The 56,697-nt window shown below is 70.4% G+C and carries 55 protein-coding genes, 1 pseudogene and 1 riboswitch (1 of these 57 only partly in view); of the genes and pseudogenes, 20 read left to right on the forward strand and 36 right to left on the reverse strand.

Translation table 11 applies throughout. The features are described from left to right. Positions 1-191 precede the first annotated feature (191 nt). The gene (locus AMK22_RS26840) at positions 192-764 is read left to right on the forward strand and encodes a cob(I)yrinic acid a,c-diamide adenosyltransferase (RefSeq protein ID WP_073789158.1); all 573 of its coding nucleotides are present in this window, start codon (positions 192-194) and stop codon (positions 762-764) included. A 111-nt stretch (positions 765-875) separates the two neighbouring features. Here AMK22_RS26840 and AMK22_RS26845 read toward each other — a convergent pair whose 3' ends face one another. Beyond that, positions 876-1,457, reverse strand: coding sequence for a hypothetical protein (locus tag AMK22_RS26845; protein ID WP_073789328.1), 582 nt, complete (start codon positions 1,455-1,457; stop codon positions 876-878). Positions 1,458-1,608: 151 nt separating this feature from the next. Here AMK22_RS26845 and AMK22_RS26850 point away from each other — a divergent pair, with 151 nt between their 5' ends. The 3 genes from AMK22_RS26850 (at position 1,609) to AMK22_RS26860 (ending at position 5,500) form a co-directional block, all read left to right on the forward strand. Then, a complete protein-coding gene (locus AMK22_RS26850; protein ID WP_073789329.1) occupies positions 1,609-2,805 on the forward strand; it encodes a sensor histidine kinase in 1,197 nt (398 codons plus the stop codon). Further along, positions 2,802-3,452 carry a response regulator gene (locus AMK22_RS26855; RefSeq protein ID WP_073789159.1) on the forward strand — a complete coding sequence of 217 codons (651 nt, stop codon included), beginning with the start codon at positions 2,802-2,804 and terminating at the stop codon, positions 3,450-3,452. The genes AMK22_RS26850 and AMK22_RS26855 overlap by 4 nt, the downstream gene beginning before the upstream one ends. A 173-nt stretch (positions 3,453-3,625) precedes the next feature. Further along, positions 3,626-5,500 (forward strand): glycoside hydrolase family 18 chitinase, encoded by a 1,875-nt coding sequence (locus AMK22_RS26860; protein WP_073789161.1) that lies wholly within the window; start codon positions 3,626-3,628, stop codon positions 5,498-5,500. Positions 5,501-5,768: 268 nt separating this feature from the next. Here AMK22_RS26860 and AMK22_RS26865 read toward each other — a convergent pair whose 3' ends face one another. The 20 genes from AMK22_RS26865 to thrB form a co-directional block, all read right to left on the reverse strand. Then, on the reverse strand, positions 5,769-6,215 hold the full coding sequence (locus AMK22_RS26865) for a DUF2550 domain-containing protein (RefSeq protein WP_073789331.1): 447 nt from the start codon (positions 6,213-6,215) through the stop codon (positions 5,769-5,771). Positions 6,216-6,355: 140 nt separating this feature from the next. Beyond that, the gene (locus AMK22_RS26870; protein WP_073789163.1) at positions 6,356-6,730 is read right to left on the reverse strand and encodes a F0F1 ATP synthase subunit epsilon; all 375 of its coding nucleotides are present in this window, start codon (positions 6,728-6,730) and stop codon (positions 6,356-6,358) included. Between the two features lie 110 nt (positions 6,731-6,840). Further along, positions 6,841-8,283, reverse strand: coding sequence for a F0F1 ATP synthase subunit beta (gene atpD / locus AMK22_RS26875; RefSeq protein WP_073789164.1), 1,443 nt, complete (start codon positions 8,281-8,283; stop codon positions 6,841-6,843). Next, positions 8,283-9,197 carry a F0F1 ATP synthase subunit gamma gene (locus AMK22_RS26880; RefSeq protein ID WP_073789166.1) on the reverse strand — a complete coding sequence of 305 codons (915 nt, stop codon included), beginning with the start codon at positions 9,195-9,197 and terminating at the stop codon, positions 8,283-8,285. The genes atpD and AMK22_RS26880 overlap by 1 nt, the downstream gene beginning before the upstream one ends. Positions 9,198-9,200: 3 nt before the next feature. Next, the gene (atpA, locus tag AMK22_RS26885; RefSeq protein WP_073789169.1) at positions 9,201-10,772 is read right to left on the reverse strand and encodes a F0F1 ATP synthase subunit alpha; all 1,572 of its coding nucleotides are present in this window, start codon (positions 10,770-10,772) and stop codon (positions 9,201-9,203) included. 138 nt (positions 10,773-10,910) lie between these two features. Then, entirely contained in the window at positions 10,911-11,726 is an 816-nt protein-coding gene (locus AMK22_RS26890) for a F0F1 ATP synthase subunit delta (protein ID WP_073789171.1), read from the reverse strand. Beyond that, the gene (locus AMK22_RS26895) at positions 11,723-12,280 is read right to left on the reverse strand and encodes a F0F1 ATP synthase subunit B (RefSeq protein WP_073789173.1); all 558 of its coding nucleotides are present in this window, start codon (positions 12,278-12,280) and stop codon (positions 11,723-11,725) included. Before AMK22_RS26895 ends, AMK22_RS26890 begins: the two co-directional genes overlap by 4 nt. A 38-nt stretch (positions 12,281-12,318) precedes the next feature. Then, the gene (locus AMK22_RS26900; protein ID WP_073789175.1) at positions 12,319-12,570 is read right to left on the reverse strand and encodes a F0F1 ATP synthase subunit C; all 252 of its coding nucleotides are present in this window, start codon (positions 12,568-12,570) and stop codon (positions 12,319-12,321) included. An 80-nt stretch (positions 12,571-12,650) separates the two neighbouring features. Next, positions 12,651-13,472: a F0F1 ATP synthase subunit A gene (gene atpB / locus AMK22_RS26905; protein ID WP_107430643.1), complete on the reverse strand. Its 822-nt coding sequence runs from the start codon at positions 13,470-13,472 to the stop codon at positions 12,651-12,653. A gap of 225 nt (positions 13,473-13,697) precedes the next feature. Continuing rightward, positions 13,698-14,135, reverse strand: a complete 438-nt coding sequence (locus tag AMK22_RS26910) for a hypothetical protein (RefSeq protein WP_073789177.1) — start codon at positions 14,133-14,135, stop codon at positions 13,698-13,700. Positions 14,136-14,395: 260 nt separating this feature from the next. Further along, positions 14,396-15,787, reverse strand: coding sequence for an MraY family glycosyltransferase (locus AMK22_RS26915; RefSeq protein ID WP_073789179.1), 1,392 nt, complete (start codon positions 15,785-15,787; stop codon positions 14,396-14,398). A gap of 165 nt (positions 15,788-15,952) precedes the next feature. Then, on the reverse strand, positions 15,953-17,281 hold the full coding sequence (glyA, locus tag AMK22_RS26920; RefSeq protein WP_073789181.1) for a serine hydroxymethyltransferase: 1,329 nt from the start codon (positions 17,279-17,281) through the stop codon (positions 15,953-15,955). 216 nt (positions 17,282-17,497) lie between these two features. Next, a complete protein-coding gene (locus AMK22_RS26925; protein WP_073789183.1) occupies positions 17,498-18,139 on the reverse strand; it encodes an arsenate reductase/protein-tyrosine-phosphatase family protein in 642 nt (213 codons plus the stop codon). Continuing rightward, a complete protein-coding gene (locus AMK22_RS26930; RefSeq protein ID WP_073789185.1) occupies positions 18,136-18,783 on the reverse strand; it encodes an L-threonylcarbamoyladenylate synthase in 648 nt (215 codons plus the stop codon). Before AMK22_RS26930 ends, AMK22_RS26925 begins: the two co-directional genes overlap by 4 nt. 130 nt (positions 18,784-18,913) lie before the next feature. Next, the gene (gene prmC / locus AMK22_RS26935) at positions 18,914-19,759 is read right to left on the reverse strand and encodes a peptide chain release factor N(5)-glutamine methyltransferase (RefSeq protein ID WP_073789187.1); all 846 of its coding nucleotides are present in this window, start codon (positions 19,757-19,759) and stop codon (positions 18,914-18,916) included. A gap of 85 nt (positions 19,760-19,844) precedes the next feature. After that, the gene (gene prfA / locus AMK22_RS26940) at positions 19,845-20,921 is read right to left on the reverse strand and encodes a peptide chain release factor 1 (protein ID WP_073789189.1); all 1,077 of its coding nucleotides are present in this window, start codon (positions 20,919-20,921) and stop codon (positions 19,845-19,847) included. Positions 20,922-21,073: 152 nt separating this feature from the next. Further along, positions 21,074-21,298: a 50S ribosomal protein L31 gene (rpmE, locus tag AMK22_RS26945; RefSeq protein WP_073789191.1), complete on the reverse strand. Its 225-nt coding sequence runs from the start codon at positions 21,296-21,298 to the stop codon at positions 21,074-21,076. A 226-nt stretch (positions 21,299-21,524) separates the two neighbouring features. Further along, a complete protein-coding gene (locus tag AMK22_RS26950) occupies positions 21,525-22,628 on the reverse strand; it encodes an LCP family protein (protein ID WP_073789194.1) in 1,104 nt (367 codons plus the stop codon). A gap of 450 nt (positions 22,629-23,078) precedes the next feature. Continuing rightward, complete coding sequence (gene rho, locus AMK22_RS26955) at positions 23,079-25,085, reverse strand: transcription termination factor Rho (protein ID WP_073789196.1); 2,007 nt, start codon at positions 25,083-25,085, stop codon at positions 23,079-23,081. A 412-nt stretch (positions 25,086-25,497) separates the two neighbouring features. After that, complete coding sequence (gene thrB, locus AMK22_RS26960; protein ID WP_073789198.1) at positions 25,498-26,415, reverse strand: homoserine kinase; 918 nt, start codon at positions 26,413-26,415, stop codon at positions 25,498-25,500. 661 nt (positions 26,416-27,076) lie between these two features. Here thrB and AMK22_RS26965 point away from each other — a divergent pair. Both AMK22_RS26965 and AMK22_RS26970 read left to right on the forward strand, forming a co-directional pair. Further along, positions 27,077-27,760 carry an HD domain-containing protein gene (locus AMK22_RS26965; protein WP_073789200.1) on the forward strand — a complete coding sequence of 228 codons (684 nt, stop codon included), beginning with the start codon at positions 27,077-27,079 and terminating at the stop codon, positions 27,758-27,760. 173 nt (positions 27,761-27,933) lie between these two features. Continuing rightward, positions 27,934-29,148, forward strand: a complete 1,215-nt coding sequence (locus AMK22_RS26970; protein WP_073789201.1) for a Cmx/CmrA family chloramphenicol efflux MFS transporter — start codon at positions 27,934-27,936, stop codon at positions 29,146-29,148. A gap of 192 nt (positions 29,149-29,340) precedes the next feature. Here AMK22_RS26970 and AMK22_RS26975 read toward each other — a convergent pair whose 3' ends face one another. Further along, complete coding sequence (locus AMK22_RS26975; RefSeq protein WP_079186418.1) at positions 29,341-29,691, reverse strand: DUF4031 domain-containing protein; 351 nt, start codon at positions 29,689-29,691, stop codon at positions 29,341-29,343. Next, entirely contained in the window at positions 29,688-30,056 is a 369-nt protein-coding gene (locus AMK22_RS26980) for a hypothetical protein (protein ID WP_073789203.1), read from the reverse strand. Before AMK22_RS26980 ends, AMK22_RS26975 begins: the two co-directional genes overlap by 4 nt. 171 nt (positions 30,057-30,227) lie before the next feature. On the opposite strand from AMK22_RS26980, the gene AMK22_RS26985 reads away from it, so the two are divergent. From AMK22_RS26985 to AMK22_RS26995, 3 genes are all read left to right on the forward strand, one after another. After that, positions 30,228-31,145 (forward strand): MurR/RpiR family transcriptional regulator, encoded by a 918-nt coding sequence (locus AMK22_RS26985; RefSeq protein WP_073789205.1) that lies wholly within the window; start codon positions 30,228-30,230, stop codon positions 31,143-31,145. A 149-nt stretch (positions 31,146-31,294) separates the two neighbouring features. Beyond that, the gene (gene murQ, locus AMK22_RS26990; RefSeq protein ID WP_242434147.1) at positions 31,295-32,347 is read left to right on the forward strand and encodes an N-acetylmuramic acid 6-phosphate etherase; all 1,053 of its coding nucleotides are present in this window, start codon (positions 31,295-31,297) and stop codon (positions 32,345-32,347) included. Positions 32,348-32,397: 50 nt separating this feature from the next. Further along, entirely contained in the window at positions 32,398-33,987 is a 1,590-nt protein-coding gene (locus AMK22_RS26995; protein ID WP_073789207.1) for a PTS transporter subunit EIIC, read from the forward strand. A gap of 608 nt (positions 33,988-34,595) precedes the next feature. On the opposite strand, the gene AMK22_RS27005 is transcribed toward AMK22_RS26995, so the two are convergent. The 4 genes from AMK22_RS27005 to AMK22_RS27020 form a co-directional block, all read right to left on the reverse strand. After that, positions 34,596-34,895, reverse strand: a complete 300-nt coding sequence (locus AMK22_RS27005) for a hypothetical protein (RefSeq protein WP_242434156.1) — start codon at positions 34,893-34,895, stop codon at positions 34,596-34,598. Next, on the reverse strand, positions 34,885-35,130 hold the full coding sequence (locus tag AMK22_RS27010; protein ID WP_073789211.1) for a hypothetical protein: 246 nt from the start codon (positions 35,128-35,130) through the stop codon (positions 34,885-34,887). The genes AMK22_RS27005 and AMK22_RS27010 overlap by 11 nt, the downstream gene beginning before the upstream one ends. Before the next feature lie 517 nt (positions 35,131-35,647). Next, complete coding sequence (locus AMK22_RS27015) at positions 35,648-36,478, reverse strand: DNA polymerase subunit beta (RefSeq protein WP_073789214.1); 831 nt, start codon at positions 36,476-36,478, stop codon at positions 35,648-35,650. 416 nt (positions 36,479-36,894) lie between these two features. Further along, positions 36,895-37,545: a TetR/AcrR family transcriptional regulator gene (locus AMK22_RS27020; RefSeq protein ID WP_073789216.1), complete on the reverse strand. Its 651-nt coding sequence runs from the start codon at positions 37,543-37,545 to the stop codon at positions 36,895-36,897. A gap of 138 nt (positions 37,546-37,683) precedes the next feature. On the opposite strand from AMK22_RS27020, the gene AMK22_RS27025 reads away from it, so the two are divergent. The 4 genes and pseudogenes from AMK22_RS27025 to AMK22_RS27040 all read left to right on the forward strand — a co-directional run bounded on the left by AMK22_RS27025 (position 37,684) and on the right by AMK22_RS27040 (position 40,148). Further along, positions 37,684-38,874 (forward strand): cytochrome P450, encoded by a 1,191-nt coding sequence (locus tag AMK22_RS27025; RefSeq protein WP_073789218.1) that lies wholly within the window; start codon positions 37,684-37,686, stop codon positions 38,872-38,874. Positions 38,875-38,939: 65 nt separating this feature from the next. Next, positions 38,940-39,026, forward strand: a pseudogene (locus tag AMK22_RS42420) (hypothetical protein); the annotation flags it as partial. Beyond that, entirely contained in the window at positions 38,986-39,675 is a 690-nt protein-coding gene (locus AMK22_RS27035; RefSeq protein WP_443333318.1) for an XRE family transcriptional regulator, read from the forward strand. The pseudogene AMK22_RS42420 and the gene AMK22_RS27035, both read left to right, overlap by 41 nt. Positions 39,676-39,677: 2 nt before the next feature. Continuing rightward, complete coding sequence (locus AMK22_RS27040) at positions 39,678-40,148, forward strand: NUDIX domain-containing protein (protein ID WP_073789220.1); 471 nt, start codon at positions 39,678-39,680, stop codon at positions 40,146-40,148. Positions 40,149-40,314: 166 nt separating this feature from the next. Here AMK22_RS27040 and AMK22_RS39630 read toward each other — a convergent pair whose 3' ends face one another. Then, positions 40,315-40,452: a hypothetical protein gene (locus AMK22_RS39630; protein ID WP_158072081.1), complete on the reverse strand. Its 138-nt coding sequence runs from the start codon at positions 40,450-40,452 to the stop codon at positions 40,315-40,317. A gap of 382 nt (positions 40,453-40,834) precedes the next feature. Between AMK22_RS39630 and AMK22_RS27045 the strand changes: the two genes are divergently transcribed. The 3 genes from AMK22_RS27045 to AMK22_RS27055 all read left to right on the forward strand — a co-directional run bounded on the left by AMK22_RS27045 (position 40,835) and on the right by AMK22_RS27055 (position 43,731). Continuing rightward, positions 40,835-41,686: a hypothetical protein gene (locus tag AMK22_RS27045; RefSeq protein WP_073789222.1), complete on the forward strand. Its 852-nt coding sequence runs from the start codon at positions 40,835-40,837 to the stop codon at positions 41,684-41,686. 70 nt (positions 41,687-41,756) lie between these two features. Further along, on the forward strand, positions 41,757-42,209 hold the full coding sequence (locus tag AMK22_RS27050; protein WP_073789224.1) for a hypothetical protein: 453 nt from the start codon (positions 41,757-41,759) through the stop codon (positions 42,207-42,209). 280 nt (positions 42,210-42,489) lie between these two features. Beyond that, positions 42,490-43,731 (forward strand): esterase/lipase family protein, encoded by a 1,242-nt coding sequence (locus AMK22_RS27055; protein ID WP_073789225.1) that lies wholly within the window; start codon positions 42,490-42,492, stop codon positions 43,729-43,731. A gap of 149 nt (positions 43,732-43,880) precedes the next feature. On the opposite strand, the gene groL is transcribed toward AMK22_RS27055, so the two are convergent. The 4 genes from groL to thrC all read right to left on the reverse strand — a co-directional run bounded on the left by groL (position 43,881) and on the right by thrC (position 48,276). Then, complete coding sequence (gene groL / locus AMK22_RS27060) at positions 43,881-45,503, reverse strand: chaperonin GroEL (protein ID WP_073789226.1); 1,623 nt, start codon at positions 45,501-45,503, stop codon at positions 43,881-43,883. 429 nt (positions 45,504-45,932) lie between these two features. Then, a complete protein-coding gene (locus tag AMK22_RS27065; protein WP_003967346.1) occupies positions 45,933-46,139 on the reverse strand; it encodes a cold-shock protein in 207 nt (68 codons plus the stop codon). Positions 46,140-46,629: 490 nt separating this feature from the next. Next, positions 46,630-46,908 (reverse strand): MoaD/ThiS family protein, encoded by a 279-nt coding sequence (locus AMK22_RS27070; RefSeq protein ID WP_073789227.1) that lies wholly within the window; start codon positions 46,906-46,908, stop codon positions 46,630-46,632. A gap of 33 nt (positions 46,909-46,941) precedes the next feature. Further along, complete coding sequence (gene thrC, locus AMK22_RS27075) at positions 46,942-48,276, reverse strand: threonine synthase (RefSeq protein WP_073789228.1); 1,335 nt, start codon at positions 48,274-48,276, stop codon at positions 46,942-46,944. 18 nt (positions 48,277-48,294) lie between these two features. Further along, positions 48,295-48,422: riboswitch (SAM riboswitch) on the reverse strand. A gap of 153 nt (positions 48,423-48,575) precedes the next feature. On the opposite strand from thrC, the gene AMK22_RS27080 reads away from it, so the two are divergent. Next, positions 48,576-49,571, forward strand: coding sequence for a glucosyl-3-phosphoglycerate synthase (locus tag AMK22_RS27080; protein WP_073789229.1), 996 nt, complete (start codon positions 48,576-48,578; stop codon positions 49,569-49,571). A gap of 177 nt (positions 49,572-49,748) precedes the next feature. After that, the gene (locus AMK22_RS27085) at positions 49,749-51,140 is read left to right on the forward strand and encodes an alpha,alpha-trehalose-phosphate synthase (UDP-forming) (RefSeq protein WP_073789230.1); all 1,392 of its coding nucleotides are present in this window, start codon (positions 49,749-49,751) and stop codon (positions 51,138-51,140) included. Between the two features lie 174 nt (positions 51,141-51,314). Here AMK22_RS27085 and AMK22_RS27090 read toward each other — a convergent pair whose 3' ends face one another. The 4 genes from AMK22_RS27090 to AMK22_RS27105 all read right to left on the reverse strand — a co-directional run bounded on the left by AMK22_RS27090 (position 51,315) and on the right by AMK22_RS27105 (position 55,201). Continuing rightward, entirely contained in the window at positions 51,315-52,292 is a 978-nt protein-coding gene (locus tag AMK22_RS27090) for a hypothetical protein (RefSeq protein WP_143203601.1), read from the reverse strand. Between the two features lie 211 nt (positions 52,293-52,503). Further along, the gene (gene otsB, locus AMK22_RS27095; RefSeq protein WP_073789232.1) at positions 52,504-53,418 is read right to left on the reverse strand and encodes a trehalose-phosphatase; all 915 of its coding nucleotides are present in this window, start codon (positions 53,416-53,418) and stop codon (positions 52,504-52,506) included. A gap of 46 nt (positions 53,419-53,464) precedes the next feature. After that, positions 53,465-53,884, reverse strand: a complete 420-nt coding sequence (locus AMK22_RS41860; protein ID WP_073789233.1) for a DUF3263 domain-containing protein — start codon at positions 53,882-53,884, stop codon at positions 53,465-53,467. 57 nt (positions 53,885-53,941) lie between these two features. After that, entirely contained in the window at positions 53,942-55,201 is a 1,260-nt protein-coding gene (locus AMK22_RS27105; RefSeq protein WP_079186419.1) for an extracellular solute-binding protein, read from the reverse strand. A 411-nt stretch (positions 55,202-55,612) separates the two neighbouring features. Between AMK22_RS27105 and AMK22_RS27110 the strand changes: the two genes are divergently transcribed. Continuing rightward, entirely contained in the window at positions 55,613-56,545 is a 933-nt protein-coding gene (locus tag AMK22_RS27110; protein ID WP_073789235.1) for an ROK family protein, read from the forward strand. After that, positions 56,545-56,697: the start of an N-acetylglucosamine-6-phosphate deacetylase gene (gene nagA / locus AMK22_RS27115; protein ID WP_073789236.1), read on the forward strand. It continues 1,002 nt past the right edge of the window; only the first 153 of its 1,155 coding nucleotides appear in the window; the start codon lies at positions 56,545-56,547; the stop codon falls past the right edge of the window. Before AMK22_RS27110 ends, nagA begins: the two co-directional genes overlap by 1 nt.

Here is a 56,697-nt window from a genome sequence, read left to right on the forward strand (position 1 = left end):
CTAACAAAGCCCTACTAGTGCCGTGACCGGCAAGGTTCACCGGCTCGCGACGCCCGGCACGGCACCTCGCCGCGTTGTCGCATCACCCGAGTACGTCCGGTACGAGGGCGATCCTCCGCCTTGCGATGCACCGCACCGGACGCCGCGAGCTTCCCGGCAAACCTTCCCGGTCACAGCACTAGGCTGGCCGTATGGTCAATCTGACACGTATCTACACCCGTACCGGCGACCAGGGCACCACCAACCTCGGTGACATGTCCCGGACCGCCAAGACCGATCTCCGGATCGCCGCGTACGCCGACACGAACGAGGCCAACGCCGTCATCGGCACGGCCGTCGCGCTCGGCGAGCTGTCCGAGGACGTCGTGAAGGTCCTCGCCCGCGTGCAGAACGACCTGTTCGACGTGGGCGCGGACCTGTCGACCCCGGTCGTCGAGAACCCGAAGTACCCGCCGCTGAGGGTGGAGCAGAGCTACGTCGACAAGCTGGAGGCGGACTGCGACCGCTTCCTGGAACCGCTGGAGAAGCTGCGCAGCTTCATCCTGCCCGGCGGTACGCCGGGGGCGGCGCTCCTGCATCAGGCGTGCACAGTGGTGCGGCGCGCGGAGCGGTCCACCTGGGCGGCGCTGGAGGTGCACGGCGAGACGATGAACGCGCTGACGGCGACGTATCTCAACCGGCTCTCGGACCTGCTGTTCATCCTCGCGCGGACGGCGAACAAGGAGGTCGGCGACGTGCTGTGGGTGCCGGGCGGGGAGCGGTAGCCGCTCCGCCGCGCGGCTGCCCGACTGCGGTGCGGTGGCCGGCGCCCTGCGTGGTCCGGTCATGGGTCCTTGCGCGCCGTACGGGCACGGTCGTCGCGCCCGTACGCCGGTTCACTGCTTCTCGGCCGGCTCGCGCTCCGCCGCCGGTCCCCGTGTCCCGGCCGGCTCCCGCTTCGGGAAGAGCGTGTAGCTCCCCGCGATGACGACGTTGATCCCGATCACGAACAGCATCTTCTGCTGCCACTGCTGGAGCGTCGACGCGTCGCCGTCCCCGCCCACGTACCAGATCGCCGCCTGGAGCAGCGCCAGCGCCGTCACCGCGGCGACCGTCCAGCGCGCGGCGACCTTCCACTCGTGCACCGCGCGCGCCATGCCGTACTTCGGCGGCTTGACCGGCGGCGGGCCGCCCGCGAAACGGTGGGCGACCCGGGCGTCCACCCAGCGGATCGTGGAGTGCCCGAGGCCCACGGTGAAGCCGATGTAGACGGCGGCCAGGCCGTGCCTCATGTCCGGCTCGGCCCCGTTCTTCAGGTCGATCGCCGTCACCACCAGCAGCACGACCTCCAGCAGCGGCTCGCACAGCAGCACGGCCGCTCCCAGGCGCGGCTTCTTCGCCAGATAGCGCAGCGCCAGCCCCGCGGCCAGCAGCACCCAGAAGCCGACCTCGCAGAGCACGATCAACGTGACGATCACGCCCGTCTCCTTCCCGTTGCCCCCCAGCATCCCGTCCGCGCCGCCCGGACACGTCGTCGCCGGTGACGAACCTCGACTGCATCCTTCGATGTACGCGCACATCGCCCGCGGCACCGAGGCCTCCACCCGGGCGGCCGTGTTGGATGGGAGGGTGTTCTCCTTCCTCCGTCCGCACCGCCACGACGTACTCATCGCGGTCATCGGCCTCCTCAGCGGCCTGCTGCTGTGGGCACTGGGGCTGCACACGCAGGGCAGCCGTCCCTTCTCCGCCCCCTGGGTCTCCCTGCTGCCGCTCGCCGTCGTCTCGGTGTTCGCACTCGTCCGCAGAACGGCTCCGCAGGTGGGGCTGATCTTCGGCACGCTCGCGGTGGTCGCGGACCAGTTCACGGTCGGGAACATGGTGACCGTCGTGCTGTTCACCGACCTGATGTACGCGGCGGTGCTGTACGGGACACCGGCCGCCGCCCGCCGCATCCCGGTGACCACGTTCCTGATCACGGTCGCGGTCACGATCGGTTTCCTGGCGTGGTTCCGCAATCCGCAGGCCCTGCTCGTCGGGATCCTCACCGGTGTGGTCTCGTTCGCTCCCGCGATCACCGGCGTCAGCGTCCGCAACCACCGCGACGCCGCCGAGGCGGCCCGGCTGCGGGCCGAACAGACCGCACTGCTCGCCGAGATGGACCGCACCCAGGCGGTGACCGCGGAACGCTCCCGGATGGCGCGGGAGTTGCACGACCTGGTGGCCAACCATCTCTCCGCGATCGCGATCCACTCCACCGCCGCCCTCTCCATCGACGACCCGGCCACCTCGCGCGAGGTGCTGGGGGTGATCCGCGAGAACAGCGTCGAGGGGCTCGCCGAGATGCGCCGGCTGATCGGGCTGCTGCGCACCGGTGACGCGGACGCCGAGCCGAGCGCCTCGCCGACCCTGGACACGCTGGACGCACTGATCGAACAGGCCGGTACGAACGCCGGGACAACTGGGCTGACCTGTACTTTCGAGGACGCGCGCGAGGAGCGTGGTCCGGTGCCCGCGCCCGTCGAACTGACCTCCTACCGAATAGTCCAGGAGTCCCTGACGAACGCGCTCAAGCACGCCGCGCCCGGCCCGGTCGCGGTGCGGCTCGGACGCGCCGGGCCCTCGCTCACGGTGGAGGTCAGCAGTGTGTTCGGGGACCGTTCCGGGCCGCGCGCGCCGGGATCGGGGGCCGGTCTCGTGGGCATGCGGGAACGGGTGGCGCTGCTGGGCGGAACGATCGAGGCGGGGCCGGTGGACGACGGCTCCGGAACGAGGATCTGGCGGGTGCGGGCCGAACTGCCCGTGGACGAAGGGAATGTGGGGGAATGACGATCCGGGTCCTGGTCGCCGAGGACCAGTCGGCCGTCCGTGCGGGGCTGGTGCTCATCCTGCGCAGCGCGCCGGACATCGAGGTGGTCGGCGAGGCGGCGGACGGCGAGGCGGCGGTACGGCTGACCCGCGAACTCCGGCCGGACGTGGTGCTGATGGATGTCCAGATGCCGCGTCTGGACGGGGTTTCGGCGACGCGTCAGGTGACCGGCGAAGGGCTGGCGGACGTGCTGGTACTGACGACGTTCGACCTCGACGAGTACGTCTTCGGCGCACTGCGGGCGGGGGCGGCGGGCTTCCTGCTGAAGAACGCCGAGGCCCGCGATCTGCTGGAAGCGGTGCGCACGGTGGCACGCGGCGAGGGGTTGATCGCTCCGGCGGTGACCCGTCGGCTGATCGCGGAGTTCGCCGGTACGCGGCCCGCGCGGACGGCCCACGCGCCCGATCCGAAGGTGCTCGACGCGCTGACCAGGCGGGAGCGGGAGGTGCTCGGCTGCCTCGGCGAGGGACTGTCGAACGCGGAGATCGCGGTCCGGCTCTCGATGGCCGAGGCGACCGTGAAGACGCACGTCAGCAGGGTACTGGGCAAGCTCAATCTGCGCAGCCGGCTCCAGGCGTCGGTGCTGGCACAGGAGTTGGGCATGTGAGGCCGGAAGAACGATCTTTGGTCTGGACCTCTTGACGATTGGTCCAGACCTTCCTAATCTCGCCGCACAACACACTGCGGTGAGTGCGCCATGACAAGGCGCACTCTGGGCGGCGCAGGGTTTGCAGTCCACGGACCACCCCCGATTGTCCGGACCTCACCCGAGGAGCACCGTTGAGCACTGAAACCCCCCTACGCCGGACCCGATTCAGATTCGGGACCGGGAGAGCCACCAGATCCAGAGCGGTCGCGGGCGTCACCGCGCTGCTCCTTCCGCTCGCCGCCATGGTGGGCCTGGCCTCCCCCGCCGAGGCCGCCGACTCGGCGACCGCCACGTACCTCAAGAAGTCCGACTGGGGCGGCGGCTTCGAGGGCCAGTGGACGGTGAAGAACACCAGCACCACCGCCCTGTCCTCCTGGACCATCGAGTGGGACTTCCCCTCGGGCACCTCGGTCGGCTCCGCCTGGGACGCCACCGTCACCGGGTCCAACAACCACTGGACCGCCAAGAACCTCGGCTGGAACGGCACCATCGCTCCCGGTGCCAGCGTCTCCTTCGGCTTCAACGGCACCGGCTCCGGCGCCCCCGCCGGCTGCAAGCTGAACGGCAACCCCTGCGACGGCGGCAGCGTCCCCGGCGACAACGCCCCCTCCGCTCCTGGCACCCCCACCGCGAGCAACATCACCGACACCTCGGTCAAGCTGAGCTGGTCCGCCGCGACCGACGACAAGGGCATCAAGAACTACGACGTGCTGCGCGACGGCGCGGTCGTCGCCACGGTCACCGGCACCACCCACACCGACACCGGCCTGACCGCGGGCTCCGACTACTCGTACACCGTGCGGGCCCGTGACACCGCCGACCAGACCGGCCCGGTCAGCGGCTCGGTCAAGGTCCGCACCACCGGCGGTGGCGGCGAGACCCCCGGCCCCGGTGGCAAGATCAACCTCGGCTACTTCACCGAGTGGGGCGTCTACGGGCGGAACTACCACGTCAAGAACCTCGACACCTCCGGCTCCGCCGCGAAGATCACGCACATCAACTACGCCTTCGGCAACGTGACCGGCGGCAAGTGCGCGATCGGTGACTCGTACGCCGACTACGAGAAGGCGTACACCGCCGACCAGTCGGTCGACGGCGTCGCGGACACCTGGGACCAGCCGCTGCGCGGCAGCTTCAACCAGCTGCGCAAGCTCAAGGCGAAGTACCCCCACATCAAGGTGCTGTGGTCGTTCGGCGGCTGGACCTGGTCCGGCGGCTTCGGTGACGCCGCGAAGAACCCGGCCGCGTTCGCCGAGTCCTGCTACAACCTGGTCGAGGACCCGCGCTGGGCCGATGTCTTCGACGGCATCGACGTGGACTGGGAGTACCCCAACGCCTGTGGCCTGACCTGCGACACCAGCGGCCCGAACGCGCTGAAGGCCATCACCTCCGCGCTCCGTGCCAAGTTCGGCAGCAAGAACCTGGTGACGGCCGCCATCACCGCCGACGCCTCCGCCGGCGGCAAGATCGACGCCACCGACTACGCGGGCGCCGCTCAGTCCCTGGACTGGTACAACGTGATGACGTACGACTTCTTCGGCGCCTGGGACGCGAAGGGCCCGACCGCCCCGCACTCCCCGCTGACCTCGTACGACGGCATCCCGAAGGCCGGCTTCACCTCCGCCGAGGCCATCGCCAAGCTGAAGGCCCAGGGAGTCCCCGCCTCCAAGCTGCTGCTCGGCATCGGCTTCTACGGCCGCGGCTGGACCGGCGTCACCCAGGACGCGCCCGGCGGCACCGCCACCGGCGCCGCCCCCGGCACCTACGAGACCGGCATCGAGGACTACAAGGTCCTCAAGAACAGCTGCCCGGCGACCGGCACGGTGGCCGGCACGGCGTACGCCCACTGCGGCAACAACTGGTGGAGCTACGACACCCCGGCCACCATCGCGTCCAAGATGACGTGGGCGAAGGGCCAGGGCCTGGGAGGCGCGTTCTTCTGGGAGTTCAGCGGTGACACGACCAACGGTGAGCTGGTCGGTGCGATCAGCAACGGCCTGAAGTAACCCGTCGCGGGGCACCGACCGGGTGCCGCGCACACTCCGGAAAGCCACCGGGGAGACAGGTCCGCCCCCTGTCTCCCCGGTTCTCGCGTCTTGGCCGCCGGATTCCCTGCCGACACGGGACGTCCCGGCCGATACGGTCCGGCCCGCACGGGCCGGACCGGGTCCGGCCGGACCCGCCCACACCGGCCGCGCGCACCGCGTACCGGTCGCATGTGAAGGGGCGCCCCCTGCGAGAGGGGGCGCCCCTACACGTCCGACAGATCCGAAGCTATGCCACGTTGACCCGCTGGCCGGGCGGAGCCGCCTCCAGCCAGGCGAGAAACCCGGTCAGCGCGTCCTCGCTCATGGCCAGCTCCAGGCGGGTCCCACGATGGAGACAGCCGAGCACCACGGCATCGGACAGGAGCGCCAGCTCCTCCTCGCCCTCGGGCATCCGGCGGGCGATCACCTCGATCGCGGAACGCTCCAGGATCCGGCGCGGACGGGGCGCGTACGAGAAGACCCGGAACCAGTCGACCTGGTCACCGCTGTACCGGGCGACCCCGTACACCCAGCCCTTGCCCGAGAGATCGGGCTCCTCCGGCACGTTCCACCGCAGGCTGCAGTCGAAGGTCCCGCCGGAGCGCTGGATCAGCCTCCGGCGCAGACCGAAGACGAAGAGTCCCAACAGGACCAGGGCGACGACCACTCCGCCCACCCACAACGCGAGGAACATCTCCACCGACCTCCTCGCGTCGTCGAGTAACGGATACACCAGAATTTCACGGGCATCTGCATCGCCTCAGCCGCGGCACGGTCCGGAGGGGTCTCCAGGCCGTGCCGCGGCTGAGGGTAAAGCTACGTCGTCGCGGTGCGCTAGCGCACCGCCACCGCGCGCAGTCGCACTTCGGCGCGCCGCTCGGCAGCGGCGTCCGTCGCCTCCTTCGCGCGCTCCAGCGCACGCTCGGCGCGCTGGACATCGATCTCGTCCGCCAGCTCCGCGATCTCCGCGAGCAGCGACAGCTTGTCATCCGCGAACGAGAGGAAACCGCCGTGCACCGCGGCGATCACGGTTCCGCCGTCGCTCGTGCGGATCGTCACCGGGCCCGATTCCAGCACACCCAGAAGCGGCTGGTGACCGGGCATGACGCCGATGTCGCCGGACGTGGTGCGCGCGACGACCAGGGTGGCCTCGCCGGACCAGACACTGCGGTCCGCCGCGACCAGCTCGACGTGCAGCTCAGCAGCCAAGGGTGGCTCCTCGGGTCACCACCCGGCCGCGCCGGCCGGGTGTTGGGTCAATTCTAAGGGGCGTGGTGAGGGGGACGGGACGTGCCCGTCCCCCTCGGTGAGCCGTAGGCTCAGGAAACGCCGAGCTCCTTGGCGTTGGCCTTGAGGTCCTCCAGGCCACCGCACATGAAGAACGCCTGCTCCGGGAAGTGGTCGTACTCGCCGTCGCAGATCGCGTTGAACGCGGCGATCGACTCGTCGAGCGGAACGTCCGAACCGTCCACGCCGGTGAACTGCTTGGCGACGTGGGTGTTCTGCGACAGGAAGCGCTCGACACGACGGGCACGGTGGACGACCAGCTTGTCCTCCTCGCCCAGCTCGTCGATACCGAGGATCGCGATGATGTCCTGGAGGTCCTTGTACTTCTGGAGGATCCCCTTGACGCGCATGGCGGCGTTGTAGTGGTCCTCGGCGATGTAACGCGGGTCCAGGATCCGGGACGTGGAGTCCAGCGGGTCCACGGCCGGGTAGATGCCCTTCTCGGAGATCGGACGGGAGAGAACCGTCGTCGCGTCGAGGTGGGCGAAGGTGGTGGCCGGGGCCGGGTCGGTCAGGTCGTCCGCAGGGACGTAGATCGCCTGCATCGAGGTGATCGAGTGACCACGCGTCGAGGTGATGCGCTCCTGCAGCAGACCCATCTCGTCGGCCAGGTTCGGCTGGTAACCCACCGCGGACGGCATACGGCCGAGCAGGGTGGACACCTCGGAGCCGGCCTGGGTGTACCGGAAGATGTTGTCGATGAAGAAGAGCACGTCCTGCTTCTGCACATCGCGGAAGTACTCCGCCATGGTCAGACCGGCCAGCGCCACACGAAGACGGGTGCCCGGCGGCTCGTCCATCTGACCGAAGACGAGCGCCGTCTTGTCGATGACGCCGGAGTCGGTCATCTCCTCGATGAGGTCGTTGCCCTCACGGGTACGCTCACCGACGCCCGCGAACACCGACACACCATCGTGGTTGTTGGCGACGCGGTAGATCATCTCCTGGATCAGAACGGTCTTGCCGACACCGGCACCACCGAACAGACCGATCTTTCCACCCTTGACGTACGGGGTGAGGAGGTCGATGACCTTGACACCGGTCTCGAACATCTCGGTCTTGGACTCGAGCTGGTCGAAGTTGGGCGCCTTGCGGTGGATCGCCCAGCGCTCGGACACCTCGGCCTCGGCCTCGGGCTTGTTCAGGATCTCACCGAGGGTGTTGAAGACCTTGCCCTTGGTGATGTCGCCGACCGGGACGGTGATGCCGTCGCCGGTGTCCGTCACCGGGGCCTGGCGGACCAGGCCGTCGGTGGGCTGCATGGAGATGGCACGGACCATGCCGTCACCGAGGTGCTGCGCGACCTCGAGGGTCAGCGTCTTGAGCTTGCCCTCCTCGGCCGGGTCGGCGACCTGGACGGTCAGCGCGTTGTAGATGTCCGGCATCGCGTCGACGGGGAACTCCACGTCGACGACCGGGCCGATGACCCGGGCGACGCGGCCCGTGGCAACGGCCGTCTCAACTGTCGTCGTCATTACTTGTCACTCCCCGCGGTCGCGTCGGCCAGCGCACTGGCACCACCGACGATCTCGCTGATTTCCTGGGTGATTTCGGCCTGGCGGGCCGCGTTGGCGAGCCGGGAGAGCGTCTTGATGAGCTCTCCGGCGTTGTCGGTCGCCGACTTCATCGCGCGGCGGCGGGCGGCGTGCTCGGAAGCAGCGGCCTGGAGCAGCGCGTTGTAGATGCGGCTCTCGACGTACCGCGGAAGCAGGGCGTCGAGGACGTCCTCCGCCGACGGCTCGAACTCGAAGAGCGGCAGGATCTCGGCCTTGCCGTCCTTCTCCTTCTCGGCACCGAGGCTGAGCGGCAGCATCCGGTCCTCGACCGGGTTCTGCGTCATCATCGACACGAACTCCGTGAAGACGATGTGCAGCTCGTCGACGCCGCCCTCGGCGGTGTCCTTGGTGACCGCCTCGATGAGCGGAGCGGCGGCACGCTTGGCATCCGCGTAGGTCGGGCTGTCGGTGAAGCCCGTCCACGAATCCTCGATCTTGCGCTCGCGGAATCCGTAGTAGGCGACACCCTTGCGGCCGATCACGTACGTGACGACCTCCTTGCCCTCACCGCGCAGCCGCTCGGTCAGCCGCTCCGCGGCCTTGATGGCGTTGGAGGAGTAACCGCCGGCCAGACCGCGGTCGCTCGTGATGAGCAGGACCGCGGCCCGCGTCGGCTTCTCGGACTCGGTGGTCAGCGGGTGCTTGGTGGTGGAGCCGGTCGCCACCGCCGTCACCGCGCGGGTGAGCTCGGTGGCGTACGGCATCGACGCCGCCACCTGGCGCTGCGCCTTGACGATGCGCGAGGCGGCGATCATCTCCATCGCCTTGGTGATCTTCTTGGTGGCGGTGACGGAGCGGATGCGGCGCTTGTAAACGCGAAGCTGAGCGCCCATCGATCAGCCCTCGCCCAGGAGCTTGCCGTCCGAGGTCTCGAACTGCTGCTTGAACGCGGCGACGGCGTCGGCGATCGCCTGCAGCGTGTCGTCGGACATCTTGGCGCCCTCGCGGATGCTGGTCAGCAGGTCCTTGCGCTCGCGGCGCAGGTACTCCAGCAGCTCCGACTCGAAGCGGCGGATGTCCTCAACCGGGACGTCGTCCATCTTGCCGTTGGTGCCGGCCCAGATGGAGACGACCTGCTCCTCGACCGGGAACGGGCTGTACTGCGGCTGCTTCAGCAGCTCGACCATGCGCTTACCGCGCTCCAGCGACGCCTTCGAAGCCGCGTCCAGGTCGGAACCGAAGGCGGCGAACGCCTCCAGCTCGCGGTACTGGGCGAGGTCGACACGGAGACGGCCGGAGACCTGGCGCATCGCCTTGTGCTGGGCGGAACCACCGACGCGGGAGACGGAGATACCGACGTTCAGGGCCGGACGCTGGCCGGCGTTGAACAGGTCGGACTCCAGGAAGCACTGGCCGTCGGTGATGGAGATGACGTTGGTCGGGATGAACGCCGACACGTCGTTCGCCTTGGTCTCGACGATCGGGAGACCCGTCATCGAACCGGCGCCCATGTCGTCGGAGAGCTTCGCGCAACGCTCCAGGAGACGCGAGTGGAGGTAGAAGACGTCGCCCGGGTAGGCCTCGCGGCCCGGCGGACGGCGCAGCAGCAGCGACACGGCGCGGTAGGCGTCGGCCTGCTTCGAGAGGTCGTCGAAGATGATCAGGACGTGCTTGCCCTGGTACATCCAGTGCTGACCGATGGCCGAACCGGTGTACGGCGCGAGGTACTTGAAGCCGGCCGGGTCGGACGCCGGGGCGGCGACGATGGTCGTGTACTCGAGCGCTCCGGCCTCTTCGAGGGCACCGCGCACGGAGGCGATGGTGGAGCCCTTCTGACCGATGGCGACGTAGATGCAGCGGACCTGCTTGTTCACGTCGCCCGAGCGCCAGTTGTCGCGCTGGTTGATGATCGTGTCGACGGCCAGCGCGGTCTTGCCGGTCTGGCGGTCGCCGATGACCAGCTGACGCTGGCCGCGGCCGATCGGCACCATGGCGTCGACGGCCTTGTAGCCGGTCTGCATCGGCTCGTGCACCGACTTGCGGACCATGACGCCAGGGGCCTGCAGTTCAAGGGCGCGGCGGCCGTCGGTCGCGATCTCGCCGAGACCGTCGATCGGGTTGCCGAGGGGGTCGACGACGCGGCCGAGGTAGCCCTCGCCGACGCCGACGGAGAGCACCTCGCCGGTGCGCTGCACCGACTGGCCCTCCTCGATCCCGTCGAACTCGCCGAGGATGATCGCACCGATCTCGCGCTCCTCGAGGTTGAGGGCGAGACCGAGGGTGCCGTCCTCGAACTTCAGCAGCTCGTTCGCCATGGCCGAGGGAAGGCCCTCGACCTTCGCGATGCCGTCACCGGCAACGCTGACCGTACCGACCTCCTCGCGCGAGGCCGCGTCCGGCTTGTACGACTGGACGAAGTTCTCCAGTGCGTCCCGGATCTCCTCCGGCCGGATCGTGAGCTCCGCCATCTGGGTTCCCTGCTCTCCTTGTTGGGCCCGAAGTTTCTTAAGGGGGTCTGGGGGCCGACCCCCAGGAATCTTCTGCAGTTTCTGCACGGCCCAACCGGGCCGCTGGTCTTGCTCTGGTTCTTTTGCTGCGTCGGCTCGTCAGCCGGCCATGCGACGGCTCGCCTCTGCCAGGCGGTCCGCGATGGTTCCGTTGATGATCTCCTCACCGACCCGCACCGCGATCCCGCCGAGGACCTCGGGGTCCACGTCGAGGTTCAGGTGCATGGGCCGACCGTAGATCTTCGCCAGTGCCGCACCGAGACGCTGCTTCTGCCGGTCGCTGAGCGGCACCGCCGAGGTGACCACGGCGACCATGCGGTCCCGACGCTCCGCGGCGAGCTTGGAGAGGGACTCGAGTCCCGCTTCCAGGCTACGTCCACGCGGCTGGGTGACGAGGCGCGTGATCACGCGCTCGGTGGCCGGCCGGGTCCTGCCGCCGAGCAGGCTGCGCAGCAGCTGGCTCTTGGCGGTGGCGGACGCCGACCGGTCGGTGAGCGCGGCACGCAGTTCCTTGTCGGAGGCGACGATCCGGCCGAACCGGAACAGCTCGTCCTCGACGTCGTCGAGGTCTCCGCCGCGCTGAGCGGCGGTGAGGTCCGCGATGTTCGCCAGTTCCTCGACCGCGTCGACCAGGTCGCGCGACTGCGACCAGCGGGAGCGGACCATGCCGGAGACCAGGTCGACGGTCTCGCCGCCCACCTGACCGCTCAGCAGTCGTCCGACCAGCTCGGCCTTGGCCTCGCCGGCCTGCGACGGGTCGGTGAGGACCCGTCGCAGTGAGACCTCGCGCTGGAGCAGCGCCGTCACGGCGGCCAGCTCGTCGGCGAGCTTCGCCGCGTCGACCGACGTGCTGTCGGTCAGCGCGTCGAGACGCTCACGTGCCGCAGCCAGTGCCTCGCGGCTCGCGCCGTTCATCGGACGGCCTCGGCCTTCGCGTCGGCCTTCGCCTCGAGCTCGTCGAGGAAGCGGTCGACGGTGCCGCTCTGCCGGGCGTGGTCCTCCAGGGACTCCCCGACGAGCTTGCCGGCCAGTTCGACGGCGAGCGTGCCGACGTCCTGGCGCAGGGCCGCGGCCGCGGCCTTGCGGTCGGCCTCGATCTGGGCGTGGCCGGCAGCGATGATCTCCTCACGCTGCCGCTGGCCCTCGGCCCGCATCTCCTGCAGGATCACGGCGCCCTGCTCCTGCGCCTCCTGGCGCATACGAGCGGCTTCGTGGCGGGCCTCGGCGAGCTGAGCCTTGTACTGCTCAAGGACGCTCTGGGCCTCGGTCTGGGCCGCATCGGCCTTTTCGATACCGCCTTCGATGGCCTCGCGGCGCTCTTCCAGAACCTTGTTGATGTTCGGGAGGAGCTTCTTGGCGAGGAAGCCGAAGACGATGACAAAGGCGATGAAGCCAATGACGAGCTCAGGGATCGGCGGGATGAGCGGGTTTTCCGCTTCCTCCGCCGCGAGCTGAACCAGAGGGTTCACGTCAGTGCCTTCCGTCGAATGGGCTGTTCGCTACCAGATCAAGAGGCCGGGTAGACGAACGGCATGACCAGACCGATCAGGGCGAGCGCCTCACAGAAGGCGAAGCCGAGGATCTGGTTGGCGCGGATGAGACCGGCAGCCTCGGGCTGACGAGCGAGCGCCTGGGTGCCGTTACCGAAGATGATGCCGACGCCGACGCCGGGGCCGATCGCGGCGAGGCCGTAGCCGATGGAGCCGAGGTTGCCCTTGATCGCGACGCTGGTCTCGGCGAGGGTCTGGAGAGCAGACATGCCCGGTTCTTCCTTCTCTTTCTTGGTCCGGTGGGGGTTGGCCACCGGGAGCTTCAGGAGGTGCGGTGTTCGGTGATCGCTCAGTGGCCCTTGGCGAGGGCACCCTGGATGTAGCTGCAGGTCAGCAGCACGAACACATAGGCCTGGACGGCCTGGATGAAGAGTTCGAAAGCGGTCATCACGATGACCATCACGAACGAGACACCCGCGTAGGCGATGCCGATGCCGTTCAGCAGGTACCAGCTGGCGATCGTGAAGAGCAGCAGCAGGGTGTGGCCCGCGAACATGTTGGCAAAGAGCCGGACGGCGTGGGTGAAGGGCCTGACCAGCAGGTTCGAGAAGAACTCGATGGTCATCGAAAGCGGCAGCACCGGCCCGAGGGACTTGTCGTAGCCGGTGAAGTTCTTGAAGGCTCCGACGAAGCCGTGCCGCTTGAAGGTCAGACCGACCCACAGCACGTACACGATCAGGGCGAGCGCGGCCGGGTACGCGATGATCGACGTCACCGGGAACTGGGCGACCGGAATGATGGACCAGAGGTTCATCATCCAGACGAAGAAGAACAGCGTGACCACGAGCGGGACGTACTTCTCGCCCTCACGCTTGCCGATGGTCTCGTAGACGACGCCACGGCGAACGAAGTCGTAACCGGCCTCCGCCACCATCTGCAGCTTGCCAGGAACGAGCTTCGGCTTGGCGAACGCCGCCCAGAAGAAGCCGACGATGATGATCGAGCCGAGCAGGGCCAGCAGCATCGTCTTGTTGAAGTACAGGTTGCTGTCCGCGTCGCCCCAGAGGGGCTCGAACAGGAACGAGTGCAAGCCGGGTGCCGGGAAACCACAACCATCGAAGATGTGGCAATCGGTCTCGAAGGCGAGCACCTGTGTCGGGTCAGCACTCACCGCGGGCTCCTTCAGCGTGGCGCATAGGTACGGCAACCTCGTTGTGTCGGCGCGGCGCGCAGCCGCGGTTCGGCACTGGACTGGTGTTACGGATGTGTGAGCGGCAGTCAGGCATTGAGCCTCGCGATCGAGCAGGCGTCAGCTCACATGCCCGCGCCCGCAATGCCGCAGTTGGAACCGGACGATAGCAGGGTCTTGAACCCACGCTTATCCCGCCCCTACCCTTCACGACTTCGACCCGGCGTTCTCGGGCTTCTCACTCTTGTCGGACTCGGGTTCGACGTAGAGGATCTTGGCCTTCATGTGCGCACGCGCCTGTGCGCCGATCCACACCAGAGTCGCCACGACCAGGGTGATCGCGAAGGACTTCGGATTGAACACCGTGGTGTTCTTGAATGCGGCGACGAAGATGAACAGCAGGAGAAGCTGAGCCGTGTAGAGCATCAGCCCCATCGCCTGGAAGAGGTGGGGCAGGGACCGGGCGGTCCGTTGCAGGACCACAAGTCCGATCCCCATGAAGAGGATCACCACGAGCGCCCCCACGACCGCGCCGAGGGCTCCCTTGCCGCCCGCGACGACACCGCAGATCACGGCGGCGAGAGCGCCGGCGGCAGCGGTGGGTACGGCGGTCTGGAGGAGAGTCCGGGCGTCGTTGGACGGCATGGGGCAGCTCCACTTGCAGGGGATGGTCGGTGTGTCGTCATGGACGAGCGTAGGGCCCGGTCCGAGTCGATGACTCGGGCCGTCGGACCGTGGTACTCAAGTCCTTCAACTCCGCCACCGGGCCTAGTGAACGGTATCACAAACTATTTGATGAGGTCTTTACCAAGACCTGTGCTTGCTGTCACACATGAGAGTGAATTTGCACATGTGAGCAAGACAACTCTATTCCTGACCTGGTATTGCCCTCAATGACCGAATCGTCAGCGGGTCGAATCGGCCGCATCTCTGTCCGAAAAACGCGAACGAGCGCCGAGCGCGGTCGCCCCGTTGACGCCGGGCACACCCGTGGCGGCGGCGGGCCGCTCCTGGCCGCGTCGGTCCGTTCCCCCCATCTGTCCTTCCGGGGACCGCCGTTGGGCCTCCCCGGCCGCTGTGGCCGCGCCCTGCGACGACTCCTCTGCGCGACCGCGCCGGTGCCGGCGGTAGCGGGGCGGCAGGAAGCGTTCCGCCCAGTACGGCGCCCGGGGCGTAAAGCGCGGCATCAGCAGCAGGACGAGGCCCAGCGCGCTCAGTCCCATGATCACCAGCACGATCCACAGGGACGCCGAATGCACGGAATAGCCGACCGCGCCGAAAGCGATCAGCGCCGACCAGAAATACATGATCAGCACGGACCGGCTGTGCGAATGACCGATCTCCAGCAGCCGGTGGTGCAGATGCCCGCGGTCCGCGGCGAACGGCGACTGGCCGTTCCAGGTGCGCCGCACGATCGCCAGCACCAGGTCCGCGGCCGGGATCGCGATGATGGTCAGCGGCAGCAGCAGCGGAATGAAGACCGGCAGCATCGCGTGGGTGGCCTCGCGCTCGCTGCCCGCGAAGAGCGTCATCGTGTCCGGGTCGACCTGACCGGTGACGGAGATCGCCCCGGTCGCCAGCACCAGCCCGATCAGCATCGATCCCGAGTCGCCCATGAAGACCCGGGCCGGGTGCATGTTGTGCGGCAGGAAACCCAGGCACATGCCCATCAGGATCACGGTGAACAGCGTCGCGGGGGCCGCCGCCTCGATCATGTGCCCGTACCAGAGCCGGTACGTGTACAGGAAGAACGCGGCCGATGCGATGCACACCATGCCCGCCGCGAGCCCGTCCAGGCCGTCGACGAAGTTGACCGCGTTGATGGTGATGACGACCAGGGCGACCGTGAGCAGCGTGCCCTGCCACTGGGTGAGCGCGACCGTGCCGATGCCGGGGATCGGCAACCACAGGATCGTCAGACCCTGGAGCACCATCACGGCGGCGGCGATCATCTGGGCGCCCAGCTTGATCAGCGCGTCGATCTCGAACTTGTCGTCCAGGACACCGATCAGCCAGATCAGCGCCGCCCCGGAGAGCAGCGCCCGCGGCTCGTCGGACTGCTGGAAGACCCAGTCGAGGTTGTGGAGATGGGCCGCGACGATCAGACCCGCGCACAGTCCGCCGAACATGGCGATGCCGCCGAGCCGTGGCGTCGGTTCCCGGTGCACATCGCGCGCGCGGATCGCGGGCATCGCCCCGGCCGCGATGGCGAACTTGCGCACCGGGCCGGTCAGCAGATAGGTCACCGCAGCCGTTACGCAGAGCGTCAGCAGGTAATCACGCACGGGCTGCCCCACAGATTTCTACGGCCATCTCAGCCCACACCTTAGACGGTCCGGAAGGTCCGATTCCTGGTCGAGGACGTCGCGGGCTCGTGGTCGAGGACACCGCGGGCGGGCCGATGGTTCCGCGTTCCGCCCCCCGTCGCCGGGCCCGCCCGGGCCGGACCGGACGCTCCCCGGTCAGGCCGGTCCGTCCGGTCCGGACGGTCCGCGGCCGGGGCCGGCGGCCCGCGTCCCGGACGGGTACGGCGGGTGTGCGCGGGCCAGCTCCCGGACCTCCGCGCGGACGTCCGCCGCCGCGCCCTCCTCGCGCACCGCCGTCCCGAACAGGGCCGCCAGCCGCGCCATGTCGGCGTCGTCCATGCCCTGGGTGGTCACCGCCGCCGTGCCGAGCCGGATCCCCCGGGCATCCCCGTACGGGAGCGCGCAGACGTCCAGGACCAGGCCCGCCGCCGCGAGGCGGTCCCGGGCGAGGCGCCCGTCGACGCCCAGCGGGGCCGGGTCCGCGACGATCAGATGGGTGTCCGTGCCGCCCGTGGTGACCTCGAAGCCCTCGGCCTCCAGACCGGCGGCCAGCACCCGGGCGTGCGCGACCACCCCGCGGGCGTACGCGGCGAAGGCCGAAGTGGCCGCCTCCCCGAACGCGACCGCCTTCGCGGCGATCGTGTGCATCTGCGCGCCGCCCTGGGTGAACGGGAACACCGCCCGGTCGATCCGCTCGGCCAGCTCCGCGCCGCACAGGATCATCCCGCCGCGCGGGCCGCGCAGCACCTTGTGCGTGGTCGCGCAGACCACGTCGGCGTACGGCACCGGGCTCGGCGCCGCTCCCCCGGCGATCAGCCCCATCGGATGCGCGGCGTCGGCGATCAGATAGGCGCCCACTTCGTCGGCGATGTCCCGGAACAGTTCGTAGTCCGGGTGCCGGGGGTACGCGATCGAGCCGCTGACGATCGCCTTCGGGCGGTGCGCGCGGGCCAGGGCGCGCACCTGCGCGTAGTCGATCAGGCCGCTCTCCGAGTCCACCCCGTAGCCGACGAACTCGAACCAGCGGCCGGAGAAGTTGGCGGGCGAGCCGTGTGTGAGGTGGCCGCCGTACGGGAGCCCCATCGCGAGCACCGTGTCGCCGGGGCGCAGCAGGGCGGCGTAGGCGGCGAGGACGGCGGAGGAACCGGAATGGGGCTGGACGTTGGCGTGTTCGGCGCCGAAGAGGGCGGTGGCACGGTGGCGGGCGACGCGCTCGGCGGCGTCGGCGTGCTCGCAGCCGCCGTGGTGGCGGGCGTCGGGGTAGCCCTCGGCGTACTTGTTGGCGAGCGGTGAGCCGAGGGCGGCGAGGACCGCCGGGGAGGTGAAGTTCTCGGCGGCGATCAGCTGCAGGGTGCTCGACTGCCGGTCCAGCTCCGCGAGCAGCACGGCGGCGATCTCCGGGTCCTCCCGGAGCAGGGCCCCGAAGTCCTGCGGCAGGACCGGATCGACGGGCAAGGGGTGTGCGGCGGGGGTGGTGACCGGCATCGAGGAGCTCCGGACCTGGAGTGGGTGCGCTGGCGTCAGCTCCAATGTAGGCCCGTCACGGGCCCTCCGCCCGCTGTGCGCCGCCGCCGTGCACCCGCCCGTCCCTCGGGCACTTGTCCTCGCGTACGCCTGTCAGAGCGGCGCCCAGCGGCACGTGCCGGGTGCGCACGGGTACGTACGGGCTCCGCACGGCGGGGCGGTGCGCCGGTGCGTGGGTCAGTGCGCGGCCGGTACGCCGGTCAGCGCGGTGACGACCGGGTCCAGCGCCTGGTTGATCTCGTCGCCGATGGACCGGAAGAACGTGATCGGCGCACCGTACGGGTCGTTCACCTCGTCCGCCTCGACGGTAGGCGCCAGCAGCCAGCCGCGCAGCGCGGCGGCGGCGCGCACCAGTGCGCGGGCGCGCTCGACGACGCCCTCGCCGCGCGGGTCGGGCAGGGTGGCCGGATCTATGGCACGGACCAGCCGGGTGAACTCCTTGAGCGTGAAGGTCCGCAGCCCGGCCGAGTGCCCCATCGAGATGACCTGCGCCCGGTGATCGCGGGTGGCGGTGAGCACCAGATCGGCGCGGATCACGTGCTCGTCCAGGAGTTCCCGGCCGACGAAGCCCGTGGGGTCGGCGCCGAAGTCGGCGAGGACGATCTCGGCGTTGGACTCCATGGGGGCGCCTTCGTGGCCCCAGGTGCCCGCGCTCTCCACGATCAGCCCGCCCAGCAGCGGGTCGCCGAGGCGGTCCACCAGGGCGTGCCGGGTCAGCCGCTCGGTGATCGGCGAGCGGCAGACGTTGCCGGTGCTGACGTGGAGGATGCGGAAAGTGTCGGCCCGCCCCGCTATGCCACGCCCCTCAGGGGCGGTCAATTCGCCACCTCGAGGTCGGGTACCACCTTGCGGAGTTCCTCGACCGAGACCGCGCCGGCGCGCAGCAGTACGGGGACCTTGCTGGTCACGTCGACGATCGACGACGGCACGATGCCGGGTGTCGGTCCCCCGTCGAGGTAGACGGAGACGGAGTCGCCGAGCATCTCCTGGGCTGCGTCGCAGTTCTCGGGGGCGGGGTGGCCGGTGAGGTTGGCGCTGGAGACGGCCATCGGGCCGAACTCGGTGAGCAGCTCGATGGCGACGGGGTGCAGCGGCATCCGGATGGCGACGGTGCCGCGGGTGTCCCCGAGGTCCCACTGCAACGACGGCTGGTGCCGGGCGACGAGCGTGAGGGCGCCCGGCCAGAAGGCGTCGACGAGCTCCCACGCCTGCTCGGAGAAGTCGGTGACCAGGCCGTGCAGCGTGTTCGGGGATCCGATCAGCACGGGGGTGGGCATGTTGCGCCCGCGGCCCTTGGCGGCGAGCAGATCGGCGACGCCCTCGGAACTGAAGGCGTCCGCGCCGACGCCGTACACGGTGTCGGTGGGCAGCACGACCAGTTCGCCGCGGCGGACGGCCGACACGGCCTCGCGCAGCCCCGTCGTACGGTCGGTCGCGTCGTTGCAGTCGTATCGCCGTGCCATCAGCCGGCCTCCTCAAGCATGTACGGGTATGGCGGGTGCGGGGCGTGCGTGCGGGCGCCGCCGGTCGCGGCCCGGCCGTGCGGGCCGTGGTCGCCGGGCGCGGCCCGTCCCCGGGTGCGGGTGGCGCCGGTCACGGCATGGCCTTGCGGGCGGTGGCGAAGCGCGGACGGTTGTTGAGGTCGGGGTGGTCGGCCGCGTCGGCCCAGCCGCGCTCCTCGGTGAAGATCCACGGCACCTGGCCGCCCTGGGTGTCGGCGTGCTCGACGACGACGAGGCCGCCCGGACGCAGCAGGCGGTGCGCGGTGCGTTCGATGCCGCGGATGGTGTCGAGGCCGTCCTCACCGGAGAACAGGGCCATCTCCGGGTCGTGGTCGCGGGCCTCGGGGGCCACGTACTCCCATTCGGTGAGCGGGATGTACGGCGGGTTGGAGATGACCAGGTCGACCTGGCCGTCGAGTTCGGGGAGGGCGGTGAGGGCGTCGCCGTGGTGGACGGTCACCCTGGACCCCTCGGCGTTCTTCCGGGTCCACTTGAGGGCGTCGTCGGAGAGTTCCACGGCGTGCACCCGGGATCGCGGCACCTCCTGGGCGATGGCCAGGGCGATGGCGCCCGAGCCACTGCACAGGTCGACGACGGTCGGCTCGACGACGTCCATCGCGCGCACAGCGTCTATCGCCCAGCCGACGACGGACTCGGTCTCCGGGCGGGGGACGAAGACGCCGGGCCCGACCTGGAGCTCCAGGTAGCGGAAGAAGGCGCGGCCGGTGATGTGCTGGAGCGGTTCGCGGGCCTCGCGGCGGGCGATCGCCTCCCAGTAGCGGGCGTCGAAGTCCGCGTCCGGCACACGGTGCAACTCGCCCCGCTTGACGCCGTGCACGAAGGCGGCGAGCTCCTCCGCGTCGAATCGCGGTGAGGGCACACCGGCGTCGGCCAGCCGCTGGGTGGCCTGGGCCACCTCGGCGAGCAGCAGGTTCATCGCGGTACTCCGTACGGGGTCACGGGCGGGGCGGGCTTTGCTGGGACCGGCCGACGCATCGGGAGGTCGACGTGTGCGGCCGGTCCTATGCTGCGGCGAGCTTCGCGGCGGAGTCGGCGTCGACACACGCCTGGATCACCGCGTTCAGATCGCCGTCGAGCACCTGGTCCAGGTTGTACGCCTTGAAACCGACGCGGTGGTCCGAGATCCGGTTCTCCGGGAAGTTGTACGTGCGGATCTTCTCGGAGCGGTCGACGGTGCGGACCTGACTGCGGCGCGCGTCGGCGGCCTCGGCCTCGGCCTTCTCCTGGGCCGCGGCCAGCAGACGCGAGCGCAGGATGCGCATGGCCTGCTCCTTGTTCTGAAGCTGGCTCTTCTCGTTCTGGCAGGAGGCGACGACACCGGTCGGCAGGTGCGTGATGCGGACCGCGGAGTCCGTGGTGTTGACGGACTGGCCGCCGGGTCCGGAGGAGCGGTAGACGTCGATGCGCAGGTCGTTGGCGTGGATCTCGATGTCGACCTCCTCCGCCTCGGGAGTGACGAGCACCCCGGCGGCGGAGGTGTGGATGCGGCCCTGGGACTCGGTGGAGGGCACGCGCTGCACGCGGTGCACGCCGCCCTCGTACTTGAGGCGGGCCCAGACGCCCTGGCCGGGCTCGGTGGCGCCGTTGCCGCCCTTGGTCTTCACCGCGACCTGCACGTCCTTGTAGCCGCCGAGCTCGGACTCGGTGGAGTCGATGATCTCGGTCTTCCAGCCGACGCGCTCGGCGTAGCGCAGGTACATCCGCAGCAGGTCACCGGCGAACAGGGCGGACTCGTCGCCCCCGGCGCCCGCCTTGATCTCCAGGAGCACGTCCTTGTCGTCGCTGGGGTCGCGCGGGACCAGCAGGAGGCGGAGCTTCTCGGTGAGCTCCTCGCGCTGCTGCTCCAGATCCTTGACCTCCGCGGCGAAGTCGGGGTCGTCGGCGGCCAGTTCGCGGGCCGTCCCGATGTCGTCGCCGACCTGCTTCCAGGAGCGGTACGTGGCGACGATCGGAGTCAACTCGGCGTAGCGCTTGTTCAGCTTGCGCGCGTTGGCCTGGTCGGCGTGGACCGCCGGGTCCGCGAGCTTCTTCTCCAGATCGGTCTGCTCACCGATCAGTTCCTCGACGGCCTCGAACATCTTCGGGCTCCTGGTTCCTTCAATCGGACGTGCCTGCTGGACGGCGTGCCGCCGTCCGGGCGGGGGTACGGGGACGTGTCGTACCCCGAGCCGGAAAACGCCGGTCTCGGCGCCCCCGGGAAGAGGGCGCCGAGAACCGGCGCAGTGGCTCGCTACTTGCTGGCGGAGCCGGCAGCCTTGCCGAAGCGGGCCTCGAAGCGGGCCACGCGGCCACCGGTGTCGAGGATCTTCTGCTTGCCCGTGTAGAACGGGTGGCACGCGGAGCAGACTTCGGCGCGGATGGTGCCGCCCTCGATGGTGCTCCGGGTGGTGAACGACGCGCCGCAGGTGCAGCTGACCTGCGTCTCGGCGTACGCGGGGTGGATGTCGCGCTTCAAGGGATTCTCCTAGGTTCGGGAGGGCACCGGGTCGGACGCACGGGATGCGTGTCCGTGAACCGGGGCCGACGGTCCAGTCTGCCAGGATTGGCCGCATCTCCCAAAACCGGGGGCGGCCCGCACCTATTCCCGGGTCCGTTCCCGCGCCGGGGGACGCGACCGCGCGCCACCGATTGTCACGCCGCATCACGAGGCGTCACCGGTTCCGGCCCGCGGCGCGGCCGGGTCAGCGGACGACGTCGCCCGCGGTCCCCTTGTCACCGGCCGACTTCTCCGTGGCCGAGGCCGGGATCGGCCTGTCGCCCTTGAGCGCGTCCCAGACCTGCCGGGCGGACTCCTCCAGCGGTACGACGCGGTTCGGGTCGGCCGGGTCGTACTGGACGGGCAGGGTCACCATGTGGACGTTCTTCGCGCCGAGCCCCTTGAGGCCGTTCGCGAAGGAGGCCAGTTCCTTGACCGATCCCAGGTCGGAGTCGGTCGTGACGGCCTTGGTGGCGGCGTCCGCGAGGTCGTACAGCTTCGTCGGGCTGGAGAACACCCCGACGCTCCTGACCTGTTCCATCAGCGCCTTGATGAACGCCTGCTGGAGCTGGATGCGGCCGAGGTCGCTGCCGTCGCCGACGCTCTTGCGGGTGCGGACGAGACCCAGCGACTGCTCGCCGTTCAGCACGTGGGTGCCGGGAGGGAGGTCGAGATGGCTCTTGGGGTCGTGGATCGCCGTGGTCGTGGTGATCTTCACGCCGCCCAGCTCGTCGATGAGCTTCTTGAACCCGGTGAAGTCGACTTCCAGGTAGTGGTCCATGCGGATGCCGGACATGGCCTCGACGGTCTTGACCGCGCAGGCCGGCCCGCCGACCTCGTACGCCGTGTTGAACATCGCGCGCCGCTCCCCCGCGACGAGCTGCCCGGTGGTGTCGCCGACACAGTCGGGGCGGGTGACGAGGGTGTCGCGAGGGATGGAGACGACGGAGGCCGTCCGGTGGCCCTTGTCGATGTGCAGGACCATCGCGGTGTCGGAACGGGCCGTGCCCTCGTCGGTGCCGTACGCGGCGTTCGCGCCGGAGCGGGAGTCGGAGCCGAGCACGAGGATGTCCTGGGAGCCGTTGTCGACGTTGTCGGGGCGGTCCTTGCCGAGCGCCGCGTTGATGTCGACGGCCTTGAGGTTGCCGTTGAGGTCGAAGTAGGCCAGGGCGAGCCCGCCTCCGCCGAGGGCCACGGCCCCCACCAGGGTCCAGGCGGCGATCACCGCTGTCCGGCGGCGGCGGGAAGGCTTCTTGCGGCGTCTGCCGGTGGCGCGTATTCGGATGCCGCTCCCGTTCTGCCCGCTCATCCTTCTCCTTCTGTTCCCGGCTCCTCGCGGCCACCCCCGGCAGCGGTGCGTGCGCACTGATTCGTTCTGCTGTGACGACTTGTCGCCACTTCACGTGACTCGTACGACTCGTACGACGTCGCGGTACTTCGTACGACGTCGCGGCATGAAGAAGGGTTGCACAGCGGTTCGTCACATCCACGTGAGGAACAAGTCGACACAAAGGCCACGCCCCACGTCGGCGAACGGCTGGTGATCCGGCGCTCACCTGCGGTTTCTCGCCCCGTGCAGCCGTCGTCGCGAACCCGGCCGTCACGTCCGTCGTGTGGCGAAGGTCTCGGACCGGCCGAAAGGACCGGATCGCGCACGGAGCGACGAACCGCGATCCGCGCGGCCGCGCGAAACAGGGCCGCCCCCGTCACCTCGGCGGTGACGGGGGCGGCCCTGTGAGCCTGCCGGTACGGTACGACGTCAGTCGTTGCCGTTGCCCGGAGCGGGCGTCGTCTTCTGGATCTGGAGCAGGAACTCCGCGTTGGACTGGGTCTTCTTCATCCGGTCCAGGAGGAGCTCGATCGCCTGCTGCTGGTCGAGCGCGTGCAGCACCCGGCGCAGCTTCCAGACGATGGCCAACTCCTCGCTGCCGAGCAGGATCTCCTCCTTGCGGGTGCTGGACGCGTCGACGTCCACCGCCGGGAAGATGCGCTTGTCCGAGAGCTTCCGGTCGAGCTTGAGCTCCATGTTGCCGGTGCCCTTGAACTCCTCGAAGATCACCTCGTCCATGCGCGAGCCGGTCTCGACGAGCGCGGTGGCCAGGATGGTCAGCGAACCGCCGTCCTCGATGTTGCGCGCGGCACCGAAGAAGCGCTTCGGCGGGTACAGCGCGGTCGAGTCGACACCACCGGACAGGATGCGTCCGGAGGCGGGGGCCGCGAGGTTGTACGCGCGGCCGAGGCGGGTGATGGAGTCCAGCAGCACGACCACGTCGTGACCCAGCTCGACGAGACGCTTGGCGCGCTCGATGGCCAGCTCGGCGACGGTGGTGTGGTCCTCGGCCGGGCGGTCGAAGGTCGAGGAGATGACCTCGCCCTTCACCGACCGCTGCATGTCGGTGACCTCTTCCGGACGCTCGTCGACCAGGACGACCATCAGGTGGCACTCGGGGCTGTTGACGGTGATCGCGTTCGCGATCGCCTGCAGGATCATGGTCTTGCCGGTCTTCGGCGGGGCCACGATCAGCCCGCGCTGGCCCTTGCCGATCGGCGCGACCAGGTCGATGATCCGCGTCGTCAGGACGTTGGAGTCGGTCTCCAGGCGGAGCCGGTCCTGCGGGTAGAGCGGGGTCAGCTTCTGGAACTCCGGTCGGCCGCGGCCGGTTTCGGGCGCCATGCCGTTCACCGAGTCGAGGCGGACCAGCGCGTTGAACTTCTCGCGCCGCTCGCCGTCCTTGGGCTGCCGCACCGCGCCGGTGACGTGGTCGCCCTTGCGCAGGCCGTTCTTGCGGACCTGAGCGAGCGAGACGTACACGTCGTTCGGGCCGGGCAGGTAGCCGGAGGTCCGGATGAACGCGTAGTTGTCGAGGATGTCCAGGATGCCCGCGACGGGGATCAGGACGTCGTCCTCGGAGACCTGGACCTCGCCCGCGAAGTCGTCGCGGCCGCGGCGGCCACGGCGGTCGCGGTAACGGCCCCGACGGCCGCGGCGGCCGCCCGCCTCGTCGTCGTAGCCGTCGTCCTGCTGGCCGCCCTGGCGCTGCTGGCGCTGGCCGCCCTGCTGTCCCTGGCCACCGCTCTGCCCCTGGTCGTCGCCCTTGCTGCGGCGGTCGCGCTGCCGGTCACGGCGGTCCCCGCGCTCCTGGCGGTCGCCCCGCTCGCCGCGCTGGCCGCGGTCCTGGCGCTCGCCCCGACGGCCCTCGGCCGTGTCGGCGGCGGCCTCGGCGCGGTCCTCGTTCTTCGGCTCGGCGCTCTTGGGCTCGGCCTGCGTCTGGGCCTTGGCCTCGACGGCCGGCTTGCTCTCCGCCTTGGGCTCCGGGCTGCCCGCCTGCGCGGTGGCACGGCGCCGACGGCGCTCGCCCGCGGGCTGCTCGTCACTGGCCGGCTGACCGGGGATGTCGATCTGCTGCTGGGCGGCGGCGGCCTTCTCGGCCGGCGCGGCGTCCTCGCCGGTGCGGGCCTTGGAGGTGGCACGGCGCTTCGGCTTGGTCTCGGCGTCGGCGGCGGGCGCGGCGGCCTTGGGCGCGGCGCCTCCGGCCGCCTGCGCCTCCTTGATGACCTCGATCAGCTGGCCCTTGCGCATCCGCGCGGTGCCCTTGATGCCGAGGCCGGACGCGACCTGCTGCAGCTCGGCCAGGACCATGCCCTCAAGGCCGGTGCCGGAGCGGCGGCGCCGTGTGGTGGTGCCAGTGGCAGCACCTTCGGCGGGCGCGGCGCTGTCGACGTTCTTGTCGGCAGTCACGCCCATCAGATCGGTGGTGTCGCTCACGAAGGGTCCTTCCCTGGAGCGGACGTCGGCCTTCTGGCTCGGCGACCGGTTGTGCTGTCCGGCTGCGGTCTTTGCTTCTCGCGGACCGTGCCGGGGCGGTGGTCCGCCGGGGTACGGCGGAGGAATGAAGGTGTGCGGGGGTCCGGCGCGGGCATCCCCCTGCTCGGCCCACTCCTGGACGAGCGAGGGGTGTGTCGTGCCGGTTCCGGTGCGTGCACGAAACTGCTCAGGCAGGCTGCTCAGGCAGTTTGGGGAGGCTCCCGGAGAAAAGGTGGTCCCGGAAAGGGACACGGAGCAACGCGCCTCATGGACGTCGATTGCAGACTTGAGGTTAACACTACCGGCTCCAACAAACATTCCCCCTCTCACTCACCGGCAATCACTTCTCGGCCACCCGGCCCTCACCTCGCGGCTACGGGGCGAGCGGAAGCACACTCGCGCCCGGGGCGTCGAGCGTGAGCCGATTGGCGGCCCAGCCCTCGCCCGCCAGCCGTGCGACCTTGTCGGCCGCACCGCCCTCGGCCAGTGCGAGCACGGTCGGCCCGGCACCGGAGATGACCGCGGGCACGCCGTCGGCGCGCAGCCGGTGCACGAGTTCCGCACTCTGCGGCATCGCCGGGGCGCGGTACTCCTGGTGCAGCCGGTCCTCGGTAGCGGTGAACAGCAGTTCGGGGCGCCTGGTCAGCGCCTCGACGAGCAGCGCGGCACGCCCTGCGTTGAAGGCGGCGTCGACGTGCGGGACCGTGCGCGGCAGCAGCCCGCGGGCGGTCTCGGTCAGCACCGGCCGGTCGGGGACGAAAACCACCGGAACGATGGAATCCGCGGGATCCATCCTGATCGCGTGGGCCGATCCGCCGTCCGTCCACGCGAGGGTGAAGCCGCCGAGCAGGCAGGCCGCGACGTTGTCCGGGTGTCCCTCGATCTCGGTGGCGAGATCGAGCAGCGCGGCGTCGTCGAGCCGGGTGTCGCCGCCGGTCGTCACCGCGCGGGCGGCGACGATGCCGGCGCAGATGGCCGCGGAGGAGGAGCCGAGGCCGCGCCCGTGCGGGATGCGGTTGGCGCAGACGATCTCCAGGCCGCGCGGCTGCCCGCCGAGCAGGTCGAAGGCCGTGCGCAGGGAGCGCACGAGGAGGTGCCTCTCGTCGCGCGGCAGGGTGTCGGCGCCCTCGCCCGCGATGTCGATGTGCAGTCCGGAGTCGGCCACGCGGACGACGACGTCGTCGTACAGCCCCAGCGAGAGGCCGAAGGCGTCGAAACCCGGGCCCAGGTTGGCGCTGGTCGCGGGGACGCGCACCCGGACGGCGGCGGCTCGGAAGGCGGGACCGGCCATCGGTTGGACGACTCTCCTTGTAAGGCGGCGGGGGGTGGTGGTGAAGCGTTTTCTCGGTGACGGCGGACGTCGTGGCGGCGGGGAGTGGGTTCCGGGGAATGGACTCCGGGAGACCGACGGCCACAATGACCCCTGCACCGCGGCATATGCGGCGGGCGGGTTGACTACAGCTTATCGAAGGAAGGTTCTGTGGCGACATAGGGCGCACAGGAGGCGCACGATGCGTGTCGCCCATCTCCTGCGCGCTCTCACCCTCGGAAAGGGACGGTTGGGCCGAATTCCCTCCCCGCGGCGACCGGCCCTCGCGCCGACGGCGCCCCGCACCGGGCCGTGCTCCCGTCCCTGATGACCGCGACCGGCCGGGCCGGAGGGGGCGGGAGCGGCCGGGAGGCGGACCAACGGCCGGGGGAACGGGCCGGGCCCGTCGACCACCCGGCCCCGGCCCGCCCCGGGCCGTACGCCGGCTCTAGTGCTGTGGCCGGAAAGGTTTGCCTGGAAGCTCGCGGCGCCCGGTGCGGTGCATCGCAAGGCGGAGCATCGTCCGCGTACTGGACGTACGCGGGTGATGCGACAACACCGCGAGGTGCCGTGCCGGGCGGTGCGACGGGGCAAACGTTGCCGGGAGCGGCACTAGGGCCGCTCCCGGCACTAGGGTCGGGCCATGACCGAGAGTTCACGCGGACACAGCGCCCACGAGGAGGACGACGCCGAGGCCCGGCTCCGCGATCGCTGGCGGGAGACGCTCGTCGCCGCCCGGCGCGGGGCTCCCGGACCCGATCCGGGGCCGTACGCGGACAATCTGCTGTCCCGGTGGGCCGAGCCGCAGCGGCGTTACCACACCACCGCGCACCTGATCGCGGTGCTCGACCACGTCGACACGCTCGCCGCGTACGCGGCCGACGCGGACGCCGTGCGCCTGGCCGCCTGGTTCCACGACGCGGTGTACCGGCCCGACCGGTCCGAGAACGAGGAACGCAGCGCCGCCCTCGCCGAACGCGCCCTGCCGGAGGCGGGCGTACCCGACGACGTCACCGCCGAGGTGGCCCGGCTCGTCCGGCTCACCGTCACCCACGATCCGGCGGACGGCGACGCCGACGGCGAGGTGCTGTGCGACGCCGACCTCGCGATCCTGGCGGCACCCCCGAAGGAGTACGCCGCCTACGCGGCACAGGTGCGCGAGGAGTACGACTTCGTGCCCGACGACGCGTTCCGGGAGGGGCGGACGACCGTACTGCGTCAACTGCTCAGCCTGCCCTGCCTGTTCCGCACGCCGTACGGGGCGGAGCACTGGGAGCCCCGCGCACGGCAGAACCTGCTGACCGAGCTGGAGCTGCTCGACCGCTGAGGCGCGGGCGCCCGACGACGGGCAGGAGCACCGGACGACGGGCGGGGGCACGGCCGGCGCACCGCACATGGCGGGTGTGTGACACCTGCGTGAAAGCGCCGCCGGAGGGAATGACGCGACGGCGAGAGCGGTTGTCAGCAGTCATGCCCGACTCCGCCGCTCGTCCTTCCCGTATGCCCCTGGCCGTCTACATCCTCGGCCTCTCCGTCTTCGCCCTGGGCACCAGCGAGTTCATGCTCTCCGGCCTGCTGCCGCCGATCGCCGACGACATGAACGTGTCCATCCCCCGTGCCGGGCTCCTCATATCCGCCTTCGCGATCGGCATGGTGATCGGCGCCCCGCTGCTCGCCGTGGCCACCCTGCGACTGCCGCGCCGCACCACACTCGTCTCCCTCATCTCCGTCTTCGGCCTCGGACAGGTCGTGGGCGCGCTGGCGCCGACGTACGAGGTGCTGTTCGCCTCGCGGATCGTGAGCGCCTTCGCCTGCGCCGGGTTCTGGGCGGTGGGGGCGGCCGTCGCGATCGCGATGGTGCCGATGAACGCCCGGGCCCGCGCGATGGCCGTGATGATCGGCGGCCTGTCGATCGCCAACGTGCTGGGCGTGCCCCTGGGGGCCCTGCTCGGCGAGAACCTCGGCTGGCGTTCGGCGTTCTGGGCCGTGGGCGCGGCGTCCGCCGTGGCACTGGTCGGCGTGGTGACGCTGATCCCGCGTATTCCGCTGCCGGAGCGCAAGCCGCGGCTCAGGCAGGAGATGGCCATCTACCGGGACCGTCAGGTGTGGCTGTCGATCGTGGTCACGGCCCTCGCAGCGGGCGGTGTCTTCTGCGCGTTCAGCTACCTGGCCCCGCTGCTCACGGATGTGGCCGGGCTGGACTCCGGGTGGGTGCCGACGGTGCTCGCGCTGTTCGGGATCGGTGCGCTGGTCGGTACGACGATCGGCGGCCGGGTCGCGGACGCGCATCTCTTCGGGGTGCTGATGAGCGGCATCGCGGCCTCGACGGTGTTCCTGGTCGCGCTGGCGCTGTTCGCCTCGTACCAGGTGGCCGCGATCGGGCTCTCGTTCCTGCTGGGCGTGTCCGCGTTCTACACGGCCCCGGCACTCAACGCCCGGATGTTCAACGTCGCGGGCGCCGCGCCGACGCTGGCCGGTGCGACCACGACCGCCGCGTTCAACCTGGGCAACACGGGCGGCCCCTGGCTGGGCGGTGCCGTGATCGACGCCGACCTCGGTTTCGCGGCGACCGCGTGGGCGGGAGCGGCCATGACCGTGCTGGCGCTGGTGGCCGTGGTGTTCTCGCTGAGGCTGCACGGCCGTGGGGGCAGGTCCCTGAGGGTGACCGGCTCACCCGCCGCGAAGGCGTCAACATCGACGACGTCCACGGCTTAGGCCACGTCCACAGCTTCGCCTTCGGCCTCGGCCTCGGCTTCGGAGGCGGGCGCGGAGACGGGCACCACCGGGGCCTGAGTGCCCTCGATGCCCTGGGGCGGGCACGGTCCGGCGGGCCCGCTCCCTCAACAGGCCCGCTCCCTCAACGGCCACGGTCCGGCGGGTACGTCCCCGTCAGCGGGTCCGTCCCACTCAGTGGGCCCGGGGGACCAAGACCGGGGCCGGAGCCAGGTCCAGGGCCGGGGCCAGGTCCAAAGCCGAGGCCGGGGCCGGGACCGGGGCCGGGCGCCCCTTGGGCCGTCGCAGCCCGGCGGCCGTGAGCCGCCGGACGAGTTCCTTCGAGCCGATCTCCTTCGCCCCGGCACGCACCGCGTCCTCGTAACGCGACTCCGGTACGTCGTAGTGGTCCCGGTCGAACGCGCGCCCCGGGCAGCCGATGGACTCCGCGAAGGCGTGCAGTTCCTCGAAGGACACGTCACTGACCAGGTGCGACCAGAGCCGCCCGTGCCCCGGCCACTGCGGCGGGTCGATGTAGACCGTCACCGGCGCGCTATCCCGCCCAGCGAACCGACCGGCGCCACGGCGACGGCCGCCTTCGTGCACACCCAGTGCGGGTCCGGCCCCAGCTCCGGCTCGACGTCCAGGGCATGCGGGTCGCCCGCGTCGCAGACCGGGCAGAGCGGCCAGCGCCCGTACCGTTCGAGCAGCGCGTCCTGCACGTCCTGGGCGACCAGACCGACGACGAACGCGACGCCTTCGGGCCACTGCTCGACCCACCAGCGGCGATGCGTCACCGCGTCCTCGACCAGCGAGACGATCCCGGCCTCGGCGACGCCGCCTGCGGCGAGATCGGCCATCACCAGCGCGCGGGCCGTATGCAACGCCTGTTCCAAGGGATTCATCTCCATACGCCCATTGTCACCCGGCCCGCGAGGCCGTCCGCTCGCGATCGGGCGTCCCCCTTCGGCGGTCCCCTGCCCAGAGCCGGCTTCCAGGCAAGGGGCCGAAAAGCGACTCCCGGGCACCGGACCGCCGAAGAGGGGGTTGACGGGCCCTCGGGTTGAAAATATCTTTCAAATGTGACCAACGACCTGAAGGAAAGTTTCAGCGCTGACTCCCCGCCCGCCCCGGCGGCCCTCGCGGCCAAGGTGCGTACGCTCGCGCCGTCGATGACCCGCTCCATGCAGCGTGTCGCCGAAGCCGTCGCGGGGGATCCCGCCGGTTGCGCCGCCCTGACGGTCACCGGTCTCGCCGAGCTCACCGGCACCAGCGAGGCGACGGTGGTCCGTACGGCCCGCCTCCTCGGCTACCCCGGCTACCGCGATCTGCGCCTCGCCCTCGCCGGCCTCGCGGCGCACCAGCAGTCGGGCCGGGCGCCGTCCGTCACCGCCGACATAGCGGTCGACGACCCCATCGCCGACGTGGTCGCGAAGCTGGCCTACGACGAGCAGCAGACGCTCGCCGACACGGCCGCCGGGCTCGACACGGTCCAGCTCGGTGCCGCCGTGGCCGCCGCCTCCACCGCGCGCCGCATCGACATCTACGGCGTGGGCGCCTCCTCCCTCGTCGGCCAGGACCTGGCGCAGAAGCTGGCCCGTATCGGCCTGATCGCGCACTCCCACACGGACCCGCACCTGGCGGTGACCAACGCCGTGCAGCTGCGTTCCGGCGATGTCGCCATAGCGATCACGCACTCCGGTTCCACCGTCGATGTCATCGAGCCGCTGCGGGTCGCCTTCGACCACGGCGCGACGACGATCGCGATCACCGGCCGCCCCGACGGCCCCGTGACGCAGTACGCCGATCACGTGCTGACCACGTCCACCGCCCGCGAGACCGAGCTGAGACCCGCCGCGATGTCGAGCCGTACGAGTCAACTGCTCGTCGTCGACTGCCTGTTCGTGGGAGTCGCGCAGCGCACCTACGAGACGGCCGCCCCCGCCCTCGCCGCCTCCTACGAGGCACTGGCCCACCGCCACACCCCACGCCCGCGCTGACGCCGGCCCGGGCGCCTCGCAGCACGTCCGTACCGCGACCACCCGTCCCAGGCCCCGCACCCGCACCCGCACCCGCACCCGCACCCGCACCCGCACCCGCACCCGCGAAACCGTACGAGACCGAGAAAGAGAAAGCAGAGCCTTCCTCCATGACCTCCACGACCGACGCCGACCGTACGGGCGCCGAAGCCACCTCCCCCACCGGGTACGGAGAACTCCGCGCCCAGCTCGACACGCTCACCACCGAGGCGTTCCGCCCCGAGCTGGCCGAGATCGACCGGCTGGGCACGCTCGAAATCGCCCGGATCATGAACGGCGAGGACCAGTCGGTCCCGGCCGCCGTCGGCGCCCGGCTGCCCGAGATCGCCGCGGCGATCGACGGCACGGCGGAGCGCATGGCCCGGGGCGGCCGGCTGATCTACGCGGGCGCGGGCACCGCGGGCCGGCTCGGCGTTCTGGACGCCAGCGAGTGCCCGCCCACCTTCAACACCGACCCGTCCCAGGTCGTCGGCCTGATCGCGGGCGGCCCCTCCGCCATGGTCAAGGCCGTCGAGGGCGCCGAGGACAGCAAGGAGCTGGCCGCCGCCGATCTGGAGGCCCTGGGGCTCACCACCGACGACACGGTGGTCGGCATCTCCGCCTCCGGCCGCACGCCGTACGCGATCGGCGCCGTCGAGCACGCCCGCGCCAAGGGCGCGCTGACCATCGGGCTGTCCTGCAACGCGGACTCGGCGCTGGCCGCCGCAGCCGAGCACGGCATCGAGGTCGTCGTCGGCCCCGAGCTGATCACCGGCTCCACCCGACTCAAGGCGGGTACGGCGCAGAAGCTCGTTCTCAACATGATCTCGACGATCACGATGATCCGGCTCGGCAAGACGTACGGGAACCTGATGGTCGACGTCCGCGCCTCCAACGACAAGCTGCGCGCACGCTCCCGCCGGATCGTCTCCCTCGCCACCGGCGCGTCCGACGCCGAGATCGAGGCCGCGCTCACCGCGACCGACGGCGAGGTGAAGAACGCCATCCTCGCCATCCTCGGCCAGGTCGACGGGCCCACGGCCGAGAGCCTGCTGGCCGCGTCCGGCGGCCACCTCCGGGCCGCCCTCGCCGCCGCCCCACGAACCACCGAAACCGCCAGCACCACTGGCACGACCAGCACCACCAGCACCACCGAAACCAGCCGAACCACCAGCACTACCTGAACCTTCGGCACCACCCCGCACCACCCCCGCACAGCAAGGCACCCCGCACCATGGCACCAGAAGACAAGAACCGCGCCACCGCCGCCGCGATCCTTCCGCTCGTCGGTGGCGCCGCGAACGTCGACTCCATCGCCCACTGCATGACCCGGCTCCGGCTGGGTCTGCACGACCGCTCGCTCGTCGACGACGAGGCCCTGAAGGCGATACCCGCCGTCATGGGCGTGGTCGAGGACGACACGTACCAGATCGTCCTCGGCCCGGGCACCGTCGCCCGGGTCACACCGGAATTCGAACGGCTGGTGGAGGAGGGCAGGGAGGCCGCCACCCCGGCGCCCGCGTCCGCCCCCGCCCCCGATCCCGCCTCCGCATCCGCGTCCGCTTCGGAGGTCGCCTCCGCGGAGGAACTGGCCTCTCAGGGCGCGGCGATGAAGGCGGCGCGCAAGGCGAAGAACGCCACCCCGTTCAAGCTCTTCCTGCGCCGGATCGCGAACATCTTCGTCCCGCTGATCCCGGCCCTCATCGGCTGCGGCATCATCGCGGGTCTCAACGGCCTGCTGGTGAACCTGGGCTGGCTGACCTCGGTCACGCCCGCGCTCGCCGCGATGGCGTCCGGGTTCATGGCGCTGATCGCCGTGTTCGTGGGGTTCAACACGGCGAAGGAGTTCGGTGGTACGCCGATCCTGGGCGGCGCGGTCGCGGCGATCATCGTCTTCCCGGGCGTCGCGAACATCGAGGCGTTCGGCCAGAAGCTCTCCCCCGGACAGGGCGGTGTGCTGGGCGCTCTCGGCGCGGCGGTGCTCGCGGTGTACGTGGAGAAGTGGTGCCGTCGCTGGGTGCCCGAGGCGCTGGACGTCCTGGTCACCCCGACACTGACGGTCCTGGTCTCCGGCCTGGTGACGATCTTCGGCCTGATGTTCGTGGCCGGCGAGGTCTCCACCGCGATCGGTTCGTTCGCCGACTGGCTGCTCGCCAACGGCGGCGCGGGCGCGGGCTTCGTGCTCGGCGGCCTGTTCCTGCCCCTGGTGATGCTGGGCCTGCACCAGGCTCTCATCCCGATCCACACCACCCTGATCGAGCAGCAGGGCTACACGGTCCTGCTCCCGATCCTCGCGATGGCGGGCGCCGGCCAGGTCGGCGCGGCCGTGGCGGTCTACTTCCGGCTGCCCCGCAACGGCTCGGTCCGCCGCACCATCAAGTCCGCGCTCCCGGCCGGCCTGCTCGGCGTCGGTGAGCCGCTGATCTACGGTGTCAGCCTCCCGCTGGGCCGCCCGTTCATCACGGCGTGCGTGGGCGGCGCGTTCGGCGGCGGCTTCATCGGCCTGTTCAACCAGCTCGGGGACAAGGTCGGCTCCACGGCCATCGGCCCGTCCGGCTGGGCCCTGTTCCCGCTCCTCGACGGCAACCACGATCTGGGCACCACGGTCGCGATCTACGGCGGCGGGCTGCTGGTCGGCTACCTGGCCGGCTTCCTCGCCACGTACTTCTTCGGCTTCGGCAAGGAACTGCTGGCCGAGTTCAACGTCTCGCAGGAACCGGCGGGCGCCACGACCTCCGGCGCCCCCGGCACCACCACGGGCACGGCATCGGCCCCGGCCCCTGGTCCGGGCCCGGACCAGGCAAAGGAACCCGCGGGCCTGTGACCGGGTGAACGACACGGAGAGGGCGGCACCCGGAACGGGCGCCGCCCTCTCCGCCGTCCGGCCACCCCGCGGTCTTCGTCCGATCGCCCTCTGGTCTTCGTCCGGTGCGCGTCGGGTCGCTGCGGATAGTCCCACGGGCGGCCATCGAAGGCCCGGTCGTACTCGACCATCGCAGCGGTCATCACGGATCCCTTCTCTGTGGCCCGTGTGAGCTCCGTGGATCGACGATTGCGCGGCGGTCCCCCGCTTCACTCAGCGCCCCACGATCGTGTGGCGTGCGCACCGACCTGCGCCGTCACGACTCGTCGCGGTCCGCAGGACGACGGCTCTCATCTGAACGGTCCTCAAGGGACGACTGCGTCATCCCGGCCGTCGCCAGGCTCACGCCTTCTGCGGCGAGCACCTGGCCACCTGCCCGCCTGGCCACCTGACGCCTGACCACCTGCCCGCCTGACCGGCCGTACACCAGGCCCCTGACCAATCCGGCCGCCTGCCGATCGGGCCGCCAGACCACCCGCACCCCGCACCGCACATCCACCGTGCGTCCCCGCAAGGGCCCAGGTCGGTCGCCGCACGGTGTCGGCCTGGGCCATCGGCGTATCCCGCGTTCAGCGCGGGAGCCGCCCCTCCCGGTTGATCTCCGTCACCCGCGCCCGCAGCACCAGCCCCGAAGGCGCCGTCCGTAAGAGGTGCGGCGGGCAGTCCCACTCCGCCCCGCCGCCCGGCGCCCGAAGTTGTACGTACGGCCCGACGCTCCCCATCACACGCCCCACTCGTCCGTCCCGCGCGTCCACCGCGAACGTCCCGGGCTCAGGCACGCCCGGGGACGCCGACGCCACCGGCAAACCCTGTGCACCGTGCGCCTCCTGCGCACCCTGGGCGCCCGGCTCGACGTCCTCACCGGTCATGTCCGGCCCTCCCCTGTGCCTCCAGCACCACGCTCAGCCGCAGCGCCGTGTCGAGGTTGCACCGGCCGAGCTCCACCAGCGGCGTGGGATCACTCCCGGCACACGACACCGGGTCGACCCGCAACGACGGCAACGTGATCCCCACCCCCGAGAAACCTTCTTTCAACCGTGCCACCGCCTCCTCCGCCGCCCGTACTTTCCCCTCCGCCGCTTCGCGCCGTTCCATCGTCGTCATGATCCATACCTTTCCACTCTGCGTAATGACAATGCATACCCAGAGTGTCCAACGCGCGACAGGCCAGGAAGAGGCGCAGAAGCTACAACCGCACGTGTGTCACAGGGAGTTGTCATGCCGGGGCCGAGGGCGCGAGGCCGTACCAGCGCGGAGGCCGGACGAACCACTGAGTGATCCAATGAATGAACCGTTGCATGGACCACTGGGCGAGCCGCTGCATGCCCCTCCTGGGCCGAGCCGCCGGGTGAACCGGTGAGAACCGATGGCGCGGGCCGTCAGGGGCTCTGCCCGGACCAACGAGCCAGGCGCCCGGACCGTCGAACTCGGTCGCGAACCATCGAACTCGGCGCCCGGACCGTCAGGCCCGGGCGCCTGCCGTCAACTTCAGCTCGAACCATCGGCTTCAGCTCGAACCATCGGCTTCAGCTCGAACCATCGGCTTCAGCTCGAACCGTCAGCTTCAGCTCGAACCGTCAGCTTCAGCTCGGACCGTCAGCTTCAGCTCGGACCGTCAGCTTCAGCTCGGGCCGTCCAGAAGGCCGCTGATCTCGTCGTGGAGTCCGTACGGCAGACGGACGGCCCAGCGGTCGGCCGCCTCGGCGGCCAGCTCCCGGCTCCAGCACCAGCTTTCACGTGCCGCCCTGCGCACCTCCGCCTCCCGGGCGGCGGAGGTGGTCGCCGTGTAACGATCACGGTCGGTGGCGGGCAGGTCCCGTTCCAGCGCCCGGCTCGGGGTGAGCCAGTGGGCGGTGCTGCCGCGCAGCAGGCGGCAGAGCTGGAGCTGCTGCGGCGCCACGACGGTGTGCAGCAGGGCATGGGCTCGGGCGATCTCGCCACGGGCCAGGACGTGGGCGAGCATGAGCGTCCAGTTCGCCGACTCGTCGGTGAGCTGCTGAGCGGTGACGGCCGGCTCGGGCGGGCGGAACTCGGCCAGCTGCCGTGCCGCCCGCGTCAGGCGGCCGGTGCGGTCGAGCAGGACGGCGTCCTCGGGGCGGGGCAGGTGCACCATCCCTCGCCACGTGGGCACTTCCTCGATCCCGGCACCCGCGGCGGTCAGGTGGAACTCACCGCGCATCAGGTCGTCGAAGACCACGGCGAGGATTCCGTACATGTTGGTGTACGCCAGCTTGAGCGGAGCGAGCTGCCCGAGAAAGGCGGGACCGTCGAAGTCGGGGAGCCGGTCGTCGTGGACGTAGAGGTACGCCTCGATGTCGGAGTGGGCGTCGGCCTCGCCCAGGGTCCAGGAACCGTAGAGCAGGACGCCTTCGAGACGGTCGTCGGCGTGGGCGATCCGCCTCAGCCGGGCGATGCGGTCGTCGAGGGCGGGGCATGCGGAACGAACGGACATGATGGGTCGTGTCTCCTGAATCACGCGCGCCGGGCAGGCACGCCGACGAAGCCCGGCACCCGCCGGGCGGATCGGTGCGGATACCGCCGTCCGCTCAGGAGAAGTTGCAACCCATGGCCGCCATCTTCGCAGAGTCCCCCACCCGGCCCCGCCCCGCGGCCCGAGCGGACAAGAACAACGCACGCACACTCCGTCGAGTGGGAGTTTTCGGCCCGACCGAGTGGCGCCAGGAAGCGGCCTTCACCTCCTTCGAGAATCGCCACCGGTGACCCCGCACGACACCGGTGCCCCCGGACCTACGGGAGCCGGTCACCGCGCACACATGGTCGGGCCCGTCCCCGGGACTTGAGCTCCGGGGCGGGCCCGCCGCGTTCCTCGCCCCGTTCTCCCCGCCCCGCTCGCCACCGCCGCTCCCGCTACCCCTGCTGCTCCCGCGCTCCCGGTTCCTGCTCCCGCCCCTGTTCCGGCGCCGACCAGAGGTGCCCGAGCGCGCCGAGCACCAGCCGGCAGACGTCGTCCGGCTCCGCCCCGGCCAGCGGCTCGCGGGCGACGACCGTCCGCATCAGTCCGATTCCGAGCAGCCACGCCATGGCCAGATCCGCGCGCAGGGCACCGTCCGCCGTACCGGAGAGCCCGGCCAGCGCCTTCTGGTACTCCTCCCCCAGCTCCCGCAGGGTTCCGGCCGCTTCGTCGCCCCGACCGATGGACCGCAGGTAGACCTCCAGGGTGCGGTCTCCCGTATCTCCCGCGCTGCGGGTCAGCATCGAGCGCAGGGCGGTCTCGAAAAGCTCCTCGGCCGGGGTGGCACGCAGCTGCTCCAGTCCGCCCTGGGCCAGGACCTCGGTGAGCAGTCCCTGCTTGGACCCGAAGTAGCGGAACAGCAGTGCCTGGTTGACCCCGGCCCGCGCCGCGATGCTCCGTACCGTCGTCGCCTCGTAACCCTGCTCCGCGAACAGATCGTGGGCCGCGTCCAGCAGACGACGGCGTGTGGCGGCGGCGTCCCGGCGAGGCGTGGTGGCGGCGTCCCGGCGGCGCTGTTGGGACGGCAGGGCGGGGGCGGACTCCATGTCGGCCTTCCTCTCGGACCTCTCGGAGCGGCCCGTAAGGATAACGGCCGTATTGCGTCGTTGACCTGCCGTACGGCCACTCCTACCGTTGTAAGCAGCTGCTTACATACCGAAAGCCGCTTACCACTGGAGGTCGCAGTGACCACAGCAGACGTCACCCCCCTCGCCTATCCCTTCAACACCGCCGCAGGGCTGGAACTCTCCGAGGAGTACGAGCGCGTACGCGACCAGCAGGGTCTGTTACGCGTCCAGATGCCCTACGGCGAGCCGGCCTGGCTCGTCACCCGTTACGCGGACGCCCGGCTGGTTCTCGGTGACCAGCGCTTCAGCCGGGCGGCCGTCCTCTCGCACGACGAGCCCCGGCAGTCCGAGGGGCGGCGCGACAGCGGCATCCTCAGCATGGACCCGCCCGACCACACCCGGCTGCGTTCCCTGGTCGCCAAGGCGTTCACGGTGCGCCAGGTGGAGAAACTCCGCCCGCAGGTACGGACGTTGACGTCGGACCTGCTCGACGAGATGGAAGTGGCCGGCCAACCTGCCGATCTGGTCGATCTGTTCGCGCTTCCGCTGCCGGTCGCGGTGATCTGCCGCATGCTGGGCGTCCCCGCCGAGGACCGCCCGAAGTTCCGCGTGTGGAGCGATGCCGCGCTGTCCACGAGCTCGCTCACCGCCGAGGAGTTCGACCGAAACCGCGAGGAACTTCGGGCTTACATGGCCGAGTTGATCGCGCAGCACCGGGCGGAACCGCGCGACGACCTGATGACGGCCCTGATCGAGGCCCGCGACGGCCGCGACCGGCTCTCCGAGCTCGAACTCATCGATCTGTGCGTCGGCATCCTGGTGGCCGGACACGAGACCACGGCGTCACAGATCCCCAACTTCGTTCTCACGCTGCTGGATCACCCGGACCAGCTGGCCCGGCTCAGGGCCGAACCCGAACTCGTCCCGAACGCGGTCGAGGAGCTGCTGCGCTTCGTGCCGCTGGGCAGCGGATCCGGTCAGCCCCGTTACGCCACCGAGGACATCGAGGTCGGCGGAACGCTCGTCCGGGCCGGAAGCCCGGTCCTGGTCGCCGTCGGCGCGGCCAACCGCGACGCGCTGCGATTCTCCGCCCCGGGCGTGCTGGACGTCGCCCGCGAGGGCAATCAGCACCTGGGATTCGGCCACGGCGTGCACCACTGCCTGGGTGCCCCGCTCGCCCGGCTGGAACTCCAGGAGGCGCTGAGCGCCCTGATCGCCCGCTTCCCGGGGCTGCGGCTGGCGGACGACGTGACCTGGAAGTCCGAGATGCTGGTGCGCGGCCCGCGCGTCATGCCGATCGGCTGGTGACCGCCATGACCGATGTCTCCAGGTGGAACGTACGCGTCGATCCGGAACTCTGCCAGGGATCGGGTATGTGCGCCGGAACGGTCCCCGAGGTGTTCGCGCTGGACGGGATGCGTGACGGGCACGAGCACGCCCGGGTCAAGGCCGACGGGATCGAGCCGGACGAGCGGGTCCTGGACGCCGCCGACATCTGTCCGGCGCTGGCGATCACCGTGCACGACGGCGCGTCGGTCATCGCCCCGAGCCGCGACTGAGCCCCGTCCGGGGTCCGGCGGACCTCCCACCGGACCCCGGACCGCAGACCGCAGACCGCAGACCACCCCCGTGTCCACCTTCGTGGACATGCTGACGCAGGCCCGCGAGCACATCGACGTCTTGGTGTACGCCGCCGTCTTCCTGCACGAGGCGTACCCGCGGCTCAACGACGTGCTGCGAGAGCGAGCTGCCGAGGGGTGCGCGGTCCGTATCGCGGTCGGCGACCCCGACAGCACGAATGTCCAAGAGCGCGGCAAAGAAGAGAGGTTCGGCCACGGAATCGAGTCCCGCTGCCGCCTCGCCCTCATGCACTATCGCCCCCTCGCCGGAGTACCCGGCATCGAGGTGCGGACCCATGCCACCACGCTCTACAACTCGATCTATCGTGCGGATGACCAGGCGATGGTCAATGCCCATGTCTGGGGCGTGAACGCCTACGCTGCGCCTGTGTGGCACCTTCGGCGCAGCGGAGAGGGCGGCATGTTCGACACATATGCTGGCAGCTTCGACGCGGTGTGGGAGACCGCGACGCCGGTAAGGGAAGGGTGACCATGGCACGGACCGAGTACTACGACGACCCGGCGGCACCTGAGCCGAACAGCGTGGTGGTCGCCGCGTCCGCCGTGGTGACCGACGACGAAGGGCGCATGCTCCTTCAGCGCCGAAGGGACAACGATCTCTGGGCGCTCCCTGGCGGCGGCATGGAGATGACCGACTCCCTCCCAGGAACAGCCGTCCGGGAAGTGAAGGAGGAAACGGGTCTGGACGTAGAGATCACGGGGCTCGTGGGCACGTACACCGACCCTCGCCACATCATCGCCTACTCGGACGGTGAGGTGCGCAGACAGTTCAACGTCTGCTTCACCGCCCGCGTGGTCGGCGGCCGACTCGCGATCTCCGACGAGTCAACGGAACTACGGTTCGTCCAGCCAGAAGAGATTGATCAACTGCCGATGCACTACACGCAGCAGCTCCGGATCCGTCATTTCCTGGAACACCGCGAGCGGCCCTATCTCGGCTGATCGCATCCGTGACACCCGTTTCAGGAGAGAGGCTGGGTGGTCTCGGGCCTGACCTGCGGCTTCGCCGGCCGAGGAAGCGGGCGGCTACTCGACCACAAGGCACCGGTTGACCGTGGCCGGCCCCTGCATCCGGCACGGCTGTGGCACGAACCTTGGCCACCGAAAGTCAGCCACGATGGCGGGTGCCCTCTCTGTCCGCCTTGGGTGAGACGTCCCGCTTCGCCGGGTTAGCCTGCAGCGGTTCGCCCTCGCCCCGGACGTGGTAGGCGAGTTCCGTCCCGTCGGCGGTGGTGAACGCAGGCATGGCGCCATCCTCGTCGCCCTCGGCGACCTCGGCGACCTCGGCAAACGGATTCCCGCCGCCCCGGGGCTCAAGCCCCGAAGTCCGAGCGCTTTTTCTGAGGAATGGGTGGTGGGCCTCTTCCCACCCACCCTCCCCGCCACCGAAGTTGACCGTTTGTGATCGGTTTGCGACGCACGGTGCTGACGCTCTAGCGTGCCGAACAGCAAACAGCCCCTGCCGGTGCAGGAACACCAAACAGGGGCCTGACCATCAATCGAGTAGGAGTCGATCCATGGCTGCCAGCCAGCTTAACGTTGCCCCGCACACCCCGCACGAAACCCCGCCCGCGCGACCGGATCAACCGAAGCCCGCGCCCGCGACCCCGCCCTCACCCCCGCACCCGATGGCCAACCCGGGCTACGGCAAGCGTTCCGCACCCTCGCAACTCCCCCGCACCGCACACGACTTCGCGCACCTTCCGGCCCGCGAGGCGTCCATCGCCGCCTACCTCGACCGGTTGCCCGAGGGCGCCGACATCTCCGTGAAGACGCTCGCCAAGGTCCTCCCCTACGGACAGTGCGCCCTGCGGACCGCCCTCAACAGGCTCCAGGACGCCGGGCATCTGCGACGCGGCAGTGAATGCGTCGCCGACGACCGGACGTTGCTGTGGGTGACCCGCACGTTCTTCTCCCGTACCGCGCGGGACGACGACTGGTGGGCGGCGTTCACCCGGGGCGACGTTCCCCCGGAGCAGCGCCGACGGCCCACCCGTTCCCGGGCGTTCGTACTTCTGGCCGCCCTCGGCCACACCACCCCCTCGCTCACCCTGGCGGAGAAGGACTGCGCGGCGCTGGAACCGCTGGCCACCGAATGGTTCGAGCGCGGCGCCACGGAGGCGGAACTCCTGCACGCCCTCACCGACGGTCTCCCCAACCCCGTCCACCACGCCCCGGGCCTCGTCCGTACGCGGCTGGTCGACAAGATGCCGCCCGATCGCGCGCGCCTCGCGGCCCGGACCGGAGCTGCGGCACCGCGCCCGCTGCTGCGCACCCTCGAATGCGGCGAGTGCCGCGCCCCCGGCCCCGCGGAGGCCCTGATCGGGGGCCGCTGCGGCCCCTGCCGCGGCACTGTCGGCAAGACGGCCCCCACCGGACCGCTCGGAGCCGTTCCCCCGTCCCATGTCCGCGACCGGATGAGCGAGGTCCGAGCCGCGCTGATCCCGCGCTCCGAACGGCCGTCCGGGCTGCGGCCGTAGCGGAACGCCCCGCCGCGGCTGGGGCGGAACTCGGTTGCGGCGCGTCCGTGTCTCACGGTGATATCCCGGCATGAGCAGAATCGCTGAGGTCATCGTGCTGGCGCAGGACGCGGACGAGGTCATGGAGCCGCTGACCCGGTACGACGACACGCGCACCTGGAAGGGTGCCTTCGACGAAATGCGGCCGGGCGGGAACTGGGGCTTCGGCTGGGGCGCGGAGTTCGTACGGGTGGGCAACAGAACCGGGCTCCTGAAGCACCTGGAGTCCTTGCCGTGGCCCCGGCCGGAGACGGTGCAGGTCCTGATCCATGACGAGGAGGACGACTGTTTCGGACTGTGGATGATCCATGACGGCAAGCTGGTGGAGATACCCCTTCCGCGCACACGCCGGGCCTACTGGTCCGGGCCGCACAACGAGGAGTTCGCGCCCGACCCCGGAATCCTGAGCCGGACGGACGCCGGTCCCGTCGACTGGCCGGAGGAGATCGAGGGAGGCGATCAGTCCCGGCCCCCGGCCTGGTGAGAACCACTGCCCCCGGAGCCGGCCGGAGCAGCCGTACCGGCCGAAGTGGCGGTGCCGGGCGGTGTGGCGGTGCCGGGCGGTGTGGCGGTGCCGGGCGGTGTGGCGGTGCCGGGCGGTGTGACCACAGCGCTCGGCACGCCTCACGGCCCTCACCAGCCCCCACATGTCCGAATCCGGCTCCCACCTGGGAGTGGTTTGATCCACTTCTTCCACCCGGCCGCTACTCCTCGTGTTCACCATGACGCCTGTTGTGATGAACCGGCCCAAAGGGGAACGACCTGTGTCCGAACCGACCCGCGAGCAGATCGCCTCGGCGCTGCGGAGCAAGCCTCCTATCGCCCTGACTCCCGGCCTCCGTCTGGAGGCCGAGCCGCACGGCGCCCTTCCGCTGCCGCCCAGTACCGTGTGGGACCTGCCGGGCGGCACCGCCTGGGTGTATTTCGGCGAGGGGAACCGGGATCTCGTACGGCCCGTGATCCTGGCCGACGGATTCAACACCGGGCCGAGCAGTCTGGACTTCTCCTGGGAGGGCCTGGAGTTCGGCGACTACGCGCTCATCAGCGAACTGCGCCGCCGGGGGCACGACGTGATCCTGCTCGGATACCACGAACGCAGTGCGTCGATTCTGGACAATTCCCGGACCGCGCAGGCCGCGATCATGCGTGCGATCGCCGAGCGGCGGGGCGACACACAGCTGGCCGTCGGCGGGTTCGGCATGGGCGGCCTGGTCACCCGGCACGCGCTGGCCAAGCTGGAGCACGAGCGCGTGGACCATCAGACCGCGTTGTACTTCTCGTACGACAGCCCGCACCGCGGTGCCTGGGTCCCGGTCGCGCTCCAGGCGTTCGCGCACTGCATCAGGGTGCTCGACAGCCGGTTCTCCGACCAGCTCAACAGCCCGGCCGCCCGCCAGCTGCTGTGGCGGCACATCGAGGAATGGAACGGGGTACCGGCACAGAGCGACGAACGCGCCGCGTTCCTCGCCGAGATGAGGAACGTCGGCGAATGGCCGCGCAGGCCGCGGCTGATCGGGGTCGCCAACGGCACGGCCGACGGAAGCGGCACCGATGTCCGGGCCGGGGAACTGGCCCTGGAGGGCAAGGGACTGTCGGTCGTCGGCACCGAGCTCTACACCCAGGCGCCGGGCGACGGCGAACTCGTCGCGAAGCCGAGGGTGGTGACGCTGAAGTCCAACGAGGTGCGCACGTCCGGGCTCCCGTCCATCGACGGCGCCCCCGGTGGTTCGCTGGAGGGCTTCGGCATCCTCGCCGACGGTTTCAACGCCCTCAATCCGATCCTGGGCTTCAAGACCGACGTCCGTATCCGCTCGCACTGCTTCGTCCCGTCCGTCAGCGCGGTCGACATCCGCGACCTGGACACCGACGAGGATCTGTACGCGGACATCTCCGCGCTCCCGCCCGAGGACAGCGGGCTCGACGAATTCCGACTGGCCTCCCGGAACGAGGGCCACACCCTCGTGACCGAGGAGCTCTGCACCTGGCTCCTCGACCGGCTCCCGTAGCATCGCGAACGCCGCGAATCCACGAAGACCGCGAACGTCGTGGGGACGTCGTGCTTCACGGCACGGATACGGCGCAGGCCCCCGGGACCAGAAGGTCCCGGGGGCCTGCGTTACAGCGAAGCTGTGCCGGACTTGCCGATCCCGTGGGATCAGAAGTCCATGTCACCGCCCGGCATGCCGCCCGGAGCGGCCGCGGCGGCCTTCTCCGGCTTGTCGGCGATGACGGCCTCGGTGGTGAGGAACAGCGCGGCGATGGACGCGGCGTTCTGCAGGGCGGAGCGCGTGACCTTCGCCGGGTCGAGGATGCCCTCGGCGATCATGTCGACGTACTCGCCGGTCGCGGCGTTCAGACCGTGGCCGACGGCCAGGTTGCGCACCTTCTCCACGACGACGCCGCCCTCGAGACCACCGTTGACGGCGATCTGCTTCAGCGGGGCCTCCAGGGCCAGCTTGACGGCGTTGGCGCCGGTCGCCTCGTCACCCGAGAGCTCCAGCTTCTCGAAGACGGCCGAGGCCTGGAGCAGAGCCACGCCACCACCGGCGACGATGCCCTCCTCGACGGCGGCCTTGGCGTTGCGCACCGCGTCCTCGATGCGGTGCTTGCGCTCCTTCAGCTCGACCTCGGTCGCGGCACCGGCCTTGATGACGGCCACGCCGCCGGCCAGCTTCGCCAGGCGCTCCTGGAGCTTCTCGCGGTCGTAGTCCGAGTCGGAGTTCTCGATCTCGGCACGGATCTGGTTGACGCGGCCCTGGACCTGGTCGCTGTCACCGGCGCCGTCGACGATCGTCGTCTCGTCCTTGGTGATGACGACCTTGCGGGCGCGGCCGAGCAGGTCGAGACCGGCGTTCTCCAGCTTGAGGCCGACCTCCTCGGAGATGACCTGACCACCGGTGAGGATGGCGATGTCGCCGAGCATGGCCTTGCGGCGGTCGCCGAAGCCCGGGGCCTTGACGGCAACGGACTTGAAGGTGCCGCGGATCTTGTTGACGACCAGGGTCGACAGGGCCTCGCCCTCGACGTCCTCGGCGATGATCAGCAGCGGCTTGCCGGACTGCATGACCTTCTCCAGCAGCGGAAGGAGGTCCTTCACGTTGCTGACCTTGGAGTTGACGATGAGGATGTACGGGTCGTCGAGGGACGCCTCCATACGCTCCATGTCGGTGGCGAAGTACGCCGAGATGTAGCCCTTGTCGAAGCGCATACCCTCGGTGAGCTCCAGCTCCAGACCGAAGGTCTGGGACTCCTCGACGGTGATGACGCCTTCCTTGCCGACCTTGTCCATGGCCTCGGCGATGAGCTCACCGATCTGGGTGTCGGCGGCGGAGATGGAGGCCGTCGAAGCGATCTGCTCCTTGGTCTCCACATCCTTGGCCTGCTCCAGGAGAGCGGCGGAGACGGCCTCGACGGCCTTCTCGATACCCCGCTTGAGGGCCATCGGGTTGGCACCCGCGGCGACGTTGCGCAGACCCTCGCGGACGAGAGCCTGGGCGAGAACGGTGGCGGTGGTCGTACCGTCGCCGGCGACGTCGTCCGTCTTCTTGGCGACCTCCTTGACCAGCTCCGCACCGATCTTCTCGTACGGGTCCTCCAGCTCGATCTCCTTGGCGATGGACACACCATCGTTGGTGATCGTGGGGGCGCCCCACTTCTTCTCAAGGACGACGTTGCGACCCTTGGGGCCAAGGGTGACCTTGACGGCGTCAGCGAGCTGGTTCATGCCGCGCTCGAGACCGCGCCGGGCCTCCTCGTCGAACGCGATGATCTTGGCCATGTGAAGTGGTCCTCCCGGACAGGGGTGGATTTTCTCCGGACCGAGTGGCGCCCGCGACGGACGGCCTGCGACCGGTGGTTCCTTGCCCCACCGGAGCTGCGGACCTCACCGGCCCGGCCCAAGTTCTGTCACTCTCACCCGGAGAGTGCTAACGCCAATGATTAGCACTCGACCCCCGGGAGTGCAAGCGTCCCCCTCGGGATGTGGACAACCCCGGACGCCGGATCCAGGCGGAGGGCGGACACCCCGGAACCCGTACGGGCGCGTGGTCCCGGTCGGTCTCCCGCCGCGCCGGGCACCCGGGAACGTTCCCGGGCGCTCGGGCTCCCGGAAGGTTCCGGGAACGCACGCGGGGCCCGCCCCCGGGTGCTCCCCGGGTACGGGCCCTGCGTGCGTGAGTGGTGTCGTTGGTGGCCGACCGCGCCGAACTCAGCCGACGGCGAGCTTGACCATGTCCGCCTGCGGCCCCTTCTGGCCCTGCGAGATCTCGAACTCAACTCGCTGACCCTCTTCGAGGGTGCGGTAGCCGTCCATCTGGATCGCGCTGTAGTGGACGAAAACATCCGCACCACCGTCGACCGCGATGAAGCCGTACCCCTTCTCCGCGTTGAACCACTTGACGGTGCCCTGAGCCATGCCTAACTCCCCTATTACTGGCCCTTGCGCAGGACCGCACTTCGCGGACCCGGGTCAGAACTCACCCTCCGACAGGAGAGGGTGTGTGCGCCGGAACGCGTCGACCGCGGCTGAATGTATCTGCCCAACTGCCCTCTGCAACAGGTCAATCGGACGAGAATTCTGGGCAGCATCGATCGCCCGGATCTGAAGAATTCACAAGATCCCGGGGCAAGTCGGGCCGGGCAAAGGTGACTTATGGCGCAGGAAGATCACACACTTTGGCCACTTCTTATCGTGACCGGGCGCATTCTCATTGGCGGGCGGCACGCGAAGCTGGGGGGACTTCCCCCACTCTACCCCGCTCAACCATGCAGAATTGCCCCCTCCGTTTTCTCTCGGAGAGGGCAATTCGGATAACTCGTGAAGCTGTCCCCGGCCGAAGACCGGCCAATGACCGACGACGGCGACCGAACGGTGACCGACCGCGGTGCGGGGAGCCTTCGGACCGTCAGCAGCCGCCCGCCACGGCGGGGATGATCGAGATGCCGGCGCCGTCCGGGGTCGCCGTCCCCAGGCCGTCCTCGAAGCGCACGTCGTCGTCGTTCACATACACGTTCACGAAGCGGCGCAGCTTGCCCTGGTCGTCCAGGACGCGGGCGGCGATGCCGGGGTGGTTGCGCTCCAGGGACTCGATGACCTGGGAGAGGTTCTCGCCCTCTGCCGGGACCTCGGACCGGCCGCCCGTGTAGGTGCGGAGGATGGTGGGGATGCGGACCTTGACGCTCATGATGGGTGTGCCTTTCTTCGGTCGCGGTGGGGATCAGGCGGTGGCGAGGCCGGCGGCGCGGAACGCGTCCAGGCTCGGGCGGATCGTCGCGGTCGCCTGCGAGGTGGCGGCCACCGCGTCCAGGGTCTTGAGGCCGTCACCGGTGTTGAGGACGACGGTGGTCAGCGACGGGTCGAGCACCCCGTTCTCGATCAGCTTCTTCGTCACGCCGACCGTCACCCCGCCCGCCGTCTCGGCGAAGATGCCCTCGGTGCGAGCCAGCAGCTTGATCGCGTCGACGATCCGCTCGTCGTCCACGTCCTCGACCGCGCCGCCGGTGCGCCGGGCGATGTCCAGGACGTACGGTCCGTCGGCCGGGTTGCCGATCGCCAGGGACTTGGCGATGGTGTCCGGCTTCTGGGGCCGCACGACGTCGAGACCGGCCTTGAACGCGGTGGAGACCGGGGAGCACCCCTCGGCCTGGGCGCCGAAGATCTTGTACGGCTTGTCCTCGACCAGCCCCAGCTCGATCAGCTCCTGGAGACCCTTGTCGATCTTCGTGAGCTGCGAGCCGGACGCGATCGGGATGACGATCTGGTCGGGCAGGCGCCAGCCGAGCTGCTCGCAGATCTCGTACGCCAGGGTCTTGGAGCCCTCGCCGTAGTACGGGCGCAGGTTGACGTTGACGAAGCCCCAGCCCTCCCCGAGCGGGTCGCCGATGAGCTCCGAGCAGAAGCGGTTGACGTCGTCGTAGTTGCCCTCGATGCCGACCAGTTCGCCGCCGTACACCGCGGCCATGACGACCTTGCCCTGCTCCAGGTCGTGCGGGATGAACACGCAGGAGCGGAATCCGGCGCGGGCGGCGGCGGCGCCCACCGCACCGGCGAGGTTGCCGGTCGAGGAGCAGGAGAGAGTGGTGAAACCGAAGGCGCGGGCGGCCTCGACGGCGATCGCGACGACGCGGTCCTTGAAGGAGTGCGTCGGGTTGCCGGAGTCGTCCTTGACGTACAGGCCACCGGTGACGCCCAGCTCGCGGGCGAGGTTGTCGGCCTTGACCAGCTTGGTGAAGCCGGGGTTGAGGTTGGGCTTCTCCGCGACGTCGGCGGGGACCGGCAGCAGCGGCGCGTACCGCCAGATGCTGTTCGGTCCGGCCTCGATGCGCTTCCTCAGCTCCTCCGGGGAGCCGCTCGGCAGGTCGTACGCCACTTCGAGCGGCCCGAAACAGGACGCGCAGGCGAAGATCGGGCCGAGTGCGAAACGCTCGCCGCATTCGCGGCAGGAGAGCGCCGCGGCGGGTCCGAGATCGAGGTCGGCGGGCGCGGTGCCGGCGGAGGAATCGTCGGCGGAAGAGGTGTTCGCTGGAGCGGTCGCAGCGGTCTGCACAGCCATGATGGCGGAGGCCCTTTCTCCTCATCTTCCTTGCGACGCGTTTCGTCGCAAGCCGGAATTGGCACCTTCCCCACCGTGACCTCTCGGTCGGCAGGAGGGTTGCCGGGACGTCAACGGGCCGTTCCCTCAGTCCCTCTGGATGAGCGCTGTGGCACTGGAGCGATGCTCCAGGCGTTTGTCGGCGGACCGACCCCGGCATGCGACGGTCGTCCGCGTTGTTCAAGACTGTAACCGAAGCACCGGACCGTTGAGATAGTCGTCCGAACCGCGAGATGGATCACATACAGGGAGTATCGACCGTGCTGGAAGAGGTCGAACGCTGGCTGACCAGGCGTTCCTGGTCGGCCGCCGACCGTCCGCTGGACCGCCTTCTGGCCGCCAAGGCGAAGGACCCGCGGCGCGGGAGCGTGAGCGTCGTCCTACCGGCGCTGAACGAGGAGGCGACGGTCGGCGGGATCGTCACGACGATCCGGCGCGAGCTCATGGAGAAGATCCGGCTGGTCGACGAACTCGTGGTGATCGACTCCGGTTCCACGGACGCCACCGCGAAGGTGGCCCGGGAAGCCGGTGCCCGGGTGGTGCACCGGGACGACATACTCCCCCGCATACCCGCCGTGCCCGGCAAGGGAGAGGTGCTGTGGCGCTCGCTCCTGGTGACGCACGGTGACATCGTCTGCTTCGTCGACGCCGATCTGAGGGACTTCTCGGCGGACTTCGTCTCCGGCATCGTCGGCCCGCTGCTGACCGACCCGGAGGTCTGCCTCGTCAAGGCGATGTACGACCGACCATTCGACAACGGACCCGTCGGCCCGGCCGGCCCCGCCGAACCCGCCCCCGGCGGGGCCGCGGCCCAGGGGGGACGGGTCACGGAACTGGTGGCCCGGCCGCTGCTCAATCTGCACTGGCCGCGGTTGGCCGGATTCGTCCAGCCGCTGGGCGGCGAGTACGCGGCGCGCCGCTCCCTGCTCGAACAGCTCCCCTTCCCCGTCGGTTACGGGGTGGAGCTGGGCCTCCTCGTCGACGCGCTGCACACGGTGGGCCTGGACGCACTGGCGCAGGTCGACGTGGGCGTGCGCAGACACCGCCACCAGGACGGCCAGGCGCTCGGCCGGATGGCGGCGGCGATCTACCGCACCGCCCAACTACGCTTGTCCAGGGGGCACTTGGTGCGCCCGGCGCTGACCCAGTTCGAGCGCGGCGAGTACGGCTTCGTACCGCGCACCCATGCGGTGGACACCGAGGAGCGGCCCCCGATGCGCGAGATCGAGGAGTACGTCTCGCGCCGCGCAGCGTGACGTGGGCGCGCACCGTACGACACCATCGCGGATCCACGGGACCGTCCATGGGGCGCCCGTGGACGCACGGGGAACCGTCGGGAACCGCGGGAGCCGTGCGCGCGCCACCCGGGTGCCGCCGAACGTTGTCCCGCTTCGCACGTTTGAGTGGTTCGTGATCGGGCTAGATTCCGCAACATGGTCTCCGAGCACGAAGCCCAGTCCGCCGAAGCCGGTGTTCTCGTCGCGTCGAACCGCGGCCCGGTGTCGTACACCCTGAGGACGGACGGAACGCTCGACGCGAAGCGCGGCGGGGGCGGGCTCGTCTCCGGGCTGAGCGCCGTCGAGGACAAGCTCTGGGTGTGCGCCGCGCTCGGCGACGGGGATCGCGCGGCGGTCCGGCGAGGGGTCGGCGAGCCGGGCGTGCGGATGCTCGACATCGACCCGGCCGTCCACACGGACGCGTACAACGGCATCGCGAACTCGGTGCTCTGGTTCGTCCACCACATGCTGTACCAGACCCCGCTGGAGCCGGTCTTCGACCCGGAGTTCCGGCGGCAGTGGGCGTCGTTCGAGACGTACAACCGGGCCTTCGCCGAGGCGCTCGCCAAGGAGGCGGGCCGGGGCGCGGCGGTCCTGGTGCAGGACTACCACCTGTCGCTGGTCCCCGGCATGCTCCGCGAACTCCGCCCCGACCTGCGGATCGGCCACTTCTCGCACACCCCGTGGGCGCCCGTCGACTACTTCCGGCTGCTCCCCGACGACATCGCGGAACAACTCCTGCGCGGCATCCTGGGCGCCGACCGGGCGTGCTTCCTCACCAGGCGCTGGGCCGACGCCTTCACCGCCTGCTGCACGGAGTTCCTGGGCGGCACGGGGCGGACCGGGATCGGGGTGCACGGGCTCGGCGCGGACGCCGACTTCCTGCGCCGACGCGCGCACGAGGCTGACGTGGACGAGCGGATGGCCGCGCTGCGCGAGCAGATCGGCCCCGGACGGAGGACGATCGTGCGGGTGGACCGGACGGAGCTGTCCAAGAACATCGTGCGCGGCCTGCTCGCCTACCGCACGCTCCTCGACGAACGGCCCGAATGGCGCGAGCGCGTCGTCCACGTCGCCTTCGCCTACCCGTCGCGGCAGGACCTGGCCGTCTACCGCGACTACACCGCAGAGGTCCAGCAGGTCGCAGACGCGATCAACGAGGCGTACGGAACACCGGGCTGGACGCCGGTCGTGCTGCACGTCAAGGACGACTTCGCGCGCTCGCTCGCCGCGTACCGGCTGGCCGACGTGGCTCTCGTCAACCCGATCCGCGACGGCATGAACCTGGTCGCCAAGGAGGTCCCGGTCGTCTCCGACCACGGCTGCGCGCTGGTGCTGTCGCGGGAGGCGGGGGCGTACGAGGAACTGGGCGACGACGCGGTCGTGGTGAACCCGTACGACGTGTCCGCCACGGCGCGCGCCCTGCACGAGGCGCTGACGATGGCGGACGGCGAACGCGCCGAGCGCACACGGCGGCTGGCCGCTGCGGCGGTCGCGCTGCCGCCGCAGCAGTGGTTCCTGGACCAGCTGGCCGCGCTGCGCGACTGACGCCCCCGGCGGGGAGCGAAGCGGACGGCCCCGGACGACCGGCCGGGGCCGGGCACAGCCGAGGAAACCGTCGCGGACCGCCGGGACGAGCGCGCCGACAGGGGCGGCCCGGGGCGGGCGGAATCCGCGGATCCGGTGCGGGCGGAACCTGTGGATCCGGTGTTGACGCTCCCGTCAACGAGACGCGACCGTGCGCAGTTCCAGCTCGTGTCCCGCCTCACTCCGCAACAACTCCTCCAAGTGGTACAGCGTGGTGATGAGCGGGTCGTCGCGGTCGAGCACACGACCGGCAAGGCCGATCAACGAGTCGTCCTCGTGAGGCGTCGACCAGTCGAACAGCAGGCTGCACAGCGCTTCGCTGCTCTCGTCCCGATCGGCCACCATGCGCAGACCGAGCCATCTGCGCTCCACCCGGTGCCTCAGCAGCGAGGCAAAGGTCCGGATGCAGTGCCACGGATCGTCGGCACCCGTACCGGACGTCAGTCGCGCGACCAGATCCTCGTACAGCTCCGCTGTTCCCAGGCCCAGCGCGCGCGCACCCACGTACGCCCAGCGGTCCGATCCCGTGCCGCCTCCGTAGGCCTCCCAGCGCGGGTTCCACAGCAGCCGGGTGAACGCGGCGCGCCCGGCGTCACCGTGCAGGGCGATGCCCAGGATCAGCCCACCGTTGCAATCCGTGGACGCGGCCCCCTCGCCCCATTCGACGAGCCTCTTCAGCCATGTCGGATCACCCGTCTTCGTCGCGAGGACCGGCAGGAATTCGGGGAACAGGTGAGAACCGACGTGCCGTTCCAGAGCCTTTGCGATCTCGGCCCGCAGATCCCGGCACGGCAGGTGCGCCAACCCCAGACAGGCGGACCCCGACTCGTCGTAGCCGCCCTCGACGTACTCCCACAGCATCCGCTCGGCCGACTCGCACCCCAGGCAACCGAGAGCATGCAGCACACCGGCCGGCACACCGTCGCGCAACCTGCCCGCCCGGACACTCGCCTCCAGCAGCCTTTCGGCCACCCCGGCGTCTCCGTGCCGGGCGAAGACCGGAATCAGTTGCTCACGCGCTCCGGGATCGTCCAGGAACACCGGAAGCAGCGCCTCCGCGTCGGAGCGGGACCCGTGCCGCAGCACCACATCCACGGCCATCGACTCCCACATCCTGGTCACCGTCGTCGGATCACCGGCGTACCTGTCGAGCAACCTCCGCGCCGCCCACGAAACCGCCACTGCGTCCCCCCGCCCCGCTGCCGCCTCTGTCCCTGCCACTGCATCTGCCCTCTGGCTCGCCCCCTGGGTCGAGCCCTGGGCCGGCGTCCGCCCGGACGCCCGTCGGCGGCCGTGGCTTCCGGCGCCCCGAACCGTCGACGGCTCAGAGGCGTGCGGCCAGGGCCGCCAGGTAGCGTACGACGGCGGCCGGGCCGTCCAGCAGCAGATCGGCCCGTTCGGCCAGCTCGGTGACCTCGGCGCTGCCGCTGCAGACCAGCAGGCCCGGGATGCCGTCGGTGCCCTCGGTGCTTTCGGTGCCCTCGGTACTTTCGGTGCTTTCGGTGCGGAGCTTCTCGACAGCCGCGTACGCGGCGAGGTCGCCGAGGTCGTCGCCCGCGTACAGGACGGACTCGGCGCCCGCCTCGCGGAGGTACCGCGCGAGCGCGACGCCCTTGTCCATGCCGGGTGGGCGCAGCTCCAGCACCAGGCGGCCGGGTTCGACGATCAGCCCGTGGCGGGTGGCGAGCTCGCCGAGGGGTTCGCGCAGGGCCTCGAAGGCACCTTGGGGGTCGGCGGCGCGGCGGGTGTGGACGGCGAGCGCCCGGCCCTTCTCCTCGACCCAGGTGCCGTGCCAGGCGCCGTGCCGGTCGAGCACGCCGGGCAGTTCGGCGCGGGCCGCGGCCACGCCGGGGTGCGGGGCGGGGGCCTGGACGGTACCGGTGACGGCGTCCCAGCGCTCGGCGCCGTAGTGGCCGAGTACGACGAGGTGGTCGAGGCCCGCCACCCCGGCGAAGCCGCCGTGCCGGACGGCGACGCCGGCCGGACGGCCCGTGATCACGGCGACGGAGGCCACTTTCGGGGCGAGCGCGGCGAGCGCGGCGACGGCGCCAGGATGGGCACGGGCCTGGTCCGGGTCCGGGACGATGTCGGCGAGCGTCCCGTCGAAGTCGAGTGCGATGACGGCACGGTCCGGGCGCGCGAGGATCGCGGCGAGCGCCTCCCGGCCGGCCCGGGTGGTGGGGGTCGGGAACTCGGACGGGGTCGCGCTCGGCGCGGGTGCGTGCGGGTTGCTGCCCATGGGGCGAGCCTATAGGCGGCGGCGGGCGGAGTGGTGGGCCGTTGTGTCAGCGGCGATCGCGGCGGGCGTCCCGGACGCGGCGCAGGCGGTTCACCGTCACCGGGTCCTCCTCCAGCGCCCGGCGGTCGTCGAGGAGCGCGTTCAGCAGTTGGTAGTAACGCGTGGGCGAGATGCCGAGTTGCTCGCGGATCGCCCGCTCCTTGGCCCCGGGGCCGGCCCACGAGCGGCGCTCCAGGGCCAGTACGGCACGGTCGCGGTCGGAGAGGCCGGATGCGTTCGGTGCCTCGGGCGTCTCCCGCCCGTCGGTTCCGTCGGACGGTCCCGACGGTTCCGCAGGATCGGACGGGGCAGGCGGGGCGGGCTGCGCCGACGGGACGGACGGTTCGACCGGGCCGACCGGTTCGGCGGAACCGACCGGCTCGGCCGGGCGGGCCGTGTCGTCGGGGCCGTGCTCGGGGGTGGTCATATCAGCCAACCTATCGCCCGCCCGGAGGACCGCCACCCCGCCACCGTGCGGCCTCCGCTACCGGGCGTCCCGCTCCCGTGCGGCCTCCGCGGCAGCCGCGTCCTGTCCGATCCTCCCCAGCACGGCCGCGGGGTTCCCGTCCGGTGCGACCGCCTTGCCGATGTTCTCCTTGATCGACTCATTGGTCCTGGCCCAGGACGTCTTGCCGTAGGGGTAGAACTCCGCGTTCGGCAACGCGGCCAGGAAGTTCCGCAGCGGCTCGTGCCCGGCGTCGGACTCCATCGCGGCGGAGGCGCTGCCGGTGACCGGCAGCAGGTCGTACTTGTCGGCGAACTCGATGACGTTCTTGTCGGTGAAGAGGTACTCAAGGAACTTGCGCAGCTGCACCCGGTGGCCGCGCTGCTTGAATCCCATGATCCAGTCGGCGACCCCCACCGGGCTCGTGCCGGGACCATCGGCGCCGGGCATCGGCACCATGCCGACGGAGATCCCGTTCTTCCGCGCCTCCCGCATCAGCGTCGGGTGGCCGTTCAGCATGCCGACCTCGCCGCGCGTGAACGCGGCGAACGCCTTGCCCCGGTCGAGATCGCCGGGCGCGACCGGGCCCACCAGCCCCTTGCCGACCAGGTTCGTCCGCAGCCAGTCGAAGGTCCTGATGTTCTCGGCCGAGTCGAACTCGTACGAACCGGAGTCGTCGATGAAGCCGCCGCCTCCACCAAGCAGCCACATCATGGTCTCGGCCTGTGCCTCCTCCGGGCCGAGCGGCAGCGCGAAGGGGTACTTCACACCGCGCTGCTCCAGCACCGCCGCGTCGTCGCGGATGTCGTCCCAGGTACGCGGGGCGGACAGGCCCGCGTCGGCGAACAGCTTCTTGTTGTAGAAGAGCAGTCGGGTGCTGGCGACGAACGGCAGCCCGTACTGGGTACGGTCCACACTGCCCGCGTCGGTCAGACGGGGCAGGAAATTGGCCTGGGTACGTATGGACAACAGCTGGTCGGCCCGGTAGAGCTTGTCGGCCTTCGCGTAGTCGGCGTAGGCCCCGATCTGGGCGGCGTCGGGGGCCCGTCCGTTCTTCACCATGGTGGCGACCTCGCGCTCGATGTCCTTCCACGAGTGGACGCTGACGTCGACCTTGATGCCGGGGTGGGACGCCTCGAAGCCCTTGACCAGGCCGTCCCAGTACTTCTTGGAGCTGTCGGCCGGGCCGGTGCCGTAGTCCGCCGCGACCAGTCGGAGCGTGACCTCGCCCGGTCCGTCGCCCCCGCCGCACCCCGCGAGCACCGCGGTCATCCCCATCGCGGCCACAGTCGCCGTCATTCCCAAGTAAAGCCGCCGCACACCCAGTTCCGTTCTCGTGAAGCCCTCCGGACGAACCGCGATCCTTCCCGGTCGCCCATCGAAGGTTTACACCAGCGAGCCATCACTTTCACAACGCGCCCTGTGCGAAGCCTGGTTGACGCGAATCGACTACCCCTCGACCTGAATCGACCGGTGAACGCGCTTGCGCAGGAAGGAACTCCGGCCGAACGACCGGCGCCACGCCTCCCCCTCGCCAGGAACGGCGCCGGCCGGGGCGGGGGGTGACGCGCGCACCTCATCACCCCCGGCCGAACCGGACGGACCGCGGCGAAGGCCGTCGGCACCCCTGGAGGGTGATTTTGTATGGATCCGCAACAAACCAGAGAAGTGGACTAGACCTATCGAGGTCCCTGGGCGAGACTGTTTCCCGTGAAACACGTCATCGCCCTCGATGTGGGCGGCACCGGAATGAAGGCCGCACTGGTCGGGACCGACGGCACCCTGTTGCACGAGGCGCGGCGGGCCACCGGCAGGGAGCGCGGTCCCGACGCCGTCGTGGAGTCGATCCTCACCTTCGCGGCGGACCTGCGCGCGCACGGCGAGGAGCACCTCGGCGAAAGCGCCCTCGCGGCCGGCGTCGCCGTGCCCGGCATCATCGACGCCGAGAACGGCATCGCGGTCTACGCCTCGAACCTGGGCTGGCGCGACGTACCCATGCGGCGGCTGCTCGGCGAGCGGCTCGGCGGCGTCCCCGTGGCGCTCGGCCACGACGTGCGCACAGGTGGACTCGCCGAGGGGCGGATCGGGGCGGGCAAGGGCACCGACCGCTTCCTCTTCCTGCCGCTGGGCACCGGAATCGCCGGGGCCATCGGCATCGCGGGCACCATCGAGGCGGGCGCGCACGGGTACGCGGGCGAGATCGGCCACATCGTGGTCCGCCCGGACGGCCCGGAATGCGGCTGCGGCCAGCGCGGCTGTCTGGAGACCCTGGCCTCGGCCTCCGCGGTGACCCGGGCCTGGGCCGCCGCCTCCGGCGATCCGACGGCGGACGCCGCGGACTGCGCGAAGGCCGTCGAGTCGGGCGACCCCGCGGCCGTGGAGGTCTGGCGGGACGCCGTCGACGCGCTCGCCGCCGGGCTGGTCACCGCAGTGACGCTGCTCGACCCCCGCATGCTCATCATCGGTGGCGGGCTCGCCGAGGCCGGGGAAACGTTGTTCACACCGCTCCGTGCGGCCGTCGAGGAGCGCGTCACGTTCCAGAAGCTGCCCCACATCGTCCCGGCGGCCCTCGGGGACACCGCCGGATGCCTGGGCGCAGGGCTGCTCGCCTGGGATCTTCTCTCCACGGAGGTATCCGTCTGATGGCCGGACGCGCAGACAGCACGGTTCTCGCAGGTGCCCGGGTGGTGCTTCCCACCGGGACCGTCGAGAACGGACGGGTGATCGTCGAGGGCACCCGGATCGCCGGCTCGGCCCCGGAGGACGCCCGGATCGTCGATCTGAGCGACCACTGG

This window comes from Streptomyces sp. CB01580 (assembly GCF_001905795.1).
In the GTDB taxonomy this organism is placed as follows: Bacteria; Actinomycetota; Actinomycetes; order Streptomycetales; family Streptomycetaceae; genus Streptomyces.

Bases quoted from the DNA above. Each gene is read 5' to 3' on its own strand.
- AMK22_RS26840 (WP_073789158.1), top strand. From the start codon at position 192: ATGGTCAATCTGACACGTATCTACACCCGTACCGGCGACCAGGGCACC.
- AMK22_RS26855 (WP_073789159.1), top strand. From the start codon at position 2,802: ATGACGATCCGGGTCCTGGTCGCCGAGGACCAGTCGGCCGTCCGTGCG.
- AMK22_RS26865 (WP_073789331.1), bottom strand. From the start codon at position 6,215: ATGTTCCTCGCGTTGTGGGTGGGCGGAGTGGTCGTCGCCCTGGTCCTG.
- atpD (WP_073789164.1), bottom strand. From the start codon at position 8,283: ATGACGACGACAGTTGAGACGGCCGTTGCCACGGGCCGCGTCGCCCGG.
- AMK22_RS26880 (WP_073789166.1), bottom strand. From the start codon at position 9,197: ATGGGCGCTCAGCTTCGCGTTTACAAGCGCCGCATCCGCTCCGTCACC.
- atpA (WP_073789169.1), bottom strand. From the start codon at position 10,772: ATGGCGGAGCTCACGATCCGGCCGGAGGAGATCCGGGACGCACTGGAG.
- AMK22_RS26890 (WP_073789171.1), bottom strand. From the start codon at position 11,726: ATGAACGGCGCGAGCCGCGAGGCACTGGCTGCGGCACGTGAGCGTCTC.
- AMK22_RS26900 (WP_073789175.1), bottom strand. From the start codon at position 12,570: ATGTCTGCTCTCCAGACCCTCGCCGAGACCAGCGTCGCGATCAAGGGC.
- AMK22_RS26910 (WP_073789177.1), bottom strand. From the start codon at position 14,135: ATGCCGTCCAACGACGCCCGGACTCTCCTCCAGACCGCCGTACCCACC.
- glyA (WP_073789181.1), bottom strand. From the start codon at position 17,281: ATGCCGGTCACCACCCCCGCCGCACACCCCTTGCCCGTCGATCCGGTC.
- AMK22_RS26930 (WP_073789185.1), bottom strand. From the start codon at position 18,783: ATGGCACGGCGATACGACTGCAACGACGCGACCGACCGTACGACGGGG.
- prmC (WP_073789187.1), bottom strand. From the start codon at position 19,759: ATGAACCTGCTGCTCGCCGAGGTGGCCCAGGCCACCCAGCGGCTGGCC.
- prfA (WP_073789189.1), bottom strand. From the start codon at position 20,921: ATGTTCGAGGCCGTCGAGGAACTGATCGGTGAGCAGACCGATCTGGAG.
- AMK22_RS26950 (WP_073789194.1), bottom strand. From the start codon at position 22,628: ATGAGCGGGCAGAACGGGAGCGGCATCCGAATACGCGCCACCGGCAGA.
- thrB (WP_073789198.1), bottom strand. From the start codon at position 26,415: ATGGCCGGTCCCGCCTTCCGAGCCGCCGCCGTCCGGGTGCGCGTCCCC.
- AMK22_RS26965 (WP_073789200.1), top strand. From the start codon at position 27,077: ATGACCGAGAGTTCACGCGGACACAGCGCCCACGAGGAGGACGACGCC.
- AMK22_RS26970 (WP_073789201.1), top strand. From the start codon at position 27,934: ATGCCCCTGGCCGTCTACATCCTCGGCCTCTCCGTCTTCGCCCTGGGC.
- AMK22_RS26980 (WP_073789203.1), bottom strand. From the start codon at position 30,056: ATGGAGATGAATCCCTTGGAACAGGCGTTGCATACGGCCCGCGCGCTG.
- murQ (WP_242434147.1), top strand. From the start codon at position 31,295: ATGACCTCCACGACCGACGCCGACCGTACGGGCGCCGAAGCCACCTCC.
- AMK22_RS26995 (WP_073789207.1), top strand. From the start codon at position 32,398: ATGGCACCAGAAGACAAGAACCGCGCCACCGCCGCCGCGATCCTTCCG.
- AMK22_RS27005 (WP_242434156.1), bottom strand. From the start codon at position 34,895: ATGACCGGTGAGGACGTCGAGCCGGGCGCCCAGGGTGCGCAGGAGGCG.
- AMK22_RS27010 (WP_073789211.1), bottom strand. From the start codon at position 35,130: ATGACGACGATGGAACGGCGCGAAGCGGCGGAGGGGAAAGTACGGGCG.
- AMK22_RS27015 (WP_073789214.1), bottom strand. From the start codon at position 36,478: ATGTCCGTTCGTTCCGCATGCCCCGCCCTCGACGACCGCATCGCCCGG.
- AMK22_RS27020 (WP_073789216.1), bottom strand. From the start codon at position 37,545: ATGGAGTCCGCCCCCGCCCTGCCGTCCCAACAGCGCCGCCGGGACGCC.
- AMK22_RS27040 (WP_073789220.1), top strand. From the start codon at position 39,678: ATGGCACGGACCGAGTACTACGACGACCCGGCGGCACCTGAGCCGAAC.
- AMK22_RS39630 (WP_158072081.1), bottom strand. From the start codon at position 40,452: ATGCCTGCGTTCACCACCGCCGACGGGACGGAACTCGCCTACCACGTC.
- AMK22_RS27045 (WP_073789222.1), top strand. From the start codon at position 40,835: ATGGCCAACCCGGGCTACGGCAAGCGTTCCGCACCCTCGCAACTCCCC.
- AMK22_RS27050 (WP_073789224.1), top strand. From the start codon at position 41,757: ATGAGCAGAATCGCTGAGGTCATCGTGCTGGCGCAGGACGCGGACGAG.
- groL (WP_073789226.1), bottom strand. From the start codon at position 45,503: ATGGCCAAGATCATCGCGTTCGACGAGGAGGCCCGGCGCGGTCTCGAG.
- AMK22_RS27065 (WP_003967346.1), bottom strand. From the start codon at position 46,139: ATGGCTCAGGGCACCGTCAAGTGGTTCAACGCGGAGAAGGGGTACGGC.
- AMK22_RS27070 (WP_073789227.1), bottom strand. From the start codon at position 46,908: ATGAGCGTCAAGGTCCGCATCCCCACCATCCTCCGCACCTACACGGGC.
- thrC (WP_073789228.1), bottom strand. From the start codon at position 48,276: ATGGCTGTGCAGACCGCTGCGACCGCTCCAGCGAACACCTCTTCCGCC.
- AMK22_RS27085 (WP_073789230.1), top strand. From the start codon at position 49,749: ATGGTCTCCGAGCACGAAGCCCAGTCCGCCGAAGCCGGTGTTCTCGTC.
- AMK22_RS27090 (WP_143203601.1), bottom strand. From the start codon at position 52,292: ATGTGGGAGTCGATGGCCGTGGATGTGGTGCTGCGGCACGGGTCCCGC.
- otsB (WP_073789232.1), bottom strand. From the start codon at position 53,418: ATGGGCAGCAACCCGCACGCACCCGCGCCGAGCGCGACCCCGTCCGAG.
- AMK22_RS41860 (WP_073789233.1), bottom strand. From the start codon at position 53,884: ATGACCACCCCCGAGCACGGCCCCGACGACACGGCCCGCCCGGCCGAG.
- AMK22_RS27105 (WP_079186419.1), bottom strand. From the start codon at position 55,201: ATGACGGCGACTGTGGCCGCGATGGGGATGACCGCGGTGCTCGCGGGG.